This window comes from Mycobacterium sp. 852014-52450_SCH5900713, assembly GCF_001667075.1.
In the GTDB taxonomy this organism is placed as follows: Bacteria; Actinomycetota; Actinomycetes; order Mycobacteriales; family Mycobacteriaceae; genus Mycobacterium.
Genome location: NZ_LZIL01000032.1, coordinates 115191 through 171614 on the forward strand (window position 1 = coordinate 115191; position 56424 = coordinate 171614).

At 64.8% G+C, this 56424-nt stretch carries 54 protein-coding genes (2 of these 54 running past the window's edge); 17 read left to right on the plus strand and 37 right to left on the minus strand.

Annotated features, from left to right (window positions below):
- The 13 genes from A5773_RS07615 to A5773_RS07675 form a co-directional block, all read right to left on the minus strand.
- Positions 1-781, minus strand: the 5' portion of a protein-coding gene (locus A5773_RS07615) for a pyridoxamine 5'-phosphate oxidase family protein (RefSeq protein ID WP_067790412.1). It extends 71 nt beyond the left edge of the window; 781 of the gene's 852 nt are visible here — the first part of the coding sequence; the start codon lies at positions 779-781; the stop codon falls past the left edge of the window.
- Between the two features lie 67 nt (positions 782-848).
- Positions 849-1322 (minus strand): type II toxin-antitoxin system Phd/YefM family antitoxin, encoded by a 474-nt coding sequence (locus tag A5773_RS07620; RefSeq protein WP_067260728.1) that lies wholly within the window; start codon positions 1320-1322, stop codon positions 849-851.
- Positions 1323-1337: 15 nt separating this feature from the next.
- Positions 1338-2894, minus strand: coding sequence for an MlaD family protein (locus tag A5773_RS07625; protein WP_066948784.1), 1557 nt, complete (start codon positions 2892-2894; stop codon positions 1338-1340).
- Entirely contained in the window at positions 2888-4063 is a 1176-nt protein-coding gene (locus A5773_RS07630; protein WP_066948780.1) for a virulence factor Mce family protein, read from the minus strand. Before A5773_RS07630 ends, A5773_RS07625 begins: the two co-directional genes overlap by 7 nt.
- Complete coding sequence (locus A5773_RS07635) at positions 4060-5622, minus strand: virulence factor Mce family protein (protein ID WP_066948776.1); 1563 nt, start codon at positions 5620-5622, stop codon at positions 4060-4062. The genes A5773_RS07630 and A5773_RS07635 overlap by 4 nt, the downstream gene beginning before the upstream one ends.
- Positions 5619-7178, minus strand: a complete 1560-nt coding sequence (locus A5773_RS07640; RefSeq protein ID WP_066948773.1) for a virulence factor Mce family protein — start codon at positions 7176-7178, stop codon at positions 5619-5621. Before A5773_RS07640 ends, A5773_RS07635 begins: the two co-directional genes overlap by 4 nt.
- Complete coding sequence (locus tag A5773_RS07645; RefSeq protein ID WP_067790415.1) at positions 7175-8215, minus strand: virulence factor Mce family protein; 1041 nt, start codon at positions 8213-8215, stop codon at positions 7175-7177. Before A5773_RS07645 ends, A5773_RS07640 begins: the two co-directional genes overlap by 4 nt.
- Positions 8212-9519: an MCE family protein gene (locus tag A5773_RS07650; RefSeq protein ID WP_066948766.1), complete on the minus strand. Its 1308-nt coding sequence runs from the start codon at positions 9517-9519 to the stop codon at positions 8212-8214. The genes A5773_RS07645 and A5773_RS07650 overlap by 4 nt, the downstream gene beginning before the upstream one ends.
- Before the next feature lie 6 nt (positions 9520-9525).
- Positions 9526-10395 (minus strand): ABC transporter permease, encoded by an 870-nt coding sequence (locus tag A5773_RS07655; protein WP_066948763.1) that lies wholly within the window; start codon positions 10393-10395, stop codon positions 9526-9528.
- A 1-nt stretch (position 10396) separates the two neighbouring features.
- Positions 10397-11110, minus strand: a complete 714-nt coding sequence (locus A5773_RS07660) for an MlaE family ABC transporter permease (RefSeq protein ID WP_369806105.1) — start codon at positions 11108-11110, stop codon at positions 10397-10399.
- Positions 11111-11760: 650 nt separating this feature from the next.
- Positions 11761-12429, minus strand: coding sequence for a TetR/AcrR family transcriptional regulator (locus A5773_RS07665; RefSeq protein ID WP_066948758.1), 669 nt, complete (start codon positions 12427-12429; stop codon positions 11761-11763).
- 224 nt (positions 12430-12653) lie between these two features.
- Positions 12654-12959, minus strand: coding sequence for a hypothetical protein (locus A5773_RS07670; protein WP_066948754.1), 306 nt, complete (start codon positions 12957-12959; stop codon positions 12654-12656).
- Positions 12960-13132: 173 nt separating this feature from the next.
- On the minus strand, positions 13133-14467 hold the full coding sequence (locus tag A5773_RS07675) for an acyltransferase (protein WP_066948750.1): 1335 nt from the start codon (positions 14465-14467) through the stop codon (positions 13133-13135).
- Between the two features lie 83 nt (positions 14468-14550).
- Between A5773_RS07675 and A5773_RS07680 the strand changes: the two genes are divergently transcribed.
- Positions 14551-15522, plus strand: a complete 972-nt coding sequence (locus A5773_RS07680) for an aldo/keto reductase (protein ID WP_067790418.1) — start codon at positions 14551-14553, stop codon at positions 15520-15522.
- Positions 15523-15580: 58 nt separating this feature from the next.
- Here A5773_RS07680 and A5773_RS07685 read toward each other — a convergent pair whose 3' ends face one another.
- The 3 genes from A5773_RS07685 to A5773_RS07695 all read right to left on the minus strand — a co-directional run bounded on the left by A5773_RS07685 (position 15581) and on the right by A5773_RS07695 (position 18088).
- Positions 15581-16681 carry an NAD(P)-dependent oxidoreductase gene (locus A5773_RS07685; protein WP_066948743.1) on the minus strand — a complete coding sequence of 367 codons (1101 nt, stop codon included), beginning with the start codon at positions 16679-16681 and terminating at the stop codon, positions 15581-15583.
- Between the two features lie 7 nt (positions 16682-16688).
- Entirely contained in the window at positions 16689-17219 is a 531-nt protein-coding gene (locus A5773_RS07690) for a nuclear transport factor 2 family protein (protein ID WP_067260745.1), read from the minus strand.
- A 62-nt stretch (positions 17220-17281) separates the two neighbouring features.
- Positions 17282-18088 (minus strand): acyl-CoA thioesterase II, encoded by an 807-nt coding sequence (locus tag A5773_RS07695; RefSeq protein WP_067790421.1) that lies wholly within the window; start codon positions 18086-18088, stop codon positions 17282-17284.
- Between the two features lie 83 nt (positions 18089-18171).
- Between A5773_RS07695 and A5773_RS07700 the strand changes: the two genes are divergently transcribed.
- The 4 genes from A5773_RS07700 (at position 18172) to A5773_RS07715 (ending at position 21589) form a co-directional block, all read left to right on the plus strand.
- Positions 18172-18549 carry a DUF1801 domain-containing protein gene (locus tag A5773_RS07700; RefSeq protein ID WP_066948732.1) on the plus strand — a complete coding sequence of 126 codons (378 nt, stop codon included), beginning with the start codon at positions 18172-18174 and terminating at the stop codon, positions 18547-18549.
- Positions 18550-18629: 80 nt separating this feature from the next.
- Positions 18630-19859 (plus strand): acyl-CoA dehydrogenase family protein, encoded by a 1230-nt coding sequence (locus tag A5773_RS07705; RefSeq protein WP_066949124.1) that lies wholly within the window; start codon positions 18630-18632, stop codon positions 19857-19859.
- A gap of 12 nt (positions 19860-19871) precedes the next feature.
- Positions 19872-20738: a hypothetical protein gene (locus tag A5773_RS07710; RefSeq protein WP_067260753.1), complete on the plus strand. Its 867-nt coding sequence runs from the start codon at positions 19872-19874 to the stop codon at positions 20736-20738.
- A gap of 68 nt (positions 20739-20806) precedes the next feature.
- Complete coding sequence (locus A5773_RS07715) at positions 20807-21589, plus strand: SDR family oxidoreductase (protein WP_066948725.1); 783 nt, start codon at positions 20807-20809, stop codon at positions 21587-21589.
- On the opposite strand, the gene A5773_RS07720 is transcribed toward A5773_RS07715, so the two are convergent.
- The 4 genes from A5773_RS07720 to A5773_RS07735 form a co-directional block, all read right to left on the minus strand.
- Positions 21582-24497 (minus strand): RND family transporter, encoded by a 2916-nt coding sequence (locus A5773_RS07720; protein WP_066948721.1) that lies wholly within the window; start codon positions 24495-24497, stop codon positions 21582-21584. The genes A5773_RS07715 and A5773_RS07720 overlap by 8 nt on opposite strands.
- Positions 24494-24940: an MmpS family transport accessory protein gene (locus tag A5773_RS07725; protein ID WP_197505326.1), complete on the minus strand. Its 447-nt coding sequence runs from the start codon at positions 24938-24940 to the stop codon at positions 24494-24496. The genes A5773_RS07720 and A5773_RS07725 overlap by 4 nt, the downstream gene beginning before the upstream one ends.
- A gap of 276 nt (positions 24941-25216) precedes the next feature.
- Positions 25217-25825, minus strand: a complete 609-nt coding sequence (locus A5773_RS07730) for a TetR/AcrR family transcriptional regulator (RefSeq protein WP_066948717.1) — start codon at positions 25823-25825, stop codon at positions 25217-25219.
- A 204-nt stretch (positions 25826-26029) separates the two neighbouring features.
- On the minus strand, positions 26030-26959 hold the full coding sequence (locus tag A5773_RS07735; protein ID WP_066948713.1) for an alpha/beta hydrolase: 930 nt from the start codon (positions 26957-26959) through the stop codon (positions 26030-26032).
- Positions 26960-27099: 140 nt separating this feature from the next.
- On the opposite strand from A5773_RS07735, the gene A5773_RS07740 reads away from it, so the two are divergent.
- Positions 27100-28467, plus strand: a complete 1368-nt coding sequence (locus A5773_RS07740) for an aldehyde dehydrogenase (RefSeq protein ID WP_369817337.1) — start codon at positions 27100-27102, stop codon at positions 28465-28467.
- A 24-nt stretch (positions 28468-28491) separates the two neighbouring features.
- On the opposite strand, the gene A5773_RS07745 is transcribed toward A5773_RS07740, so the two are convergent.
- The 3 genes from A5773_RS07745 to A5773_RS07755 form a co-directional block, all read right to left on the minus strand.
- Positions 28492-30090, minus strand: a complete 1599-nt coding sequence (locus A5773_RS07745; RefSeq protein WP_067790424.1) for a PPE family protein — start codon at positions 30088-30090, stop codon at positions 28492-28494.
- 925 nt (positions 30091-31015) lie between these two features.
- A complete protein-coding gene (locus tag A5773_RS07750) occupies positions 31016-31741 on the minus strand; it encodes a YafY family protein (RefSeq protein WP_066948706.1) in 726 nt (241 codons plus the stop codon).
- A gap of 21 nt (positions 31742-31762) precedes the next feature.
- Complete coding sequence (locus A5773_RS07755) at positions 31763-32164, minus strand: nuclear transport factor 2 family protein (protein ID WP_066948702.1); 402 nt, start codon at positions 32162-32164, stop codon at positions 31763-31765.
- A 438-nt stretch (positions 32165-32602) separates the two neighbouring features.
- Here A5773_RS07755 and A5773_RS07760 point away from each other — a divergent pair, with 438 nt between their 5' ends.
- Together A5773_RS07760 and A5773_RS07765 are read left to right on the plus strand one after the other, a co-directional pair.
- Entirely contained in the window at positions 32603-34288 is a 1686-nt protein-coding gene (locus A5773_RS07760) for a GMC family oxidoreductase (RefSeq protein ID WP_067260760.1), read from the plus strand.
- Between the two features lie 279 nt (positions 34289-34567).
- Positions 34568-35395, plus strand: a complete 828-nt coding sequence (locus A5773_RS07765; protein WP_067790427.1) for a DUF1906 domain-containing protein — start codon at positions 34568-34570, stop codon at positions 35393-35395.
- A gap of 26 nt (positions 35396-35421) precedes the next feature.
- Here the strand turns inward: A5773_RS07765 and A5773_RS07770 are convergent, their stop codons facing one another.
- Positions 35422-36033, minus strand: coding sequence for an LGFP repeat-containing protein (locus tag A5773_RS07770; RefSeq protein WP_067260766.1), 612 nt, complete (start codon positions 36031-36033; stop codon positions 35422-35424).
- A gap of 307 nt (positions 36034-36340) precedes the next feature.
- On the opposite strand from A5773_RS07770, the gene A5773_RS07775 reads away from it, so the two are divergent.
- A complete protein-coding gene (locus tag A5773_RS07775) occupies positions 36341-36796 on the plus strand; it encodes a DUF1942 domain-containing protein (protein WP_066948686.1) in 456 nt (151 codons plus the stop codon).
- A gap of 56 nt (positions 36797-36852) precedes the next feature.
- Here A5773_RS07775 and A5773_RS07780 read toward each other — a convergent pair whose 3' ends face one another.
- Together A5773_RS07780 and A5773_RS26485 are read right to left on the minus strand one after the other, a co-directional pair.
- Positions 36853-37788, minus strand: a complete 936-nt coding sequence (locus A5773_RS07780) for an SAM-dependent methyltransferase (RefSeq protein WP_066948683.1) — start codon at positions 37786-37788, stop codon at positions 36853-36855.
- A 265-nt stretch (positions 37789-38053) separates the two neighbouring features.
- On the minus strand, positions 38054-38581 hold the full coding sequence (locus tag A5773_RS26485; protein WP_156659264.1) for a lipoprotein LpqH: 528 nt from the start codon (positions 38579-38581) through the stop codon (positions 38054-38056).
- A gap of 227 nt (positions 38582-38808) precedes the next feature.
- On the opposite strand from A5773_RS26485, the gene A5773_RS07790 reads away from it, so the two are divergent.
- The 3 genes from A5773_RS07790 (at position 38809) to A5773_RS07800 (ending at position 40447) form a co-directional block, all read left to right on the plus strand.
- Entirely contained in the window at positions 38809-39237 is a 429-nt protein-coding gene (locus A5773_RS07790) for a MarR family winged helix-turn-helix transcriptional regulator (protein ID WP_082948151.1), read from the plus strand.
- A 41-nt stretch (positions 39238-39278) separates the two neighbouring features.
- Positions 39279-39641, plus strand: a complete 363-nt coding sequence (locus A5773_RS07795) for a nuclear transport factor 2 family protein (RefSeq protein WP_231989084.1) — start codon at positions 39279-39281, stop codon at positions 39639-39641.
- A 65-nt stretch (positions 39642-39706) separates the two neighbouring features.
- The gene (locus A5773_RS07800; RefSeq protein ID WP_066948672.1) at positions 39707-40447 is read left to right on the plus strand and encodes an SDR family NAD(P)-dependent oxidoreductase; all 741 of its coding nucleotides are present in this window, start codon (positions 39707-39709) and stop codon (positions 40445-40447) included.
- A gap of 353 nt (positions 40448-40800) precedes the next feature.
- Here A5773_RS07800 and A5773_RS07805 read toward each other — a convergent pair whose 3' ends face one another.
- Positions 40801-41139 (minus strand): hypothetical protein, encoded by a 339-nt coding sequence (locus A5773_RS07805; RefSeq protein ID WP_231989085.1) that lies wholly within the window; start codon positions 41137-41139, stop codon positions 40801-40803.
- 397 nt (positions 41140-41536) lie between these two features.
- On the opposite strand from A5773_RS07805, the gene A5773_RS07810 reads away from it, so the two are divergent.
- The gene (locus A5773_RS07810; protein WP_066948665.1) at positions 41537-41881 is read left to right on the plus strand and encodes a hypothetical protein; all 345 of its coding nucleotides are present in this window, start codon (positions 41537-41539) and stop codon (positions 41879-41881) included.
- Between the two features lie 101 nt (positions 41882-41982).
- A complete protein-coding gene (locus A5773_RS07815; protein WP_231989086.1) occupies positions 41983-42480 on the plus strand; it encodes a hypothetical protein in 498 nt (165 codons plus the stop codon).
- Between the two features lie 156 nt (positions 42481-42636).
- Here the strand turns inward: A5773_RS07815 and A5773_RS07820 are convergent, their stop codons facing one another.
- Both A5773_RS07820 and A5773_RS07825 read right to left on the minus strand, forming a co-directional pair.
- On the minus strand, positions 42637-43530 hold the full coding sequence (locus A5773_RS07820; protein ID WP_066948657.1) for a helix-turn-helix transcriptional regulator: 894 nt from the start codon (positions 43528-43530) through the stop codon (positions 42637-42639).
- An 84-nt stretch (positions 43531-43614) separates the two neighbouring features.
- Positions 43615-44418, minus strand: a complete 804-nt coding sequence (locus A5773_RS07825) for an SDR family oxidoreductase (protein WP_066948653.1) — start codon at positions 44416-44418, stop codon at positions 43615-43617.
- Positions 44419-45030: 612 nt separating this feature from the next.
- Here A5773_RS07825 and A5773_RS07830 point away from each other — a divergent pair.
- Positions 45031-45849: an alpha/beta fold hydrolase gene (locus tag A5773_RS07830; protein WP_066948650.1), complete on the plus strand. Its 819-nt coding sequence runs from the start codon at positions 45031-45033 to the stop codon at positions 45847-45849.
- A gap of 173 nt (positions 45850-46022) precedes the next feature.
- Here A5773_RS07830 and A5773_RS07835 read toward each other — a convergent pair whose 3' ends face one another.
- The 7 genes from A5773_RS07835 to A5773_RS25475 all read right to left on the minus strand — a co-directional run bounded on the left by A5773_RS07835 (position 46023) and on the right by A5773_RS25475 (position 52856).
- Positions 46023-48287 (minus strand): bifunctional diguanylate cyclase/phosphodiesterase, encoded by a 2265-nt coding sequence (locus A5773_RS07835; protein WP_156659263.1) that lies wholly within the window; start codon positions 48285-48287, stop codon positions 46023-46025.
- A 511-nt stretch (positions 48288-48798) separates the two neighbouring features.
- Positions 48799-49905, minus strand: a complete 1107-nt coding sequence (locus tag A5773_RS07840; RefSeq protein ID WP_067790431.1) for a methyltransferase — start codon at positions 49903-49905, stop codon at positions 48799-48801.
- A 410-nt stretch (positions 49906-50315) separates the two neighbouring features.
- Positions 50316-50699 carry a DUF4267 domain-containing protein gene (locus A5773_RS07845; protein ID WP_067260770.1) on the minus strand — a complete coding sequence of 128 codons (384 nt, stop codon included), beginning with the start codon at positions 50697-50699 and terminating at the stop codon, positions 50316-50318.
- On the minus strand, positions 50696-50827 hold the full coding sequence (locus tag A5773_RS26650) for a hypothetical protein (protein WP_255360742.1): 132 nt from the start codon (positions 50825-50827) through the stop codon (positions 50696-50698). Before A5773_RS26650 ends, A5773_RS07845 begins: the two co-directional genes overlap by 4 nt.
- A gap of 86 nt (positions 50828-50913) precedes the next feature.
- On the minus strand, positions 50914-51390 hold the full coding sequence (locus A5773_RS07850; protein WP_066948637.1) for a DUF1772 domain-containing protein: 477 nt from the start codon (positions 51388-51390) through the stop codon (positions 50914-50916).
- Positions 51391-51663: 273 nt separating this feature from the next.
- The gene (locus A5773_RS07855; RefSeq protein WP_067790434.1) at positions 51664-52503 is read right to left on the minus strand and encodes a PPOX class F420-dependent oxidoreductase; all 840 of its coding nucleotides are present in this window, start codon (positions 52501-52503) and stop codon (positions 51664-51666) included.
- Positions 52504-52625: 122 nt separating this feature from the next.
- A complete protein-coding gene (locus A5773_RS25475; protein WP_082948143.1) occupies positions 52626-52856 on the minus strand; it encodes a DUF167 domain-containing protein in 231 nt (76 codons plus the stop codon).
- A gap of 199 nt (positions 52857-53055) precedes the next feature.
- On the opposite strand from A5773_RS25475, the gene A5773_RS07860 reads away from it, so the two are divergent.
- Positions 53056-53760, plus strand: a complete 705-nt coding sequence (locus A5773_RS07860) for a DUF899 family protein (RefSeq protein WP_067260896.1) — start codon at positions 53056-53058, stop codon at positions 53758-53760.
- Positions 53757-54233: an ATPase gene (locus A5773_RS07865; RefSeq protein ID WP_067260776.1), complete on the plus strand. Its 477-nt coding sequence runs from the start codon at positions 53757-53759 to the stop codon at positions 54231-54233. Before A5773_RS07860 ends, A5773_RS07865 begins: the two co-directional genes overlap by 4 nt.
- Before the next feature lie 22 nt (positions 54234-54255).
- Here A5773_RS07865 and A5773_RS07870 read toward each other — a convergent pair whose 3' ends face one another.
- On the minus strand, positions 54256-56424 hold the 3' portion of the coding sequence (locus tag A5773_RS07870; protein WP_197505320.1) for a bifunctional diguanylate cyclase/phosphodiesterase. The gene runs 135 nt beyond the window's last position; the window shows 2169 of its 2304 coding nt (coding positions 136-2304); the start codon falls outside the window, past its right edge; it ends in the stop codon at positions 54256-54258.

The window sequence follows — 56424 nt, forward strand, 5'->3', positions numbered from 1 at the left end:
GCTTGGTCCACACCACGTGTGCGGTGCCGGTTATGTGCAGGGTGGCGCCGGTTGTGAAATCGAGGAACAGCAAAGCGGCCTCGTCGTCGACGGCCAGGTTGCCAAAACTGTTGAACATGTTGTTTCCCGGAAAATCCGGCCACCACAGTCGGCTCGGGGAGTCGACCCGGACGAACCCCGGCGGTCCTCCGCGATGTGACGCATCTCGACCACGGGTGGGATGGCTGGTGCCCAGAAAGAACGTGTCGGTCCGTGCAATCAACGCTTGGTCGGATGCGTCCAGAACGGCCGCGCGTCTCGCGGGTATTCGAGCAGGCGTAGCGAGCGTGGCCACATCGATGGTATGGCGATGAATGTACTTGGGGCAGTTGCCGTATGACTGATCGACGCGGATGGTCATACCACCGGGGTCCTCAGCACTGACTAGCTCGCCGTTGACCCGCAGCCTGCGGCGGGTGGCGAAGTCGATGGCGATCAGTCCCACCTGTTCGCCAGTAGGGATCTCGTGCAGGGGATCGCCGCCGCGGGGGAACGCCGACACCCGCAAGATGTCATGGTGGCCGCGGAGGAAACCCGGCGGTGCGGCCAACGGCGAGATCCAGAGGACCCCCGCGTGGTCGCGCGCTGTCAGCGCGGCGAACCGTTGTGATGCGAGAAGTTTTGCGGCGCCCGGGGACAGCCCCGATGAGTCGAGCATGGCCTCGAGCCGCCCGGCCTCGGCTTCGACGCCCGCCCGGCGCTGCGTTTCGGTCTCGCCCTCGTGGAAGCCGGTTGCGGTCACATGAGCCGTAACACCGCCGCGCCCGCAAACCTTCCGTACATCGCTGGAAAACCAGCGGCTGTTGCCCCTAGGCGACCGACACGATGCGGGCAACCAGCTTGCCGCACCGGATGACGTCGATCGTCTGGCCCGCCGCAACCTCGTCGAAGTAGCGCCCCGCACGCTTTCGCAATTCGTCGAGCTCGACCCCGCCGCAGGCGTCGACCGGGCTCGGGGTCCTCTCCGTGTCACCGGCGGACACGATCTGTGCCAACAATCTGCCGCCGCGAACGACGCTGATCGTCTCCCCGGCCGCTACCCGGTCGAAGCAGCGCCCGGCGCGGGTTCGCAGTTCATCCAGACCGACCCACCCACCGGCATCCCGCGCCGCGAGTTTTGCAGAGCGCGCCGGGATGGGAGCCACCCTCCAGTCACCGACGGGCACCATCCGCGCGACGAGCTTGCCGCGACGGACGACATCGATGGTCTCCCCGGCGGCGACCCGTTCGAGATACGTGCAGGCGTCACTCCGAAGTTGGCCCAGGCCAATCGCTTCCCGCATTTCAATCCAATCCCTTCATCGGCTGGCCGGCGGCGCCAGCATGTCCTTCCAGCCGTCGTCTCCCGTTTTGCTCGAGTTTTCGACCGCGTACTTCACACCGTCGGGCCCCACCAGTTCGCCGCTCTGGGGGAGGTATACGGCCGGGGGAGGACCGCCGGGGGTGTAGACGCAGGGATTCGGCTGCTGCCCATTGCATTCCACGGTTCCCGATCCCGGCCGCTGCAGTGGATCGCTGGTCGGGGGTGGCGTCCCTGCCACCCTGTCGGAGGGCGCCGGGTTCAGGCCGTTGTTGATCGACGGCGCGGGTATCACCAGCCCAGGTTTCACCGGCTGGTCACATCGCGCCGCCGGCGCCGGGCAGGTGACGAGCTGGTTGGGGTCGCCGTACCACGGGTTGGTTCCCAACGGAACATAGGGTTTGGGGTCGCGGCACTCTCGGGGCGTCGCAGCTCGTTTACCGGGGACATCGACACACGGAAGGTTGCGTGCGCCGCGCACCGCGTTGGCAGGGGTGTCCTGCGGGATCTTGCAATAGGTTCCGGAGGGCATCGGCGCCAGGCTGGTATCCGCGGGAGACCGCCACTGGGATGCCGGGAGAAACCCGGTCAGGCACGGCGGGGGCTGGTTGATCGTCAGCGAGGTCCCCAGCGATGCGTAGCCTGGGAAGGCACTCGTGACCGTCTGGCCCTCCGAAGCGCCCTGCGGATAGGCCACCAGCAGTTGCTCGACGCCTTTGTGGTAGCGCTTGAGCATGTCGAGCACGATTTCGAGATTCGCCAGTGTCTGCGGGAGCGACTCTCGGACATCGCTGAACACCTCGTTGACCTGATCGGCGGTCGGCGCCGCTTGGGTCAGGATGCTTTGCAGGTGCTGGTCGTTTTCCGCGCTCTGCGCGGCCAGGATGTTCAGGTTGTGCGACCAGCGTTCGATCGAGTCGCCGGAGTCGACCTGGCTGTCGATGATGGGCCCGGAGTTTTGGACGATGTCGTTGATGTCGGAGATGTTGGTCTTGAAGTCACCGGCGATCGCCTGCGTCGCGTCGACCAGTCGTTGCAGCGCGGGGCCCAATCCGCCTACCGCTTGGGCTGTTTCGTCGAGCAGCGAGGCGATCTTGTCCTTGGGCAGCGCGGCCAGCCCCCGGTTGGCGGCATCGATCGCCGGCCCGATGTCGGTGGGGATGGTGCCCTTGGTGATGGTCTGACCGGGCGAAAAGTATTGGCGCGGGTTGCCCACCGACACCAGGTCGAGATACTGCTCACCGACCGCCGACACCGAATGCACGTTCGCCGACGCGTCAACCGGGATCCTGTAGCGATCGCCGATGCTCATCGTCACCCGCGCGCCCGTAGCGGTCGGGTCGACAGCGGTGACCGTGCCGATGGTTTCACCGCGATACGTCACGTTCGACGTCTTGTACAGGCCGCCCGACGCGGGCAGGTCCGCCTTCAGCATGTACTGCCCGATCCCGGCCGCAGCGGGAATCTGCAAGTAATACCAGCCCAGCGCAACCGCGGTGATTGCAGTCAGGACGCCGAACATGACCAGCTGGCGCTTGATGAAGCGGGTCAGCATTGCCTATCCGCCCTTTCGACCAGCGGGCCGCCCGGGGCGTCGTTGGGGTTCGGCGTGTATCGGACGTCCGGGATCATCGTCTCGGGGTCGCGGCCCCACGATTGCTCGAGCGCACGCAGCGCTCCGGAGAACCCGGTCCCGGTGAGGACCGCGTTGTCGACAGCGCTCATCGTCAGGTCGAGCGTCAGCGACAGGTTGAAGTAGTCGCCGCGGAACGCCTTGGGCACGGCGTCGATGTCGAACGGCCGCACGAGTATCAGCTTGAGTGCGCGAATCAGGTAGGGAGACCCACGCCCGAGTTCCCGCAACGGGCACTGCAGCGACAACAGGTCCTGGTGGAGGTCGCCCCGCGCGGCCGACAGGTATTGGTCGGCAACTCCGCTGAGCCGCCCGGTAGCGTCGACCGCGTCGATCAGAAGTTTCTGTTTGTCGGCGAAATGTTTGAGCAGTGGCGGGAATTCGGTGAGGACCCGATCCAGGACGTCCGAGCGGGGACCGACGTACGCCAGCAGCCGGTTGGTGGAATCGATGGCTCGGGTGATGTCAGCGCGTTGCTCGTCGAGCCGGGCGGTGAAGGTGTCCAGCTTGCCGAGAAAGGCACGGATCTGCTCGGCGCGACCGTTGACGATGTTGTAGACCTCGTTCTGCAGCACTTCGAGGTTCGGGATGCCTCCGCCGCGCAGCACGATGGCGAGACTCGCGAGCGTCTGCTCGGTCGTGGGGTAAGTGGACGCATTCTTGAGCGGGATGGTGTCGCCGTCCCTCAGTAGCTCCGGGGACGGGTTGGGTGGTGCGGCGAGCTCCACATGCTGCGAACCCAGCAGGCTGGTCTGCCCGATCTTGGCGGTCGCGTTCCTGGGCAACTTGACGTTCTTGCCCAGACGTAGCGTCAGCGTCGCGACCCAGTTCTTCAGTTCGATCGCGCGCACCGTGCCGACAAAGACATCGGCCACCCGCACCCGGCTGTTGTCGTTGAGGGCCAGCGTGTCGGGCATCTGCACGTAGACGGTGTAGTTGCCGGGCCCAGAGCCCGGGCCGCCCGGCATCGGTACGTTCGCGATTCCATGCCACTTCGCGCACGACGTCAGCATCACGACAGCAGCCAGTAGTGCGAATCCCTGCCGCGCCCGGTATCGGGCTCGAATAGCCAAGGCGCGCAATGCGTTCATGATCCCGCTCCCGTCGCCGCGGCCACGGGCGCCGGCGTCGGCGCGACCGGACCCGGAATCACACCCGGTCCGGGCGGCGGTGCCGGGATCGGCACCTGCGGGGCCCGCAGGCCGATCGGTGGCACCACCGGGTACTCGTCGTAGGCGTTCGGCGGCCCGGGCGGGGTCTGCAGCCCCGGGGGCGGGGGTCCGGTGTCAGGGCCGCCCATCAATTCGGCCAGTGATTCGGGGGTCAACAGGCCGCCCGTGATCGGCCCCACCTGTGTGCCCTGCATGCCCGGCGCGACAACCCAGCCGGGCTGGGTGTTGCGGTGCGAGAACGGGGTGTCGGGCACCCAGATTCCGGGCACCGTGGTGTCCTTGTATCCGTTCGGCGGGTGCAGCCTCGGCTCGGAGTAGGCGACCTCCTTGGGTAGCGCCTCGGCGGTGCTGAACAGGTTCAGCCCGAACGGCAGGTAGTTGAACTTGATCGCATCGAGGACTGGCGCCAGGTATTGCGCACACAGCTCGGCGGACTCTTGATAGCCCAGCCGGCTACCGGCCTGAATCATGCTGCAGAAGAACTGCATTGGGTTGGCGAAGTTAGGGATCGCTGGGATCGACATGACGGCCCCGTGCGACGGGTGGTAGATCTGGCTGAGGTTCGTCTCCAACGTCGGCAGGACGTGCAGGGCGGTCTCCAAACCGTTGAGTGGGTCGGGCTGGACCAACGTGGTGGTCAGGGTGGCGAGGTTGTCGAGGTCATGGACGAGCACCTCGCGGTTCTTGGTCAAGAACGGGCGCAGGGTGGAGAGCAGGCTGTCGAACTGCTGCAGCGCATTGGCGAGATCGTGGTCGGATCCGGTCAACTCGCCGGTGAACTGGGCCAGGTTCTTGTTCAGCGCGACGAACTGCTGGTCGTCTTTGTGCAGTGCGTTGACGAACTGGGCCAGGCTCTTCACCACCGCGAAGAAGTCGCCACGGCCCTCGTTCAGCGCGGTCAACGCCCGCGACAGGCTGTTCAGCGTGGTGTTGATCTGCTTGCCCTTGCCGGCCAGCCCGTCTGCGAATGACTCGATGGCATCACCGAACGGACCTTTGGGTTGCTCGGGTGTCGGGCCAAGTTTGGCGATGACGTTGGCGACGCCTTCGCGCAGTTGGTCCCACTCCGTGGGGACCTGCGTGCGCTCGATGGGGATCACGGCGTTATCGCCCATGACGGGACCACCTTTGTAGGGCGGCTCCAATTGAATGCTTCGTGACGCCACCAGCGTCGGGTTCACGATGACGGCGGACGCGTTGGCGGGCACCTTGTACTTGTTGTCGTAGTGAAACGTCACCTTCATCTTGTCGCCGGCCGGTTCGATCTTGTCGACGGAACCGACACGAACGCCCATGATTTGGACTTTGTCGCCGGAATAAAGCGCGTTCGCCGTTGGGAAATAAGCGATTACGGTGTTGGAAGTCAACTTCTGGTAGAGCCGCCAGCCGAGCGACCCGGCGACCAGGACCAGCAGTACCACCAGCACGCCGATTACCGTCCGGGGCCGCGGTTTGCGGAAGTTAAAGACGTTGCTCAATTCTGGCTACCTCCCGTGATGCCGCTGCCTCCCGTGCCGCCCGGGTTGATGAACGGGGCGGGCAGCTGCGGCCCGGGTCCCGACGGCGCGGGCGGCCCCGGCGGCAGCCCGGGTGCGAGCGTCGACGGTGGGGGGGTGGGGCCGGCGGGCTGCAGGTTCTCGGTGCGCGCGCCCGGCGGCGCCTGGACGGGCAGCGGTACCGGTGTGCCCGGGACATCTGGCGGCGCCTCGCCGGGGCGCGCGGCGATCGGGATTCCCGGTGACGGTGGCAGTCCGTTCGGGTTCGGCGGCGACGCGGCTACATCGATCGGCGCCGGGAAACTGCCACCGAACGGTCCGACGTCTACACCCGTGCACGGCAACGGGTTCCACGGCCTCGGCAGCGCGTCGGGCGGTGGGGTGTATGAACACGCCGTTCCGGGCGGGACGGCCGGTCCCGGGTGCTCTGGTGTGCCCTCCAGCACCGGAGGTGCGGGCGGCGGTGCGCCGTTGGGGAACCGGGTGCCGTTGGGGTCGGGCCAGCGGAACTCCGGAAGCCCGGCGCTGCGCCAGAAGTTCTCCGGGTCGATGCCGCGCTTCTTGAAGGCGGCGTCGACGAACGGCTGCAAGATCCAATACGGCAGCAGGTTGGACAGGACGATCTTGAAGTACGGTCCCGACGCCACCGATTCCCCTAGCGATGCGGCGAATTGGCTTACATACGTGAGGGTTTGAGCTAGGTCGTCTTTGCGTTCCACCAGCACATCGCTGATGGCACGCAACTGCTCCAGCACGGGATTGAGGTTGGGGTTGTCGTTGATGAACCCCTGCACCTCGGCCGAGAAGGCGGAAATGTTCTGCAGCAGGAGGCCGATGGCGCGGGCGCGTTCGTTGAACGCCGCCAGCAGCGTCTTCGCGTTGACCAGCAACCGGTTGATTTGTTCGCTGCGGTCACCGAGCACACTGGCCACTTGGTGGGCCTGAGCGAGTAAGTGCTTGACCTCTTCGTCGCGCTTACCGATGGTGTCGGAGAATTTGGTCAACCCGTCGAGCGTGGCACTCAAATGCGGGTAGGTCTGATTGATGGTCTGCGACAGGACATTCAGTGACTGCTTGACCGTGTCGATGTTCCAGCCGGTGGCGGCCTTGGTGATGTCGAAGTTCGCTTCGTAGAGCTGATAGGGCGTGGTGCTTTGGCCCAGTGGCAACACGGCCCCGGGCCGCAGCTTCTGGGTTCCCCGCGGCTCGATCTCGAGCACCTTCTTACCCAGGATGGTGTCGGTCTTGATCGCGAGCCGGCTCTCGTTGCCGATGGTGTTGGGACCGATGTTGAACTTGATCACGACGTGGTCGCCGTCGATAGCGAACGCCTCCACCTTGCCGACATTCACGCCGGAGATGCGCACCTTGTCGCCCTTGTTGAGCTGACCGGTGTCGGTGAACTGCCCGTAGTAACTCGGGCTGGCGAAGATCATCGGGATACTGGTCAAGCTTTGGCCGACTGCGACCACGAGCACGAGCACGGTGATGCCCATCAGCCCGACCCGGTTGCGGTTGAATTCCGTCAGCGTTCTCATTGCGGCGTGCACCTACCGGTGGGCTGCTGCCAGATCCGGACCGTGCGTACCGGACCGCCGGCCTGCAGTCCGTTCCACTTGATCGTGAGGTCGCAGACGTAGAAGTTCACCCAGTCTCCATAGAGCCCGATGCTGCGTCCGATCAGGTTGAGCGCGGTCGGCGTCTTGTGGATCAGATCGCCGAGCTGATCGCGTTGGTCGACGAGCGGCTGCTGTAGAGCCTGCAGATAGTTGATCGCCTTGTGCAGCAGAGCGCGGTTGTCCGCGAGTAGGTCGGCCACCGTTCCGGCGGCGTTGCTGATGTTCGCGGTGCCGGCGGCCAGCGGGTCGGCGTGGTGTTGGAGCCCGGTGATCAATCTCTCGAAGTTGTCGACGGTCTGATCGAATTCCTTGCGATGCCGAACGGTGGTGTCCAGCACGGTGTTCAAGTTCTTGATCACCTCACCGATCGCCTGGTCGCGTTCGGCGATATGCGCGGTCGCCTGCGCGGTCTGGTCGAGGATGTCGTTGATGGTGCCGCCCTGGCCCTGAAACACGGTGATGATGGCCGACGCGATGGTGTTGACCTTGTCGGGATCGAGCGCCCGGAACAATGGCTTGAAACCACCGATCAGGGCGTCGAGATCCAGCGCCGGCGAGGTTCGTGACAGCGGGATGAATCCGCCCGGCGGCAGGACCCGGTCAACGCCCTCGCCCTCGCCGCGCTTGAGCTCTAAGTAGCGGTCGGCGAACAGATTGAGATAACGGATCTGCGCGGTCGTCGACTGGTAGAGCGGTATCGAGCGGTCCACATCGAAGTCCACCATTACCCGCTGGCCGCCCTCGATCAGCCGCACCGCCTTGACCTTGCCGATCTCCACTCCAGCGGCGCGGACGAACTGGCCGTTTTTCAGCCCGGTGGCGTTCCCGAATTCCGCGTGATAGTGGTTGGTGCTGTTGAAGCGCACCTGAGCGAACACCACGACGATCGACACGGTGATCAGCAGCAGCACCAGCGAGACGATGCCGAGCTTGATAGCGGAGCCGGTGATTTTCATGGGTTGATCGTGTTGTCTCCGACTTGACGGCCCCACACGTACTCGATTGCATACGGTGAGCCGGTGTCTAAGTGGTTGTAGGGCGCGAGGCTGGCGCCGGTGTCCACCACCAGACTTGGCGCCGGCCACAGGTCATGGGTGACGGCCTGCCAGCAACCCGGCGCACCCCCGGGGCCGCCGCGTGCGTTCACCCGCGGCAGATTGTCCGGATACACAAAGGGATTCGGCGCCCCACCGACCAGCCCGGCCAGACCGAGGAGCCCCATGGTGGCCGCCGTGCCGGCCAATCCCGGGAGCGTGAGAATGCCTCCCAAGCCTGACGTCAGCTCGGTCATGGTTCTCAGCGCGTAGCCGTTGCCGCCGCCGGTCGTCGCATAGGCCGCCGGTTCTTCGTCGTAGTAATTGCGGATCGTGCAGAAGATCTCGGGGCTGTAGGTGTCGAGCAGCTGGGCGGTGGGCACCAGATCGGCGGCTCCGCGCTGAAAGTAGGGCCCGCCGCGGGCGAAGATGTCTTCGCCGGTGTTGCCCAACCCGGCCGCGGCCAACAACGCGGCATCCAGGTCTGCTTCGTGCCGGTGCAGCGTGCGTGCCGTGATCACCGCGTTGTTGAGTGAGTCGAACAGGTCGGGTGCGGCCTTGGCGTAGACGTCGCCCAGGGCCGCCAGCCCTTGAATGTCATGCCGGATCTGCGGCATCTGCGGATTGATGTCGTCGAGGATGGCGTTGGCGTTGACGATCGATTGCCCGAACTTGTCGCCCAAGCCCGTCAACGCCTGCGCCGCTGCGGCCAGCGTCAGGTTGACCTTGACCGGATCCAGCTTCTCCGTGATGGAGGTGAGGGTCTCGAAGAGGGTATTGAACTCCGTTGTCACCGACCTCGCATCAATCACGTGCTGCGGTGTGATGCGTTGCGGTGTAGGGTTTTTCGGCGAGGTCAACGACACGTACTTGTTGCCGAACACCGTGGTCGCCTTGATATTGGCGTCCACGTTGGCCGGGATCAGCTCGATGTACTTCGGATTCACGTTCAAGTCGAACTTGGCCGCCTGTGTGCCGTCACGCTCGATCTCCGAAATGCTGGCCACCCGGCCGATTTCCACGCCGTTGTAGGTGACCTTCGACCCCGGATCCATGACCAAACCGGCCCGTGGAGCCAACATCGTCAAGCGTGTAGTCGGCGTGAGCCGCCCCCGAAACTGCAACCAGACGACACCCAGTACCACCGCGAAGACCATCAGGAACACCAACGCGGCCGTCCTGTACGGCGGAATGCGTTGCGGGTTCTCCTTCACCGGGGCTGTCATTGGCGGCTACACGGTGAGGTTGAAGTTCGGGGTTTTGCCGTAGACCGCCATCGCGGTGAGCACGACGACCACAACGATCGTGATCAACGACAGCCGCATCGACCGACCGACCGCTTCACCGACGCCGACCGGCCCGCCGGTGGCGGTGTAGCCGTAGTAGCAGTGGGTCGTCATCACGACCACCGCAACCAGGATCACCTCCGCAAACGACCAGCCAACGTCGTTGAGGCGCAGGAATGTGTGGAAGTAGTGGTTGTACGTGCCGATCGACTGCCCGTAGAGCAGAACCGTGGTGACCTGCTGGGACAGGAAAGCCATGGTCATCGCCAACCCGTAGAGCGGGATGATGACGATCAGGCCGGCCACCACCCGGGTGGAGGCCAGGTAGGCGACCGACCGGATGCTCATCACTTCGAGCGCGTCGATCTCCTCACTGATGCGCATAGCGCCCAGTTCGGCGGTGGCGCCGGCGCCGACGGTGGCGGCCAGTGCCTGACCGGCGGCTACCGGTGCGACAAACCGCACATTGACCAGCGCGGCCAAGAATCCGGTGAACGCCTCGACACCGATGTTGCCCAGCGTCGCGTAGCCCTGGATGGCGACCAGCGAGCCCGCGGACAGGGTGATGAAGCCGACGATGGCCGCGGTGCCACCGACCACGGCCATCGCGCCGGTGCCCATCCCCATCTGGGCAACCATTCGCAGCAACTCTCTGCGGTAGCGGTGCATCGCGAAGGGGATCTGCCCGACGGCGGTCAGTGCAAACCAGACCATCTGCCCGATCTCGACCAGTGGCCGAGACGGGACGTCCCCGTACCGAATGACCAACGCCGATGTGCGCGGGAAGCGGACGCGTAGAGCTGCAATTGTGGACATCTCAGCGGCCTGTCCCGAACCGGACGCCGATGGTGGTCAGCGCTGCGTTGACCGCGAAAAGCGCGATGAAGCACAGCACCACCGTCTCGTTGACGGCAGTCCCCAAACCTTTGGACCCACCGCGCACGATCAGCCCCCGATAACAGCCGACCAGGCCGGCGATCAGCCCGAACGTCGCCGCCTTGACAAACGCGATCACCACCTCGGGCAGACCGGTAAGCGCCGTCAACGTGGAGAGGTAGGCACCGCTCGAGACGTTCTGCAGGTAGACGCTGAAGAGATAGCCGCCCCCCAGACCAACGGCGACCACGAGGCCGTTGAGCAGCACCGCGACGATTGTGGAAGCGACGACCCGGGGGACCACCAGCCGGTGGATCGGGTCGATGCCGAGCACCTCGAGCGCATCGATCTCCTCGCGGATGGTGCGCGCGCCGAGGTCGGCGCAGATGGCGGTGCCGCCCGCGCCGGCGACGACCAGCACCGTCACGATCGGGCCGAGCTGGGTGACCGCGCCGATCGCGGCACCGGCACCGGAGACGTCGGCGGCGCCGATCTCGGCCAGCAGGAGGTTGAGTGTGAAGATGAGGAGCACGGTTTCCGGGATGGACACCGCGATGGTGGGCAGCAGGGATACCCGCATGAGAAACCAGCCATTCCAGATGAACTCGCGCCACTCGAACGGCTGCCGCAGGGCTTTTCCGGTCAACACGCACATGCGGAAGAACCCGCCCGCCACTTCGGTGCCCGGGCGAATCCTGCTGCCTACTTTGCTGGCAACCGAGTGCGAGGTGGTCATCCGCGCCGCCCCTGACGTGGCCAGGCGACGAGCCGCGACACCTCCGATGCTTCTTCGACTGGCCGGCGCCCAGTCGTTAGCCGGGGACCGCGGCGCTGTCCGTGATCGCGATCAGCACGCCGGTTCGTAGAGCGGCTGTTCAGCGAAAGGCCTTTGAGTGCGCGGCGTTTCGAATGAAACGGGATAGACGAGGAATCGGCACTCTCACACCCCACCCTTCGGCTCCATGCCGCCCTAGTTTGCGCCACGCATCACTATGGCATTAGACCGTACGGTCAGTCAATAACCCTGAGGCGCCTGGGTGAGCTGCACGGGGAGGGCAATTGTCACGGGATCGCAGACCACTCAAATTATCTTGGTCATTACCAGGGGTTTTGACCGTTTTCGCCTGGCCGCCGCGCGTTCCTGCCGCCGCGGGCAAGAAAAGCCCCGGGCGTAGGAAACCGACCGTTCGTACAGTGATGGCGTTTGTGCGTCTCGGCATCGCCGGCGCCCAGATGGCCGGGCGCATCAAAATGGCAAGTGCTGCACCAATGTCCGCCCGGCGCAGGGCTATCCGGCGCTACGCGTCAGGCTGCCGGACCCGTGACGGCGGCTAGGCATTCGCGCACCACCGAGACGATGTCCGCGGACGGGTTCGCCCACTTGCTGAGTCCCAGGCGGTCGAGTAATAGTCCGCCGAGGAACACATCGACGAATGCCGCCCCGACTTGTTCGGGTGTCCGGGAAGCGGCGGGATCGAACCACACCCACATCCACTGCAGCGATCCCCACAGCTGCAGTGCCGCGAGTTCGACGTCGACACTTCGGAACACGCCGCTGTCTATGCCGCTGCGGATTTCGTCAATCGCAAGGGATTGCAGCTGATGGCGCAACTTGCGGACCTGCTGCATCGCCGGGTCATCGGACAGCTGAACCACCTCACGCTGGCTTGCCACCGTCGCGTCGCGGGCGACGACTTGGAGCAGTGCGGAGGTGTAAATGATTGCGGCGACGCGTTCGTGCGGTGCGGCAAGTCGGGCCCAGGCCATCTGTAGCGCATCGAGTTGGCGGGCGAGGTGGGTTTCTTCGAGCTCCCGCAACATCTGCGCTTTGGTTCCGAAGTGATGAACGATGGTGCCCTTCGACATGCCAAGCTCGTCGGCGATGTCGCCCATATTCGTTCTGTCGTAGCCGCGTTCGGCGACATAGCGGACAAACGCGTCGAAGATCTCGCCACGCCTACCAGGTCGAGGCATCGTCCATCCTTCGGCTTAAACTAACCGTACGAACGGTCTATCATAAGCGCCGCGATGTCAAGATCCCCTGAGGCTCCGCCACCGGCCCCGGACATTCTTGGGCAGAGCCCGAACCCGCCATGACGAATGGCGCCCCGGGCGGTCAGCTCGATGAATCCTTCAACACGCTATGAAGGACGGCGTGTCATAGCTTTGCTACGAGCAGGCCGTTCCCTCGCCGGCGTCTACAGCGCCCTGGGACCACCAAATCTCTCCGGCGCGGTTACGACATACGTGTTGGCCTTGGCTGTCGGTTTGATCTCACCCGCGGTGTACACAGTCATCAGCTCTCTGCCGTCGCTGTCGACGACACATACGTAGGTGTCCGTCTCAGCGTCGTAGTCGAAGCTGTCCCAGGCCAATAGGAATGCCAAGCAATTGCCGTCGCGGTCCGCGACGACCAGCTTGTGCACTCCGGAATCCCTCAATAGCTCGGCATCCTGTGCGCGCTGCTGAGGGACCTGGCTGGTGTGGAGCGTGGCGTGTGACATTTGTGTACTCCCTTAGCGAGGGTGTCTCCTACTAGCCTAGGCTCAACTGCTCACGTAATCCGAGCCTTGCGGGAAACGTTTCTCCCCGAATAACCACCCCGACCAGGGCACTACGGCCCCTGTCCAGAGGTCGTAAGTCGATTACCCGAAGAGATCGTGCTGCCGGCCCACCGCTAAGCGCTCGGGCGTCCCTGCGAGCTCCGGCCGGAAACGCGGGACGGGGTTCTGGGGCGCACCGCCACCAGCACCACCCCGGCGGCGAAGATGGCAGCGGTCGGCCACGAGAAATGCCCGTCCGGTGCGAAGCCGCCCTGCGCCAACAGGTGCAATCCAACGGCGGCCAGGAGGGCGCCGGTCAGCATGATCGCCTCGGCCCAACGATCGCCGAGCGGGAGACCGAAAGTGGGCAGCGGAACCGCGAAGAACCGCCGCTGCCACCAAAGCAACAGCAGCTCGATCGCTGTCACGACGCTCAGGATCGTGATCCACTCCAGCCGGACCAGCCACCACGCCACCGAACCCTCATGCGGTTGCGGGATCAAGCCGGCCGGATAAGCGACGATCGCGACGACGACGACCGGAATCATGTGCCACAGGTAGAGGGCCATCACGTTCGCATTGGCGGTGGACAGCACGCGCCGAACCGGGCGGTGATGCAGGACCCGGTCGATAATTGCCGCGAGCGCCATGGCCAGCCCCGCTTGCGTGCAGGCGAACGCCATCATCGCCACCGTCGGGGGTGACGTGTTCTCGATTGCCTCGCCCGGAACGCCGATCATGCTGACCGGATACGGTCCCACCCGGATCAGCAGCGCCAGAACGACGGCCGAACCGACGGCTAGCAGTACCGGTCTGCGGCCGGCCAACAGTCCACCGTGCCAAGCGATCCCAAGCTGGTAGAGCAGGCCCCAGCACAGCAGGTAGTTCAGCGAGCCGACATAGGGGACGTGGCCCGCCAGTGAGACGGCATCGACCAGCACTACGCCCGCGGCCAGCGCCGCCGGTGCCTTGAGCCCCCAACGCCTATGTGCGGCAACGGCAATCGGTGTCAGTGACACCACCAGGACGTAAACGGCGAGAAACCACAAGTGCATGGCGACGGCCCAACCCGCGTATTCCATCACCGTGCCCGCCACACGCCGAACCTGCAGAGCCACCACGACCAGCGAAACCAGCGCGACATACACGGTCGTGGGTCCCAACACCCGCGCCAGTCGATGCCGAATCCAGTCCTGGCGCGAGAAGCTGTCGGCCTCGCGGCGGTGCGACCATGACACCGCGCCTGCGTAACCGGCGACGAAGAAGAACACCGGGACCGCCTGGAAGATCCAAGTCAGCCACTGCGTCCACGGCATGTCGAGCAGCGGGTTCTCGCGACCGAATTGCCCGTCGTGGTAGGTCACCGAACCGGCAAGCCAGTGGCCCAGCACGATGAGAACCACACCCGACGCGCGGTAGAAGTCCACCGCCAGATTGCGGGCCGGTTTCGCGGTTTCTACGTCGTCCATCGGATCGCGGCAAGATCGATGCGGTGCACTCGCGCAACGGTACCCGCCCCGTGGCGTGAAGTCGCTGCGCGCACAATGACTCCATGAAGCAAGCTCGGCTCGCCAACCTGGAGGTCGGCCGCCTGGGCCTGGGCGCGATGGGCATGTCCGTGGCCTACGCGGGCGCCGGCAGCGACGACGCCGAGTCGATCCGCACCGTTCATCGCGCCATCGACCTGGGCGTCACGCTGATCGACACCGCCGAGGTGTACGGCCCCTACGTCAACGAAGAACTGCTCGCGCGTGCCCTGCAGGGCCGGCGTGATCAGGTGGTGCTGGCCACCAAGTTCGGCCTCATTTCCCACACGGGACGCAGCGGCCCGGACAGTAGCCCGGCCAACATCCGCATCGCGGTGGACGGTTCGCTGCGAAGGCTGGGCACCGATCACATCGACCTCTACTATCAGCACCGCCTCGACCGCGAGACCCCGATCGAAGACACGGTCGGTGCCCTGGCGGAGCTTGTCGCTGCGGGGAAGGTCCGGCACGTGGGCCTCTCGGAGGTGGGTGTGAACACGATCCGGCGCGCCCACGCCGTGCATCCCATCACCGCCGTGCAATCCGAATATTCGCTTTGGACGCGCGACCAAGAAGAGGCGATATTGCCGCTGCTGCGCGAACTGGGGATCGGGTTCGTCGCCTACTCACCGTTGGGCCGCGGCTTCCTCACCGGTGCCATTCGCTCCACCGAGGGGTTGCCCGACAGCGACTACCGCAAGACCAACCCGCGCTTCTTCGACGAGAACTTCCAGCACAACTTGAGAAGCGCGGATGAACTGCGGAGCATCAGCGCCGACGTCGGTGCCACTCCCGCTCAGGTCGCGCTGGCCTGGTTGTTGGCGAAAGGCTCCGACATCGTGCCGATTCCGGGAACGAAGCGCGTCACGCGACTCGAGGAAAACGTCGGTGCCGACGCCGTCGAACTGACGCCCGACCAGCTGTCCCGGCTCGACCGACTCACCCCACCCCGGGGTGGTCATCACGCCGAAGCGCAGATGGGATGGATCGACCGCTGATGGGCGCCGAGGTGGAAGTCATGCTGCGGCGCAAGGGCTTTCGATCGTAACGGAATAGCTAGTCCGCGCTGGCCAGAGCCGCAGCGCCGTAATGCTTTTCGATCAGCGCCCACGGGTCGGCGTAGGGGCCGCGTCCCTCGAGCCGGCGCTGCACCATCAGGACTGTACGCAAGACCGGGCGCAAGATCGGGCTCAGCAGTCGCACCATGGTTCGGGTGCGGCCCTGCGTCCCGGCGATCCACCCCAGGGTCTCGGACCAGTCGTGTTCCTGAAAGTCGAGCAGCGCCTGCGCTTCGGTGGTGTCGTACCAGCCGGTGAAGCTCCAGCCGCGGTCGTCGGCGGGATCGCCGGGCAGGCTGGCCGACGGGCCGAGGCCACCCAGCCCGACGGCTTCCATCAGGCCGTCCTCGAGCTCGCGTTGCGTGAGCACGTACGACTCGTTGCCGCCGATCAGTATCACCTTGCCCGCGATGGTGGCTTCCCGATCGACACCGTTGGCGAAAGCAAGCGCGACGTCGCGGGCGTCCACTGCGTGCATGCGGTTGTCGCCCGGCATCGACCGCATCAGGAGCAGGGAGTCGCCGTTGACCGTCGTGTGCGTGTCCGGCGAGATGACCCCGCCCAACCGGAAGAGCGCGTACGGCAGGCCGCTGGCGCGGATTGCCGCCTCGGCGAGCACTTTGTCCTGACCGTATTGATCGATCGGGTTCACCGGGGTGTCCGGGGTGATCCGCTCCGGCTGGCGGTAGGGGTTGCGCGATCCATACACCGCGGCGCTGGACGCCATCAGGAACAGGGGCGGGCGGGGGAGTGCGGAGCACGCCGCCAACAGGTTCTCGGTACCGCCCACGTTCACCTTGCGGGCCAGCGCCGGTCTGCGATAGGAGAGCGGGGACACGATCGCGGCGAGGTGAACGACGGCTTCGGGCCGATGGCTCGCGACGAGATCACGCACCGCCTCGGCGTCCAGAAGGTCGGTATAGGCCGGAATCAGCGTCCCGGGGTGGCGGCCGACGACCAGTTCTTTTTCGACGGCGACGGTGTTGTCGTTGCGCAGGTCCATCGCGACGACGGTGCGTCCCCGGTCGAGCAGGATCTGCGTGCAACGCTTGCCGACCTGTCCGAAGGCTCCGGTGACCAGAACGGTGGAGGCAGTCATGGCCTTATCACTGTCCGATCAGTCGGTTGGCGACCCGGCCGACCGCCCGGCGGATTCGGTCGGAGACATAAAGAGAAAACACGGGAGTGACGATATCCTCTCGCAGCCGAGTTAGCTTGGAGCTCTTGATGAACCATTGTCCGCCGATCTTTTCGTAGGTCTCGTGGTAATGCCCGTAGCCCACCAATGTGACCCCGGGTCCGAACCGGACGACGTCTTGCAGGGCCCACACCCCGCGCGCGGTCGTCGCCGAGGTGAGCGCGATTTCGGGAGCATGCACCTGGTGCGCGGTAGCCTGGGTCGGCCGCCCAAGCGCCTTGCGCGTGAACGCCACGAAATCGTCCGCGCCCTCGATCACCTTGCCGCCGGCCTCCGCCGTGTCACTGACGAAGTCATCGGTGAAGACGGTGCGCCAAGCCGCCCAGTCCTTGCTGTCGAGGTTCCGGCAATAGCGGGCCTTGAGCTGCTTGATGGATTCGACGGCCAGCAGCATGGCGGTGTCGGCGTCGGCCACCACGCCCTCCGCGCGCTCTGTCATTGCGGCTTGATCCTGTCCCTCAGCGTCCCGGCGTGACGTTTCACTGGCGAAGTGTAAACCTCTCAGCCTTTGAAGTAGACGACCTGATGGGTGGTGACCAGCAGGGCGCCATCTCGCGTCCACACCTGTGCGCTCTGGTCGAAGTAGCCGCGGGTGAAGCGATTGGCGTGCGCGGTGCACAGGACGAAGTCGCTGCCCACCCGGTCGAGTTCGTCCTGATCGGCGTGGAAGTACGCCGTCAACGAGATGGTTCCCGAGGGGACGAAGCCGCCGCGTCGCAGGAACACCCGCGGGTAGAAGGTGTCCGACAGCGCGGCCAGCACGGTGTAGTCGACCGGGCGTCGCGCGGCGTCGCGCACCCACAAGGTGGTCGTCGACGAGGGGCTCGGCTGCCCGTCTTTGCCCGGCATGGGGCCTTCGGCGAAGCGCATGTCGTAGAGGCTGGTCCAGCGAACGAGGCCCGGATCGGTAGCGGGCAGCTGCTCGGGGGTCGGCGCGTTTGGTGGGCGGCTTTCGGTATCGGCCCAACCGTCGCGGCGGACGGCGAACAGCGCCGTGGCCGTGGTCTTGACGTCTCCGTCCTGACTGAGTTCGACGATCCAGTGCTGGTTGGTGCGGTTGGTGCGTGCCGCCCGCAGCGAGATGTCGAAGTCGCCGTCGGCGATGGGCGCGGCGTAGTTGACCGTCAACGCCAGCGGCTCGCCGATCCGGTCGGGGTGCGATTCGACGGCGCGCAGCATGACCGCGGCCGTGATTCCACCGAAGGGTCCCACCATGTTGGCCCATTCCGGATGGGTCCGGCCGCGCCTGGTGTGGGCGTCGACGGTCTCCAGCCGGATGGCGTCGTCGAAGGGATGTGTATCGGTCATGCTGAGTACTGCAGACTACGGGTCTTCGACCCCGGCGTCGGACACGGGGCGGTCGAGAGACAACATCGGAAAGGTGAGCCAGGATGGGCAACTCCCAGGACAAATCTCCCGCTGAGCTGATCGACGCCAGGATCAAGGAGTTAGGGGATTGGCGCGGCGAGATGCTGGCCCGCATCAGGGAACTCATCAAGGACGCCGACCCGAATGTGGTCGAGGACTGGAAGTGGCGCGGTGTTCCGGTCTGGTATCACGACGGAATGATCTGTACGGGCGAGACCTACAAGAACGTCGTGAAGATGACCTTCGCCAAGGGCGCCTCGCTGAAGGATCCGTCGGGTCTGTTCAACTCCAGTCTCGATGGCAACACCAGGCGCGCGATCGACTTCCACGAGGGCGACAAGGTCGACGAAGAGGCATTGAAGGCGCTGATCCGCTCCGCGGTGGAGCTGAACCGGGCGTAGGGCGCCAACCTGTACAGCCGCGGGAGCGGTGCTGTACAGTCGCCCAGCACAAAGTCGACGCTCGAATGGGAGGCCATCCGGTGACGCCCGAGTCGGTCGAAGACTTCCGGAGCCGGGCCAGGGTGTGGCTGGCCGACACCCTCCCGCGGCTGGATTCCGGCGACGCGATGGTCCTGCAGCGCGACGAGCTGTCCTCTTGGCAGCGCGCCCGCGAACTGCAGAAGAAGCTGTACGACGGCGGATTCGCCGGCATCTGCTTCCCGCGCGAGTACGGCGGCCTCGGCCTGGGCTACGAGTACAAGAAGGCGTTCGACGCGGAGGCCCTGGCCTACGAGACGCCGCTCATGCTCAACGTTCCGTCCTTCGCCATCTGCTGCGCGACGATCCTCGACATGGGCAGCGAGGAGCAGAAGCGCACACACATCGCGGCCGCGCTGCGCGGCGACGAAGTGCTGGTGCAGCTGCTGTCGGAACCCAGCGGGGGATCGGACCTTGCGGGCGTCCTCACCCGCGCCGAACGCCGGGGCGGGCGGTGGATCCTCAACGGCGCCAAGACGTGGAGCACGTGGGCGTTCGCCGCCGACTACGGTTTGTGCCTGGCCCGGACCGACTGGAGCGTGCCGAAGCACGAAGGACTGACGATGTTCCTGGTACCGCTCCGGCATCCCGGTGTCACTATCAACCGCATCAAGCAGGTGAACGGCTCGGTCGAATTCTGCGAGGAGTTCTTCGACGACGTCGACCTCGGTGACGACGCCGTGGTGGGGGAGCCGGGGAAGGGATGGGACGTCGCGTCGCGCCAGCTCTACCACGAGCGTCGAACCATGGGTGACGGGTCGGAGTACACCAGCGGACCGGGAATCGCTGAGGCTCAAGACATTTCGGTTGACCTGCTGTCCCTGGTCGAAAAGACGAACCGGGCCGGCGGCGAACGAGTCCGCGAGCTGGTGGGTAGGGCCCTGGTCCATCGGGCCGTGCACGGACAACTCAGCGAGCACGTCTTCCACGCGGTGGCCAAGGGATCCCTGCCGCCCGCCGCGGGATCGATCATCCGGTTGTCCATGGCCGAGGTGCACGACGTCGAAAACGACACCGCGTTGGCCGTCGCCGGGCCGGCGGCCGTGGTCGACGACGAGGCGGGGTTGCTCGACATCGGCACCCGCTACCTGGGCCGTCAGATCGCCAGCATCGGCGGCGGGACCACGGAGATGGCGCGCAACGTGATCGGCGAGCGGGTGCTGAGCTTCCCCCGCGAGTACGCCGCCGACCGCGGCGTGCCGTTCAACCAGGTGCGACACGGAAAAGCCTGAGGGAGCGGGGAATTGAGCGACCGACTTCGCGACATCCGAGAGCTAGCGGGAGACTCCGAGGCCTACCGGGACGAACTGTACCGGCGCTGGACCGGTCTGCTCAGTTACCGCTACATCGGCCGCAAACACTCCTCGATGGACCTCGGGGAGATCGACGACACCGTCACCATCCGCCGCGACATGCGCAACGAGGCCGGGGGCATCATGGTGGCGCCATTGGCCATTTCCTCCCCGGAGGGCTGCCAGACCGACATGGTCGCGGTGCCCAATCCGGTCATCGCGTCGGTGCAGATCGTCGACCCGGGCTATGACGTCAGCCGGGTCGAGATCGTCGACTCCGGCGTCGTGCACCAGGGCCGCACCATGGGCTACGGGCGGTGCAAGATCGTCGACGCCGACAACCCGGATCGGGTGATCGCCTTCAACGAGGGGCAGGGGGCGATCATCGGCATCCCGCCGGAAGGTCTGGACCGGATGGATGTTTCGGGCACGGAGCTGGTGGTCGAGGACTCGCCGGACCTGCCGCCGCTGTGGCAGGCCTTCGGCGCCAGCAGGCGTGGCGACGGCCACTGGGTGCTGCCCGAGCTCAGTACCGAACTCGCTTCTCCGGACGCCGCGCTGCACATCGGACCGCAACACGTCGTGCTCGAAACAGCGGCGATCGATCTGGCCGCCGACGTCGCCGGGACCCGGAAGCTCCAAGTGGTCAGCTGGCACGTCATGTTCATGTCGCGCGGCAAGGTGGGTCCGTTCCGCGTCGAGGGCACCGCGCACCCGGGTGGGCCGGGACGCGTCGGCGTGCGCATGCTGCTGCACGACGAGGGCAACGCGGACAAGGCCGTCACCTCCGCCGCTGCGATCTTCGACATCGTCGGCTGACTCAACCCTGGTCATACATCTGCCCACATCTGTATGGTGCTAAAGACTCACACGACAGGAGAATTGCGGTGGCAGAACGGTTGGCCGGGAAGGTCGCGCTTATCAGCGGGGGCGCGCGGGGGATGGGCGCCTCGCACGTGCGGACGCTGGTGGCCGAGGGGGCCAAGGTGGTGTTCGGGGACATCCTCGATGACGAGGGCAAGGCCGTCGCTGCCGAGGTCGGAGACGCCGCCCGCTACCTGCACCTGGACGTGACGAAGCCCGAGGATTGGGACGCCGCGGTGGCCACCGTCCTCAGTGAATTCGGCGGCATCGACATCCTCGTGAACAACGCCGGCATCATCAACATCGGCACCTTCGAGGACTACGCGCTCTCGGAATGGCAGCGGATCCTCGACATCAACCTGACGGGCGTGTTCCTGGGTATCCGCGCCGTGGTGAAGCCGATGAAGGAAGCCGGGAGGGGATCGATCATCAACATCTCCTCCATCGAGGGAATCGCCGGCACCATCGCCTGCCACGGGTACACCGCCACCAAATTCGCCGTCCGGGGCCTGACCAAGTCGGCGGCACTAGAGCTCGGGCCCAGCGGGATCCGGGTGAACTCGATCCACCCTGGGCTCATCAAAACCCCGATGACAGAGTGGGTTCCCGAGGACATCTTCCAGACCGCGCTGGGACGCATCGCCGAGCCCAAGGAAGTCTCCAACCTCGTCGTCTACCTGGCCAGCGACGAGTCGAGCTATTCGACCGGCTCGGAGTTCGTCGTCGACGGCGGCACCACCGCCGGCCTGGGCCACAAGGACTTCTCCGCGGTCGACACCGCCGGGCAGCCGGACTGGGTTACCTAGCCGGAGCGAGTGATTCGGTCTCCTCGGGCGCCTTCTCGTCACTCGGCTTGGGCCAGGGCGACGGAACCGGGCGTTGCCGCACACGTTGGGGCCACCAGAACCACTTGCCCAGCAGCGCGGCGATCGATGGCGTCATCAACGACCGGACGATCAGGGTGTCGAACAGCAGACCCAATCCGATGGTGGTACCGACCTGGCCGATGACCGTCAGCTCGCTGACCGCCATTGTCATCATCGTGAAGGCGAACACCAGGCCCGCCGACGTGACGACCGAGCCGGTGCCCCCCATCGACCGGATGATCCCGGTGTTCAGGCCGGCGTGGATCTCCTCCTTGAACCGCGCTACCAGAAGCAGGTTGTAGTCGGCGCCCACGGCGAGCAGGATGATGACCGACATCGCGAGCACCATCCAGTGCAGCTCGATGCCGATGAGATGCTGCCAGATCAACACCGACAGGCCGAACGACGCGCCCAGCGAGAGCAAGACGGTTCCCACGATGACCGCTGATGCCACCACGCCCCGCGTGATGAGCAGCATGATGATGAAAATCAAGCACAGCGAAGAGATCCCGGCGATCAACAGGTCATAGGTGTTGCCGTCGCTGAGGTCTTTGTAGATCGACGCGGTGCCCGCCAGATAGATTTTGGAACCCTCCAGCGGCGTGCCCTTGAGCGATTCGTAGGCGGCCTTCTTGATGGCGCCGATGTGCGAAATGCCTTCGGCCGACATCGGATCGCCGTCATGGCTGATGATGAAACGCACGGCATGGCCGTCGGGGGAGATGAAGTTCTTCATCCCCTTCTTGAACTCGGCGTTGTTGAAGGTCTCCGGCGGCAAGTAGAACGAGTCGTCGTTCTTCGACGCATCGAACGCCTTGCCCATTGCATTGGAGTTCTTCTGCGCCTCGTTCTGCTGATCCTGCAGACCCTTCTGCGTCGCATACATGGTCAGCATCGTCGTTTTCATGGCCTTCATGTTCTCGATCATCGACGGCATCAGCGCCACCATCTGGGGCATCAGTGTGTCGAGATGATCCATGATCGGCAGCAGGCTCTCGATGTCGTCGGTCATGATGTCGATGCCGTCGAGGCCGTCGAAGACGGACCGCAACGACCAGCACACCGGGATGTCGTAGCAGTGCCGTTCCCAGTAGAGGTAGCTGCGGATGGGGCGGAAGAAGTCCTCGAAATCGGCCATGTGCTGGCGTAATTCGTTGATGTCGATGGTCATGTCGTGCATCTTCTTGACCATCTGGTGCATGTCGTTGGCCATCTGCGCAGTGATGCTCGACATCTTTTCCATGCTGTCGATGGTCGTCTGCATCATGTCGGCCTGATGCAGCATGTCGGCCATCTGGTCTTCCTGATACTTCTGGTTCATCTGCTGGGTGACGCCCTGCATGCTGATCTGGAACGGGATCGAGGTGTGCTCGATCGGCGTGCCCTGGGGCCGGGTGATTGCTTGCACGCGACCGATTCCCGGCACCCGGAAGACCGTCTTGGCAATCTTGTCGATGACCAGGAAGTCCGCGGAGTTGCGCAGGTCATGGTCGGCTTCGATCATCAGCACTTCGGGATTCATCCGCGCCTGGGAGAAGTGCCGGTCCGCGGCCGCGTAACCCTCGTTGGCGGGGAGGTCGGCGGGCAGATAGTTGCGGTCGTTGTAATTGGTGCGGTAGCCGGGCAGGGTCAGCAATCCGACGAGGGCGATGCCGATCGTCAAAACCAGGATCGGGGCGGGCCAGCGGACCACGAGCGCGCCGACCTTGCGCCACCCGCGAATCCGTTGGGTGCGCTTGGGTTCGAGCGTCTTGCGGAAACGCGTCGCCACCGAAATCACCGCGGGACCGAGCGTCAACGCGGCCGCCACGACCACCACCATGCCGATGGCCAACGGGATGCCCAGCGTCTGGAAGTAGGGCAGGTTGGTGAAGTGCAGGCAGAAGGTGGCGCCGGCGATGGTCAGGCCTGACCCGAGCACCACATGTGCGGTGCCCTTGTACATGGTGTAATACGCGTCTTCGCGTGATTCACCCACGGCGCGGGCTTCCTGATATCGGCCGATCAAGAAGATCGCATAGTCGGTGGCGGCCGCGATCGCCAACGTGACCAACAGGTTGGTGGCGAACGTCGAAAGCCCAATGATCTTGTAATAGCCCAGGAAAGCGACCATCCCACGGGCGGCCGAGAGTTCGAAGACCACCATCAACAACGTGAGTAGCACGGTGACGACCGAGCGATAGACCAACAGCAGCATCCCGATGATGACCGTGAAGGTGGCCGCGGTGATGAGCTGCAGGCTGCGGTCGCCGGCGGTGTGCTGATCCGCCGATAGAGCGGCGGGCCCGGTGACGTAGGCCTTTACCCCTTTTGGCGGGGTCAAGCTCTTGACGATGTTTTGCACCGACTCGACGGATTCGTTGGCCAGGGCTTCGCCCTGGTTACCGGCCAGATACACCTGGACGTAGGCGGCCTTGCCGTCGTTGCTCTGCGCGCCCGCCCCGGTCAGTGGATCGCTCCACATATCCTGAACGTGCTCAACGTGTTTGGTGTCGGCGTCGAGCTTCTTGACCATCTGGTCGTAGTAGGCGTGGGCGTCGGCGCCGAGGGGATTTTGGCCCTCGAGCACGATCATGACCGAGCTGTTGGACTTGTACTCGTTGAAGATCGCGCCCATCCGCTTGGTCGCGACGACCGACTGCGCATCGTCGGGAGTCATCTCCACCGAGCGCATCTTCCCGACCTCGTCCAACTGGGGGACGACGACGTTGAGCACCGCGATGAGCGCGATCCAGCCGAGGATGATGGGCACGGCGAAGGTTCGGATGATCCGCGGAATCTTGTCCCGCACCGGTTCTTGGGCGACGGGGATGGTGTCGGTGCGGGCGTCGTCGACGTGTGCGCTCATGCGGATTTCACCAAGCAGAAGGTCAGGGCGTGCACGCGGTCGGTCAGGTTCTCGGCCTTGACTTCGTCGTCGATGGTGATGCGACAACCGAGGGAATCACCGTCGCTTTGCGCCGAGAGGTTCGGGAAGACGGAGGGGGCGGTCGTGCTGAGCACTAGCGTCCAGGGCAAGGTCGCATTGTCGACCCGCTTCGGGTCAGAGGACAGATCCAAGTAATTCACGTTGGCGGTGCGGGCCGAGCCGAAGACCTCGTACTTGACGACCTTTGGCTTGAACGGCTTGGAGTCATCCAGCCGCGGGCTCGTCATGACGCCCGTGTCGTGGGCTCCGAAGAATGACTTGACCCGGGCCACGGCGAAGCCGCCGACCACCAGGACCGCGACTATCAGCATCGGCAACCACGCGTTGCGCACAACCTTCACCTCAGGTGGTTCCTTCCCCATCAGGCCGCCGTCCTCGGTCAGCGTCAGTGTGACCTGTACACCAACGCATGGGCGGGGAAGCGCCACGACTTACGTTGCACCGCAATGGTTCTCGCTGATCACTATGATGCGTGCGCGCTCGATCGCCCGAAGTTGGGACGGTAGCCCAAGCGCACCGGCGGCCGCCCCCGGTACCGACACCTACTTCATGAAGCGTCTTCGGATACCGCCTAATGAGCATAGTACATAATGTGCATACCTTGCACGCCATGCAATAATTGCGCGCGGTGTTTCAAATCACTTTGTAAAGATGCTGTTGACCAGCGCAGCGGCCCGCTCGACATAGGGCATCGGCGTGTCGTCCGCGGCGCCGGCTTCCCCGCTTGACCAGCGCTCGATTCCCGAACGCACGGCCGTCAACGCCAGCGCGGCGATCAACGCGACTATCTCGTCGTCGGCTCGCATGCCTTGGCGGCGCGCTACAACATCGGTCAGGTGATTCTGGAACCGCTCCAAGTCGGCGAGGAATGCCGCCAGTACCGCCGGGGAAGTTTTGGCGAGTTCCAGCATGCCGGCCGCTTGTTCGCGTTTCGGGGGCACGTCGCGGAGATGGTGCGCCGCCAGCGTGATCAACTCTTCCAACACCACCGAATAGGGGGCGGGCCCGGCCGCGACGAAATCGGCTACCAGCTCCGGAGGTATGTCCGAAGGGCCGTACGCGATCGCGGACTCTTTGTTCGGGAAGTAGTTGAAGAAGGTGCGCGTCGACACCCCCGCATCGGCGCAGATCTCATCGATGGTCACCTTGTCGAATCCGCGTTCCAGTGCGAGGCGCACCGCGGCGTCGCGAATGTCAGCGCTCGTCTGGCGCCGACGACGCTCCCGCAGACCCACCGGGTTGGACATAGCACCTATAGTTGCACGTTCTGCACAATTTGCAGTCAAAAGGCGGCGGATTCGGGTCGCGCGGACCTCCGGCGAGTGGCCGGCGTCGTTCCCGGCTTGGGCTCGCCTAACGGGCCAGCCAATCGTGTGCCCGTCATCAGTCTGCTAAAACACGCTGCCGCACAAGGGGATCGATCGATGCAGGGGAGTTGTCGCCAGCCGCCTCTAGGCGCGGGGCGTGACGAGGGCGTCCCGAAGGTGATCGCATTGACTGGCGAAGAAGTTCACCGACACCGGCGCCTTGTCCGCGATCTGGTCGAATGCGTGAAAGGCTCCAAGGGCGATCTCCTCGTGCACGGGAACACCCGCCTCGCGCAGGCGCCGGGCGTATTGCAGGCACTCCTCATAGAAGAGGTCCAACGTCCCGACCCCGATCCAGGCCGGCGGCAGGCCGGACAAATCGTCCCGACGGGCGGGGGCCGCTTCTTTGGGGTCGGCACCGTTGAGGTACCAGCGCCACGCCAACTGGTTGTCGCTCGCCGTCCACATAATGCGCCGCTGGCCGTCCCGTTCGGTGCCGGTCCGATCGTCCAGCATCGGATACACCAACATCTGAAAAGCCAGTTTGACGTCGGTGCGGTCGTGAGCCCACTGCGCCAGCGCCGCTGCGAAGTGTCCACCGGCGCTGGCCCCGCCGACGGCGATTCGCTCCGGGTCCACCCACGGTTGGCGCGCGAGCCACAGCAGTGCCGCGTAACAGTCTTCAATCGGGGTCGGATAAGGGTGCTCGGGCGCCAAGCGGTGTTCCACGGCCGCGATCGCGACACCCGTGCGGTGGGACAGCTTGCGAAGGTATTTGTCGTCCTGGGCGGCGTGACCCATGATGGTGCCGCCGCCGTGCACCCAAAGCAGTGCCGGGCCGCGGTGGGGAAAGTTGGTCGGACGATGCAGGCGAACGGTGACGTGCTCGTCGACCGTGGCGACCGGTACGTCCCGCAGCCGCCCCGTGCTGCTGAAGAGGTTCATGATCGTCCGCTGGACCTTGAGACCGCGGTGCAGGGCGTATCCGCGAGGCAGAAATCGGGCCACCTTGCGCAGGCCGGGATTCACCACGTGTCGTGAAGCGAAGTCATTGTCGGCGGGTCCGCTTGCCATCGATGCCTCTGCTCTCTCACGCCGCCGACACGCCGAACATACAGGAACGCCGTTGTGTCCACGGGGCATCTTCAGTTCTGTCAGCTGGCGACGCTCGGGGGCTCCCGATTGGTCGGGCCGGGGACAGGGTATTCGCTGGCGTGGCCTCGACCCTTACCAAAATCATCAGTGTTCTGGATCCCCGGACCGGCGACACCGTCACGCAGGTGCCGATCACCGAGCCGGCCGACTGCGACGACGCCGTCGCACGCGCCGCGGCTGCGGCCAACGGGTGGGCGCGCACCCCGCCGGCCGAAAGGGCGGCCGCGATAGCGGCGGCCGCGGGCGACGTCCGCACTGCCGCGGACGAACTCGCCGAATTGAACGAGCGGGAAACCGGCAAGTTGCGCGGCGACGCGCGCAGCGGCGTGGATGCCGGAATCGACACGCTGCTGCAGTACGCCCAATTGGGGCCGCTCCACCGCGGCCACGCTCTGCAGGGCGGATGGTCCGCGACCGACCTGATGGTTCCCCAACCGCGCGGCGTGGTCGCGGTGATCATGCGGTGGAACGATCCCGTCGCCGTCGCTGCCGGGCTGCTGGGCGCGGCCCTCGTGACGGGAAACACCGTGGTACACAAGGCCAGCGAGCGCTGCCCACAGACCGGCCGACGGTTCGCCGAATTGCTGGCCGCCCGCCTGCCCGATGGCGTGCTCGAGATCGTGGACGGCGACGAGACCGTCGGGGAGCGCTTGGCGGCTGCGGAGCTGGTCGACGTCGTCGCGCACGTGGGCAGCAGCGCAACCGGCCGAGAGATCGCGCGCGCGTGTGCCGAACGCGGTGCCAAGGCACTGCTGGAGAATGGCGGAAACGACGCGTTGATCGTCGACGCCGACGTGGACCCGGCCTGGGCGGCCGGCCAGACCGCACTGGGCGCCTTCGCCAACGCCGGACAGAGCTGCGTCTCGGTAGAGCGGGTCTATGTCGTGCAATCGATCGCCGACGCTTTCCTCAATGCACTGATCGACGAGGCGATCTCGTGGGCCGACCGCATCGGACCGCTGGTCGACGAGCGTCATCGTGAACATGTGCACGCGCACGTCGAAGACGCGACCCGGGCCGGGGCCCACGTCCTGGTCGGCGGCGAGCCGCAGCCCGGGACGGGCTCGTTCTATCCACCCACGGTGTTGAGTGACTGCTCTCCCGAGATGCTGATCATGCGCGAGGAAACGTTCGGTCCGGTCGCGCCGGTGCGGGTGGTGCCGGACTTCGCAGCGGCGCTGACCGAAGCCGCCGACGATCGCTACGGCCTGGCGGCCACGGTACTCACCGGGAGCATGGCGCATGCCCAGGAGGCGTGGCGCAGCCTTCCTGTCGGCACGGTGAAGATCAACTCCGTCTTCGGCGGTGCGCCCGGCGGAACCGCCGAGCCCCGCCGTGCCAGCGGCACGGGCTTCGGCTTCGGGCCCGAACTGCTCGACGAGATGACAGCCATGAAGGTGGTGCACTGGTCGGCGCCCGGCGACTGATTGCAAAGCGTCACGAGGTCACGTTCAGGCCGGGTCGGCCTCCCAGCCACCGGGAAGCATCGGGACGGTTGATTCGCCGCCGAAGCCGTCGCCGGCCAGCCTGGTCAATCCCGCGGCGCGCGGCGCTGCGGGATTGACGAAGCCGAGCGGTCCCGCGCCCTGGCCGGAGGCCATCGCTGGCGGATCGCTTGAGGCGCTGAATTCGGCTTCCAGGTCGAGGAATTCGTAGCGGTAACCCCTGTGTGTGCGGCGGGGTGCCCGTCGCCGACGGCCCCTGGCTTGTTGCTCTTGTGCCGCCGGACCCGCCGCGGTCGCCGCGGCCGCGGCCGCAGCTGCGGTCCGCTTGCGAGATTGGCCGGCAACCTTGGACTCCGACCCGGCGCCGAGACCACCCACCAGATACGGGGACACGAAATTCTGTGCGGCCACGGCACTTTCCGGTCCCACCGGCGTTGGCGGCGGGCCGGGCGGCGCGCCCGGCGCGGCCGCAGCGACTGGCGCAGGCGCCGACACCGCCGACGCGTGAAACGGCGTGGCGTTGATGGTCGGTGCGGCGGCGAGCGCGGGTAGCGGCGGCGTTTGGGTGAGCGGAATTGCCGTCGCGGGCAATGGGATCGGAACGGCGCCAGGGGCAGGAGCAGCTCCTGGCAGTCCCGCCAGCCCCGCCAAGCCGCCGGCGGCTCCGGCGGGAACCGCCAACATCGGCGTAACCAGTCCGAGGGTGTAGACCGGATTGCTCAGGAAGAAGCTGAGCAACCCCACCTGGTTGAACAGGAGAAGGTTGATGAATACGAGCGTTCGGTGAATGACGAATTGCAGAGCGAGCATCACGATCGTCTCGAACAGCTGCGCGGGATCGTGGGCATACATCGGGATCAGGGTCTCCACGCGCGAGAGGAACATCGACAGACTCGGGTGCATCGACCAGCCCTGCGGCGAAAAGGGGTTGAAGGGAAAGAGCGCTTGCAGCCACTCCTGGAGATTTTGGGGGAGTGAGGTTCCCATGATGTAGGGATTTCCGCCGCCCATCCCCGAGCTGCCGCTCATTCCAGAACCGGCATCCATGCTCCCCGTGCCCATGTCCGCCGCCATGATTCGCGGCGCCCCCGTATTGGGTGGGGCCCCGGCGACCGCGGAGATCGAGACGGCCTGGTAGGTGCTCATCGTTGTGGCGGCCTGTACCCACATTCGCGAGTAATCCGCCTCGTTCAGCGCTATCGGAATTGCGTTGATTCCAAAGAAGTTCGTCGCCACCAATACCGAGTGCGTGGCGTGGTTCGCCGCCAGCTCGCCCAGCGTCGGCATCGCGGCCAACGCCGTCGTGTATGCCGTCGCGGCGCCCTCTTGCCGCGCGCCCATCCCGGCGCTGAATGCGCTGGACTGAATCAGCCAGCCGAGGTACGGCGCGTGGGCGGCCACATAGTTCGCGGCGCTTGGTCCTTCCCACGCGCCGGCCTCAACCTCGCCAAGGAGTGAACTGAGTTCGCCGGCGACCGCGGCGTACTCGGTGCTCAGTGAGTGCCATGCGCTCGCCGAGACCAGCAGCGGTCCGGGACCCGGCCCGCTGGACAACAACATCGAATGGACCTCCGGCGGGAAAGCCATCCAGATCGGCCCCGTCATCGCAGGTTAGTCTGTTCGGGCGGTCGCAGCCGAGCCACGTCATGGTTAGAAATGAGCGCGGACCCTCTTGGTGGGCGGATCACGGGGTTGATCCTAAGATCGCCCGACTACGCATATAAGGATATATAGCTGTGATATTCCTGTATCTACGGTTCTATCGTAGCGATTTGACCGTGCCCCTAGATTCGCGCTACGGATACGGGTTGCTCCCGAATGGGGAGGCCAAGCAACGCGTAGTGCGGCCGGCGGTCGCGGGGGCGCGCGGCTCGATGGCGACATGATGCATTCGTGTCGCCAATACCGTTGGGGTGGAACACAATTCGTCACAGTGACGAATTGTGGCTTTGCACGCGGAAGTGGCGGAAGTGGGAGTGGGTCCCACCATGCGGCCAAAGCTGGATGGTGCTTTGCTTGGGGCGTCGGTCTGGCCCGGCAATTGGTCGCGTCATCAACCGGGGGCCAGGGCGCGGAAGGTGCACCAGGGTTGTCGTGGGGTGCCTGGCCGCCCGGCGACCGAGGCGCGTAGTTGCCGTTCATTTCTACGGCGTGGCCCCGTCGTGATGATCGGGAGTCGAGCTTGCGTGGCGCGATGGTGACTGATCATCCATATCACCAATACCGCTGGGGCGGTGAGTAATTCGTCACAGTGACGAATTGAGGTCATGCACGCGGACGAACGGATCGGGGGGCGTCGCGGGCCGCTAGCCGCCCGATTCGGGTGCGTGGCCCACCGTGGGAGCTCAATCGTCGTTTGTCCGGGCAAGCCGAGTTCATGATCTTCGCGGGCATTGCCGCACTGGTGGTGACGGGGGCGCGAGCACGGCAGCTTGTCTCGGTGGCCTCGTCCGAGCGTTGTCGAGTGCCCTCCATGCGATGGCCTGGTCGCCGTTGTGCCGATAAGCGACATTATGTCAACTTGGGCGCTTCACGATGGACCCGCGGTTGTCGGCTCGGGGCGTCCTCCGAGTCGCCGAGTGCGCCACCGCGACAGATCCGCATTCAGCACCGCAGGATCGCGTTCGGGAAACATCTCTCCGGTGATTTCCAGGTGCCGGATGCGGTCGAGGTGAAATCCGCGGATGCCTTCGCGCAGCCGACACCATCCCACGAACATCCACGAATCACCTCCGCGCAGCAGACCCATCGCCTCCACGTCACGGGTGGTGTGGGTCTCGCCGTCCTCGGAGGTGTAGTCCAACCGCACGACTCGGCGCGCGGCGATCGCCTCGGGAATCAGCGAGATCGCCGCTTCGGACGGCGGCTGGGCGTCGATGACGAACATCGACGCCAACGCCTCATCGACTGGCGCGAGCTGATCCTCGCGGCTGATCGCGAGGACCTTCGCCCGCGCGCGACGCGCCGCCGCACCGTAAGGCGATGTCTCCAAGAGCCCAAGCCCCGCGAGCACCGCCAGCGACTCCGGCACCGTGAGATTCAGCGGCGGCAAGGAGTGATCCCGCAGGATCGAATACCCGCCCAACACCCCGTGGTCGGCGTAGATCGGGACCCCCGCGAGCTGAAGCGATTGGATGTCCCGCTCGATCGTGCGTTTCGACACCTCGAACTCCTCCGAGAGCCGAGCGGCCGACAACGGTCGGCGCGATCCCCGCAGCAGATCGACCAGCGCGTACAACCGCTCGGCTCTCCTCACGAATGTCAGTCTCCCCCGGTCTCAGGTGAACGAGCGCGTCCCGCCCACCGACCACACCTCGCGGATCAACCCATCCTCGGTGAAGTCGAAGACATCGACCCCGCCCGCAGCAACCTGCCCGTCCTGTACGTTCCACAGCATCCGCCCGTGCGCGCCGTCCACGGCCCGCGCGAACTCGATGAACACCACATCCGGATGCCGCTCGCGATACACCTCCAGGAACCGAACGAAACTCTCCGCGCCCAGCACGTCGTCGCCCGGGTTCGACCCATCCGTCTCGGAGTTCAGGAAATGAATCCGGAAATCCTCACTACAGATCCGACGCGCGATCTCACCGTCGGTGTTCCACATCTCCAACCACACCGCGAGCGCCGCATCCGCTGCAGCCGTGTTCGTCTCCATTAGGTTCTCGTTCTTGTTCATGACACCAGCGTCAGGCACCGCCGCGACAACGGTATGTCGGTGTTTGTGTGCCAAGTCGAGGGGAACGACACACGCTGAGAGCCCGCCGCGCCGGCGGATCGGGACGACGGGTGTGCGACTACGTGATTCCGGTCAGGTCGTAGCGGGGCATCGCGGGCTCCTTACCGGCACAGCTCCCTGCTCATTCGCGCAAGCGAGCGTTTCGCACTAGGAGTAATACGGCGGAATCGAATATGGCGGGTTACCAGTAAGCGACCTGGCCCCACCTCTCGCGGGTGGAGTTTGCCCGTAAAAGATTCCGTTTTGATTTGTGCCACAACAATTGTCAGACACCGAAGTCAACGCGTAGCTCTCAAGGCCAATCATTCCTCGACGAGATGTGGTGGTCATCGCGCACACTAGGACTCGCATCCGACGCTATGGAGGACCGATACCGGAATGAGCCCGATCGCCGAATTCGATTTCATCATCGTGGGAGCAGGCAGCGCAGGCTGCCTGCTCGCCAATCGGCTCAGCGCCAACCCTGATCGCCGTGTCCTCCTGATCGAGGCCGGCGGCACCGACGACTGGTTCTGGATCAAGGTGCCGGTCGGTTATCTGTACACAATCGCCAACCCCCGCACCGACTGGTGCTTCACGACTGAGCCCGACCCCGGCCTGGCCGGCCGCAGCATTCACTACGCGCGCGGCCGAGTGATCGGCGGCTGCTCGTCGATCAACGCCATGATCCACATGCGCGGCCAGGCTAGCGACTACAACCTGTGGGCGCAGGCCACCGGAGACGAGCGATGGCGTTGGGGTGGCCCGGACAGGCCAGGCGAGACGCTGGCGATCTACAAAAAATTGGAGGACTACTTCGGCGGAGCCGACGACTGCCACGGCGCCGGTGGCGAGATCCCTGTCGAGCGGCCACGCGTGCGCTGGAAAATCCTGGACGCCTGGCAGGCCGCAGCTGCCGAGATGGGCATCCTCCCGATCGATGAATTCAACCGGGGCGTCAACGCCGGCTCTGCGTACTTTCACGTCAACCAACGGCGTGGCCGTCGCTGGTCGATGGCCGATGCCTTCCTGCATCCCATCGCCCACCGGCCGAACCTCACCGTCTACACGCAGACCCAGGCCTTGCGGCTCCTGATGGACGACCAGGTCCCGGACGATCAGCGTCGCGGGGCCTGGACGACGGCCCAGCACCGCGTCACCGGCCTGCGGCTTCTCAGAGGCGGCCAAATCATCGACGTCCGAGCCCGCCACGAGGTGATCCTCAGCGCTGGGGCTATTGGCTCGCCGCATCTAATGCAGGTCTCGGGTCTGGGTCCGGCCGGCCTGCTTGCCCAACATCAAGTACCGGTGGCCGTCGATCTGCCAGGAGTAGGCGAAAACCTGCAAGACCACCTGCAGATTCGAACGATCTACCGGATCCGGGGCGCCCCGACCGTCAACACGCTGTACCGGAACTGGATTAGCCGCGCAGGCATGGGACTTCAGTACCTACTACTGCGATCGGGGCCCATGACGATGCCCCCTTCCACACTCGGGGCTTTTGCCAAGAGCGACCCCGCGCTGGAAGCCGCCGATCTGGAGTGGCACGTGCAGCCCTTGTCGTTGCCGAAGTTCGGCGAACCCCTGCACCCCTTCGGAGCGATTACTCCTTCGGTCTGCAATCTCCGACCCAGCTCGCGAGGCCATGTGCGCATGGCCAGTGCAGATCCCCTGACCTACCCGAAGATCTTCTGCAATTACCTGTCGACTGACGCCGATCGCCAAGTCGCCGTGCGGGGCCTCCGGATGACCCGGCAGATCATGGCGGCGCCGGCTCTGGCCCGCTACCGCCCGCAGGAGTTGTTACCCGGCCCGCAACTGGTGAGCGATGAAGAGCTGCAGAGGGCGGCCGGTGAACTCGGCACGACTATCTTCCATCCGGTGGGTACCTGCGCGATGGGAGCCTTTGACGCCCGCGGGCGGCCGCGTTCGGCCGCCACGGTGCTCGACACCGACTGCCGCGTGTACCGCGTCGGCGGACTTCGGGTGGTCGATGCGTCGAATATGCCCACCATCATTTCCGGCAACACCAACGCGCCGGTCATGCTCATCGCAGAGCGCGCAGCGCGGGCGATTGTGGGATAAGTCGGTTAACAGCGGGATATCGATCTGGTGCCCCGGCAGCGGGGAAGCCCAAGCCGCTCCCCCGCTCGCGCGCAACTGCTTGAGGAGAAATGCGGCGGGACCGAATATGGAGGGCTATCAGTAAATCTCGCTGTTTTCGTCAGATGGATCGCGCGATCTTCGTTTTGCACCCGAAGTCATAGCCGAACGGTCACCGTTCGGTATCCGTTTGGGAATGCAACCGCGTTTCGGCTAGCGCAGGTCTATCGGTGACAACAGTCACATCGTTAACATCGCGCGATGCACAGTTTGCCCCCGCCGGCCCGCGATGTGCGACTGCGAACGGTTTCTCGGCGCGACGCGCTGCGCTACGCAACAGCGTTGGCCGGTTTGGGTGCCGCGACAGTCGCCTGCCGCATGCCTACGGCGGCCGCCGCCGCTCCTCCCCAACTGATCGACTTCGCCGCGCGCCAGATTCCTGCGCAGGAGATTCGAGCTGCCGGCTATAGCGGGGTGGTCAACTACGTATCGGAGTCGCGTCCTGGCACATCGTTTGGCGCCAAGCCGATCACTCGGCCCTATGCCGACTCATTGAAAGCCGCAAGCCTGGTGATCGTCAGTAACTACCAATACGGCAAACCAGGTGGGTCGACACCGTCGGACTTCACGCGGGGCTACGCCGGCGGCATCGCGGACGCGCGCACCGCCTGGCAGCTACACACCGCCGCAGGCGGCAGCCAGGGTGCACCAATTTTCTTCACCATCGACGAAGACATCAATCGCGACACCTGGAATCGCACTGCGCTGCAATGGTTTCGCGGAATCAACTCGGTTCTAGGGGTTCAACGCACGGGGATCTACGGAGGCGTCAGGACGTGCCAATGGGCCGCGGCCGATGGCGTTGTCGGGTCCTCGAGCACACCTGGCCGCCGCTGGGTCTGGCAAACTCGAGCCTGGTCCGGCAATCAGGTCCACCCCGCCGCTGTCCTCTACCAGCGCGTCGTGAGCACCGCGTCCAATCCCGGGCCGAAGGTCGGCGGACTCGAAGTCGACGTCAACGATGTCCTGGCCCCCGATTGCGGCCAGTGGAACCTCCATGCGAGCCATCCAGGTGGCGATGTGCGGTAGTGGCAAGGTCGCTGCCCGCGATTCGGCTACAGCCCGGTTGGCACGACCTTGTCGTTGACCGTCACCGCGACAAGGCCGGTCTTCGTGTTGTACTCGATCTTGCCGTGCTCGAACGTCTCCACGAGCAGATCGCCGGCGGCGTTCGCGTCGCTGGTGGCTAAGCCCAGCGGACCTGCCGAACCGTTGGTGCCGGTGACCGCAGGCGCGCCGTCCGGGTCGCGTGGGACATTCCACGCCTCCCGGATCTTGCCCAGCGTGATGTATGCGGGCGTGCCGGCCCCGGCGTTCTTGGCGGTGATCACGCCGCCCTGGAACTGCTGGAACACCACCCCGCTCTCCCGGGTGCCGGCATTGCGGTCACCCGTCAATGGCTTGCCGAGAGCCTGCCTCTGACTCTCGGTCGCCGACGAGTACTTGGCAGCGATCGGGCCGGTCAGGGTCACCTCGACGTCGCGCTCCCCGATGAGCTTCACCTCGGTGGGTGGCGCTGGGGCTTTAGACGTTGCGGTGGCGGCGTTCACCCCGACCCGAGGCGGTGCCGACGCTACGACGCCCTTGCCATGGCTGCAGCCCACAGTGATCAGCGCGACGGCGGCCAGGCCGACGACTGCCGCGTGGCGGTATGCGATCGTTCTCATGGGCTTCCTTCCGCGTCTTCCTGTGGTGTGGGTCAAATGCGGTTGACCTCCTCGCCCGCCCGGGACTGAACCGAACCAAATGAGGGGCGCAGGCGGTCGCGATCTTCGTAGCTCCGGACGAACTTACAACGCGGCCATCGACGGCGAGTCGGAGCACCTCAATAAGGATCACCGGTGCTCGATGAAATCCACCATGGGCTTCTGGGAGCGTGCTAGCAAACATCAGGTTTGAAATTCCGAGCTTTGGATAGACCTCGTGAATCAGTGCCGCTCTTCGAGAGCCGGCACCTCACGAAGGGAGCCCGACGTGGCGTTCTCACACATTGCATCGAAAACGGCGGCGGCAACAGCTGTTTTGGCCGCGGCCGGACTGTTCGCGGCGACACCGGCATTGGCCGATCCCCAAGTGCTGCAATTCGGCCAGATGGCAGAGCTTTCCAGTATGGGCGGCACCATCGACTACACCGTGATCGACCTGCTGCCCAGCGGCCACAACGACGGCATCTGGTACTCCGATGTCACCGCCAAGGGTGTGAGTGGTAACGCCACTCCGAACATTGCCGACTTCAACGCTCGGGCCGTCAACAGCTCTACGTACGCGGTGATGAAGGGCAACCAGACCGATGGCCTTCCTGAGGGGCCGCTCCCCCTCGGCAGCCCTGTTACGGGGCGTATCTACTTCGACGTTCGCAACGGTACAAACCCCGACAGCGTCGTCTACCGGGACGCCGGAGGCACGGACAAGGTCGTCTGGAAGAGCTAGCAACAGTTGCCGCGACCTTTCCGAGCGTGCAAGCGTGACGGAACCCCCGGTGACGGCTAACGGTCTGTGTTCAGCGTTGACGTGTAGTAGGTGACGCCGTTCATCGTCTGTCGATCATCGTCGGCCTGCGCGATGGCCCCGAACCCGTGGCGAGCGAGCAACTCGGCCATCGGCGTTGCGACCGACGTCCAGCCGCGCGCATCCAGGTACGGCCCGACGGCGTGGCGCTCGCCTTCGAACTCGATCACGTCGAAGTCGAGTTCGAAGCCGTGGTCGCGCCACTTGGCCGTCGCCTCGCGCATGCGTTCGCGCGCTGCGTTGGGTTCCATATCGGCGGTATTCGGCACAGCCTCACTCCCGAGTCGGCTGCCTGGAGCACTCAGCGCAGTGACCGTATCGAGCAGCAGATCCTGGGCCTTGGGCGTCAGATAACCGAATAGGCCTTCGGCGATCCACACCGTGGGCTTCCGGGTGTCCAAACCCGCCGTCGTCAGTGCCGTCGACCAGTCGTCGCGCAGGTCAATGGCGACCGTGCGTAAGTCAACTTTTGGTTCGGCACCGAGCTTGGCCAGCGTAGTGGTTTTGAACTCGATGACGGCCGGTTGATCGATCTCGAACACCGTGATCCCCGGGGGCCAGTCCAGTCGGTAGGCGCGCGCGTCGAGGCCCGAGGCGAGTATTACGGCTTGGCGGATGCCCGCTCCTGCGGCATTGGCACACAACTCGTCGAAGTACCGCGTGCGGGCCGCAATCGATGCGGGCATCTGCGCCAGGCCCCACGAGCTGCCCTCGGCGTCGAGGTCCGAGGCGACGAGCTCGCCGGTAGCCCAGCGGGTCAGAAAGCTCACACCGACGGCGCGCACCAGCGGCTCGGCGAAAGGATCGTCGATGATCCCATCCCTGGTGGCGACGGCTCTCGCCGCCGCCGCCATCGTGGCCGTGGTTCCCACTCTGGTGGCCGGACCCCAGGCGTCGTCGTTGGGTAGTGTCATGGTGAACCTCCGAAAGTCGCCTGGACACAGTACAACCCGTGTCCGGGCGCTCCCCCACCGCCAAGCCGAATGAGACCGGACAACTGACGCGCTTCTCGATCACTCCCTGAATCCGACATTGTGCCCGCGACATCATGGTGGTGCCACATGGTTAGCGGTTCGCCAGATCTGCTGGACGGCGGCCGGCCTTGGCGCACAGTCGATCCCGGTGCGGTCATCGGCCCGTCACAGCCGGATGGGGCCGGTAATGCGCATGGCGGAATGTTCAATGCGGGCAGGTTGCCCTAAACGTGAAATCACTGATCTTGGTGTAGTCGTGAAGCTGTTTGATCTTGCCAGTGACCGCGTAATGGTCACGGTCCTGCGTCAGCGCCGGGGCCGGCACTCCTCCGGTCGACGTCGGTTCCCAGAAGTAGGCGATACCATCGGCGCTGAAGTCCAGGGTTTCGAGTTTGCCGCCCGCTGCGTCGACGATGACACTGTCGCCGGACTGCGTTTTGGCCGTGACCAGCACCGCGCCGCCCATGCGGCGGCATTGGACCTCGTGCAGCGGGAAAACTCTGTCGGCCAACGTCAATGAGTCGCTTTTTGCCGCCGCGGCATCGGTGGATGTGGTTGTTGAGTTGACCGTTTCGTCAGCATGAAATGACGGCCGGTGGCTGCAGGCCGTAGTCGGTGCGCTAACGATCAGGAGTATGGCCGCAATCGCAGCTCCGCTGGCGGACGTTGAACTGGGCAATACTTGAGAGCTGCCTTTGCAAAAGTTATTCGCAATTGAACTGCGCACCGACATTCCGGAACAACCGGCAGCATAACGGATACACCGGCCGTCAAGGCCTCGGACTCCGCAGTTATTGCGGACCAATGGTGGGCGGATGCACCTGGGACAGCTTCGCCGATCACCCGCGCTGAGCCCGTTGCGCCGTCATACTGATCAACGTGACTCCAAGAAAAGTGCGTGGCATATCACCAAAGCGGCAGTGGCTAACCCCGAGGCAACAGCGCGCCTGGGTGGCCTACATGCGCGTGCAGCTACGGATGAACTACGAGATGAACCGCCAGCTGCAGGCCGAATCCGGGTTGTCGCTGGCCGACTACGACGTTCTCGTCGCACTCAGCGGTGACCGCGAGGAGGCCATGCGCGTCAGCGATCTCGCAGCGCGGATCGGATGGGAACGCAGCAGGTTGTCACATCAATTGCGGCGCATGGAGGAACGCGGCCTCACCGAACGGCGGCCCAGCGCCGAGGACGGCCGCACCAGCCATGTCGTACTTACCCAGAATGGGTGGCACGCCCTCGTCGATGCCGCTCCCGGTCATGTCAACCTGGTACGCAGCCTGTTCTTTGATCCCCTGCCTGAGAACCTGCTGGCACCGCTGACCGCCGCGTTGGAGCACATTCACGTCAACCTCGATCACAATAGCTCGCTGCCACCGGCAACAAGGTAGTGCTATTTTAGGTGATACATCACTAAACTCTGGAGTGTCACGTGAGCGATGTCATCACCCGGCTGATGGAAGCCAACCTCCTGGCCGTGTTCAATGAGCGCGACCCGCGGCGGCGCACAGAGGCGATCGCGACAACCTACGCGGACAACGTGCAATGGATCGACGATGAAGGTGTAGTAACCGGCCGCGACGACCTCAATGCCAAAGCGGCCGGGCTGCAGGAAAAGCTGCGGGGCCTGCATTTCGTCAAGGCCGGTACGGTCCGCCAGACCCGTGGACTCGGTTTTTTGGCGTGGGAGCTACACACCGCTGACGGTAACACCGTGGCATCGGGCTTCGACGTGGCCGAAATATCCGGCGAACGGATCAATCGACTGTGGACGGTATTGAACTCGCCGGAATAGGTGATGTATCCCGTAGGTTGTAGTCGGGTAGCGGATCAACAACACGACAAGAACGGGGCCCGACCATGGGACAGCTCGACGGCAAGACAGCACTGGTCACTGGCGGATCCTCGGGCATCGGTCTGGCTACGGCCAAGCGCCTCGCTGACGAAGGCGCTTATGTTTTCATCACCGGTCGCGACCGCGCCCGCCTCGACGGGGCAGCCGCCTCGATCGGCGCCCATGCGGTGCAGAGCGATGTCAGTAAGCCAGACGAACTCGACAGCCTGGCCGCCGAAATCTCAGCCCACGGCAAGGGCCTTGACGTTGTCTTCGCCAATGCCGGTGGCGGCGATTTCGCCGCCTTGGCCGATGTGACCCCCGAGCACTACCGGAACAACTTCGACCGCAACGTCGCCGGCACGGTGTTCACCGTGCAGAAGACACTGCCTTTGCTCAACGAGGGCGCATCGATCGTCCTCGCCGGATCTACCGCGGCCTCCAAGGGCGAACCCGCGTTCGGTCTCTATGCGGCATCCAAAGCGGCCATCCGGTCCCTCGGCCGCACGTGGGCGGCGGAACTGGCCGACCGCAAGATCCGGGTCAACACCGTCGTGCCCGGCCCTGTCGAAACACCCGGACTCACCGGCCTGGCGCCGGCTGACCAGCAGCAGAACCTGCTCGATGGCATGGCCGCTCAGCTGCCAATGAAGCGGCTGGGACGCCCCGAGGAGATCGCAGCGGCGGTGCTGTTCTTGGCCTCGGATCAGAGCAGCTTCCTCACCGGTGCGGAGCTCACTGTGGACGGCGGACAGATCCAGGTCTGATGTAGCCTCCCCGCGACGTGCTCGATGCACCACGCGGGGCGACTCTGGCCCGGGGGTAGCGAATGGGGCTCCATCTACAGATCGTTGCCGCTACCGGCTTGGTTGCCGAGTTCGAAGAGCAGACCACCTCGGTCAACTCTCGCAAGCCCGAGTTGGTGATCTCGGCTCGGCTCCCCCGGTGACGCCGCGGTGAAGCAACATGCATGATCAAAACTTGCGGGTTATCCGTAGTGCTTCCTGGGCGTCCGTACACGTTGTGCTGCAGCACTTTCAAGCTACTCGGTCGTGCCGACAACTTGTGGTCCCTGATCGCATTCTCTCGTGGGGCTCAGGGCCACCTGCCCTATCCGCTGCTAGCCCATTGTCAAGATCGCGCCCGCGGCGACGCCGATCATCACAACAAGGGCGGCCAAAATCACCGCGATCGCCGCGCGCACGATCTCTTCTTCCGTGGGTCGCCAGCGCGGCTTCCATTCGGCGAGAACGATGTCCCCTCGCCAGGGCATCGCGTTGACCCTTGCGACCGCCAAAGCGGCATCGGCGTGCGCGTGGGACGCGTCTTTCTCGACTGGCTCGCGCTCGGCGATTGCGATGGTCATATCAGCCCCCCAGGCTCGCGGACGCCGATCGGCGTTGTTGAGGTCGAAACTTTCGAATTCTCGTGAATTCAATGATACGAGCGCGAAAATCACGATTGCGGTAACGATCCTTAACGGTCACAGCACGGAGTCGCGCTGCGCGGCAACCATGCTCGCCTGACAGCCCCCATCCCGCCGCGGCGGCGGGACGGCAGTTCGTACTCAACTTCGTCGGAGGTGGTGGTCGAAGAACAGTTCGGCCCGCCCGTCGGCCACTTTCGCGCTCACCTGGCGAAGCCAGTCTGACACCCGCCTGACGTCGGGGCGTTACACGGCAAGCGGCCATGCGGTGTCACCCCCCGCAATCGCTCAGCATGCATGGGACTTGCCCAAACCGCGCAGCGGCCACGGCGACCGCTGGACAAGTTTGGGATCGGTAGCGGCGGGCGCGCTATTTGCTTCAGCTCGAGAGCGCCCCACTCCGGGGGCCACCCGACGGAACAGGACAATCATGATGCGACGGATCGCGCGGTTGGCGACAACCGCCCTGGTGGCCGGCGGACTGGGTGCCGCAGGTCTCGGGCTCGCCGCGGGCACCGCCAACGCCGATGGCGGCCCGCACCGCTGGTGCCCGGGGGAACCTTTGCCGCCGACCGGTAACCACGTCACCAATCCCGTCATTTGGGACAACAACATCTGCCACACCTACTATTACGTCTACTTCGGGCAGGGCAATGTCGCCCAGAACATTTGGGACGGCGACAACCCACCGGCACCGCCGCCCCCGCCCCCGCCGGCGCTCATCAACAAGGACAACTGCCAACAGATCCTGGGCATCTTCTGCCCCCACGCGTGACGGGGCGGCGCCGGCTTGGTCCCCGAGACAGTTGAGAGCGCGGGCAGCTGATGCCCGATGACGTGGTTTCGCGCGGCCCCATCAGCAATTAGGTTGGTCTTGTGGCCGCGAACAGTCTCCGCACACGCAGGACCGCCCGGCGGTTGCTGACGGCATGGTGCGTGGTCGTGGCCGCCGCGGGTCTGTTCGTCGCGTTGCGCATCGATGAGCGGGCGCAACCGTGTTGGAGTGTGCGGCAATTCATCGATTTCAACCGCGACATGCAGGCCTCGTTGAAAGCCAAGACGCGGTTCGCGCCACCGGGCTCCTACGAAGAAAACTCCGTGCCCACTGACGCCGACTATCAGGCATGGCTCGATGGCCTTGCGCGGCGAGCCAACCAGGTGACCGCGCCTGGCCTGTCGGCCCACGCGCAACGAGCTGCGGCGCTAGCCCGAGAATTCATGAATGACGCCAACCAGATGAACGACGACCTAGGCAGACAAGACCCGCTGAAAACGGAACTGCCGCCGTCGGCGAAAGCGGTGGCCCGGGTTAACCAGGAGTTCGGCGACGAGATGGCCGCCCTGGCACGCGCCTGCCCCACCCATGCGGCATAGGCGCTTTCGTCCCGATGTATGACCCACTGTTGCGGCTAGAAGTGGCTCGGGTGTGGGGAGCTCCGTGAATGTCGCGACCGTATGCGTACTCGTCGCCATGTTCGATCACCCCGAGGTGGTCGGCGGGAAGTGTGCGACTAGTACGCCAAAGTTCGACTAGTGATTGGGTGCTCCTAGCTCGGTGGCCAGCGTCTGTTGGGTGGCCGCCCACGACGCCAAGAGCGCCAGATTATCAGCGGTCGGCGTGCCCGCGGGCGCGGTGTAGACGTTGAGGTGCAGGCCGGGGTCGGCGGGCAGTTCGAGGGACTCGACGTCCAAGTCGAGCTGGCCCACGATCGGATGGCGCAACCGCTTGCGCCCGGACCGGTGCAGCCGCACGTCCTGAGAAGCCCACCGCTGCCGGAATAGGTCACTGCGCGTTGATAATTCGCCGACGAGGGCGATCAGCTGCTCGTCGTGCGGATTGCGGCCGGCTTGCATGCGTAGCTTCGCGGCCACGTCACCGGCAATTGTGTCGTAGTCGACGAAGAAATCTCTGGCCGCTTCGGGAGCCAGATACACGAACCGCGCCGTGTTCGCGGGTCGGTGCGGGTCGGCCAGCACCGGTGAATACAGCGCGCGCCCGAGCTGGTTCATGGCCACCACGTCATAACGTCCGTTACCGATCGAGGCCGGCGCATCGGAGATCGCGTCGAGCACCTGCTGCAGTGACGAGCGGACCCTCACGGCGGGCCTGCGCCGGCGCGGGCCGCCGGTCGCCGCGAAATGGCGCGCGAGGTGGAACAGGTGGTCGCGCTCGGCCTCGTCGAGTTGCAAGGCCGAGGCCAACGCGTCGAGCACACCATCGGAGGCACTGGCGAGGCCGCCGCGCTCCATGCGCACGTAGTAGTCGACCGATACCCCCGCCAGTAGCGCTACCTCTTCGCGACGTAGACCTTTGACCCGACGATTGCCGCCGTATGCGGGCAGGCCCGCCTGTTCGGGCGTGATGCGGGCGCGACGAGAGCTGAGAAACTCCCGGATATCGGTGCGAAGGTCCGTCGTGGCCATCCCTTCACCGTAGGTCCGTCCCGCAGTCTATGGGAGGCACTGCTGGTACCCCTACGACCGCGTAAGACCCGACTTGGAGACCGCCTAGGGCGTACCCGTTGCGGTCGTCGCGATGCCGCCGTCGACCGGAATGATGGTTCCCGTGAGGTAGGACCCAGCCCGGCTGGCGAGAAACACGGCGACACCCGCCATGTCATCGTCGTGGCCGAGCCGGCGCAGAGGCGCCGCCGCCGCGATCGTGTCACCGATGGCATCGAGCGTGGACGCCATCATCTGCGAAGGGAACACTCCCGGTGCGACCGCGTTCACCGTGATGTGCTGTGGGCCCAACTCTCTGGCAAGCACTCTGGTGAGTTGATGCAGTGCCGCCTTGCTACTGGCGTACGAATAGTTGGGCGACTGGGCGACGTGGATGGCGGCGATACTGCCGACGTTGATGATCCGCGCGGGATCATCGGCAGTGCCCGCCTCGCGCAGTGCGGGGAGCAGCGCCTGCACCAGCCAGAACGGTGACTTGAGGTTGAGGTCGATCACTGAGTCCCAGGCCTCGTCCGGGAACGTTTCTAGCGGCTCGCGCCACATCGCTCCCGCGTTGTTGACGAGGATGTCCAAGTGTGAGTCGGTCGTGACCAGATCCGCTAGGCGCTGACATTCGTCGTGCCTGGACAGGTCGGCGGGGATTGCTTGGATGTCACCGAATTCGGACAGCCGATGCTGTGCCTCCGCGCACGCATCTGCGTTGCGTGAGCTGATGACGACGCGGGCGCCCGCCTGCAGAAGGCCGCGCGCGATCATCATCCCAATGCCTCTGGTGCCGCCGGTTACAAGGGCGTACTTCCCGCTCAGATCGAAAAGCTCGATATGAGTCCTTAATTGGTTGTCTTCCATTGGTCTGTGTCCCTTCTGTTGTGGCGGAATGCGCCAACACGCGCATTCGGTGCAGCCGAGTAGAACTAGTGGAGGCAAAACTGCGGACACCTGGTACGGGCTCTCGGGGCGGCCGCACTGCGCGCTCCTGTCGATCTGCAGCGTGCAAACCGCGCAACTCGTGGGTTCGGACCGTCGCCGCGAGGGCGGTGGCCTACATCGGGAGGCCCTGAAAAGTTCCAGTGATGCAAACCCAGATTCATTGCTTTCTTATCGGTCTGGCTGGGAGCCGACTGAACAAGGGTGACAGGCGACTTGGACGCCTGGGAGACCCTAGTGATACAGGTACTGGGAGGGCCGCCCTTGCCTGGTGTGCTGACTCGGTGTGCCCCAATCCTTCCGTCACGATCTGTTTGTGAGTTGCTTGTCGTCGGTGGCCTCGTGGTTCGTCCACCAAGTAGTGGCCAGGTGTGGACCTGACACCGATGTCCGTCTTCCGCTGTAGCCCAGGGATTTCCAGTTCTCGGGCGAACATGCAGTCGATGGTTGACGCGAACTTCTACCTGGTGGCTTACAGTGTGAATCACTCGATCGCGGGAGCGCCCGCGAGGGCGACCGCCGGGAGGAACGTCTGTGCCCACCATTACTACCTCGGACGGTGTCGAGATCTTCTTCAAGGACTGGGGCTCTGGCCAGCCGATCGTGTTCAGTCATGGCTGGCCGCTGACGGCCGACGACTGGGACGCGCAGATGATGTTCTTCCTGCAGCACGGCTATCGGGTGATTGCCCACGACCGGCGCGGGCACGGTCGATCCGAGCAGGTCGGGACCGGCAATGACATCCAGCACTGGGTGGCCGATCTCGCGGCGCTGACCGAGCAGCTCGATCTGCGCGAAGCGGTCCATATCGGGCATTCCACCGGCGGTGCTGAAGTGGCCTGCTACGTGGCGCGCCACCAGGAGCGCGTCGCCAAGGCGGTACTGGTGTCCTCCCCGACGCCGAGCATGATGCAGACCGACAACAATCCGGGCGGTCAACCCCAAGAGTGGTTCGACGCGGTGCGCGCGGGTGTCTTGGGGAATCGGTCGGAGTTCTTCCGTGCGGTGCCAGAGGGGCCGTTCTACGGGTTCAACCGCCCGGGTGCGGCGGCATCCGAGGCGGTCATCGCGAACTGGTGGCGTCAGGGCATGTCCGGCAGCGCCCAGGCTCACTACGAGACAGTGGCGTCATGGCTGCAGGACTACACCGAGGATCTGCGGAAGATCACCGTTCCCGTCCTGGTGATGCACGGCGATGACGATCAGATCGTTCCGTTCGCCAGCGCGGTGCCCCGAGCGGTCGACCTCCTTCAAAACGCTGCGTTGAAGACCTACGCCGGCTACCCGCACGGCATGCTGACCACCCACGCCGATGTCCTCAACCCGGACCTGCTCGCGTTCATCGCGTCCTGAAACGACAGTGCTGGAACAGGTGGACTCAATCGCCGGCCGGGAGTCGACGGGAAGTAGCCGCCAGGGCTTCGCTTCCGATTGCCGATAAACGATCGCGGCGGCGACCGCTGGCCCCCGACTGTCCGCAGTCGAGCGGGATGCGAGCTCGGGCCGACGCGCGCCAACCGAATCGGCTAGGACGCGACCACGTCAGCGAGGTCGGTAGCCCGACCGAACAGATGGCCTTGCGCCAGACCACATCCGGCCATGAAGACCGTCTCAGCCTGTTCGGCGGTTTCGATTCCTTCAGCAATGACGTTGAGGCCCAAGGCTTCGCAGAGCCCGATGACCGAGCGATACAGCGTGAGGTTACGTCCTGGCTCGACGCCCATCGCCAGCCCGCGGTCGAGTTTCACAATCTGCACCGGCAACTCGTGCCAATAGGTCAGCGAGTTGTATCCGGCGCCGAAGTCATCCAAGGCCACTCTGATGCCCAGGGCATTCAGTCGTCTGATGGCCGCCGCTGCGTCGGCGAGATCCACAATGGGAACCGTCTCGGTGATCTCTAGGACGACTCGTTGCGGCGGCAACCCGTGCCGGGCAAGCGTGCTGCTGATGACCCGTTCGAAATCGACGCTGCCCAAACGCGCGGCGCCGATATTGATATGAACGTCCAGGCCAAGGCCGGACGATTGGATGTCCGCGCAGGCCCGATCGAGTACCAGGGCATCGAGTTCTGCCCCCATGCCGTTAGCTTCGGCCAGGGAAACGAAGGTCTGGGGCGGAATCTGTATGCCGCTCGGTGTGGTCCAGCGGGCAAGCGCCTCGACGGCGACCGGGTTGCCCTGTGGCAGGCCGACGATGGGTTGGTATTTCAGCCGAAAGCCCTGTGGAGTACCACCTTTCGCCTGCCGAAGCGCGGTCGGAAAATCCTCGGCCACAGTGAATGCCGGCCGGTAGACCACCGCGGTGTCCTTGCCCAGCCGCTTTCCGGTGTACATCGAGATGTCGGCCTGCCTGAGTAGATCATCGGAGGTCCGAGGCAGGCCGTCACATCCGGGACTGACCAGGCCCATGCTGGCGCGCACTCGGACCGACGTGCCATGTAGCGAGAACGGGCTGCGAAGCGCCACCCGCAGTTGGTCGGCGACCAGTTCGGGTGTCTCCACGACACCCGTGATGAGGATGGCGAACTCGTCTCCGCCGACACGAGCCAGTGTGTCGTCGGCGCCAAGGCAACTCCTGAGCCGCGCGCTGATCGCGCATAACAGTTCGTCACCGGCGGCGTGCCCGAATCGGTCGTTGACCTCTTTGAAATCGTCGATGTCGACGAAGATCAGCACGAACGGTCCGTCGCGTATCGCATCGTCCAGCCGCTGCGCCAAGAACAATCGATTGGGTAGGTGGGTCAACGGGTCGTGATGAGCCTGATGCGCGAGGCGGCGTTTGGCGTCGATGAGCTGCTCGGTGAGCGTCCTCTGCACGCGCATCGCCACCAGGTACCGGGTCGAAACGAGCACGGCCATCGCAACGTAGGTGCCGATGAAGATGGGGTCGACCCGGCGTCCGATGAGCTCGTGGAAGGTGACGAGCGCGGTACTGCCCATGAATCCCACGTACGGCAGGGTGAGCTGCGCCCAATTGGTCGGCATTTCTTCGTCGTGCTCGGGGCGGGCGCGTGCTGGAAAATCCACCAGACTCCATGCGATCAGCAGCGGAGCCATGACGAATCCGGTGCCGATCCACAAGTCCAGCTGGGTCACCCCGACGCTGCGAAGGTAAGCGAGCAGCCGGTCTGAAGACGTCAGGGTGATCACAGCGGCGGCAAGCAGCATGTAATTCGTCCGGCCCGGTCGATACGGCGGATACCACATCGCCAGCAGAAGGGCACTCACCACCACGACGAGTTCGACTGCCTCAATGCCGGTTACGACTGCGGTGTTGGTCGACCTCGGCAGCGCGGCTCCGTGCATGGCCCCCAGCCGGGCGACATAGACCAGGTGGAAGAACGCGAGTGTCGCCAACAATCCATCAAGGCCGGTGGTAATTAAGCTCTGCCGTCCCCCCATCCACGTTCGCGTCAGAGCTCGGTGGCCGGACCGGACCAGCAGAAGTATCGCCGCACCGAACAGCAGTCCGGCAACGAAATAGCCGATGACCGCTGACGTTGGCGCGGTCGCGTCGCTATTGGCCGCCCGGGGTCGCTGAGAGAGGGCCTCAGCTGTCAGAAAGGTGGCGATGGCCGCCAGAAGGGTCACTCGCCACCACCGCGCCAGGCCGGCCACCCGCCGAACGACAAGCAGCCCGGCGAGCAGCGCCACGACGCACAACACTGCTTCGAGAACGAACTGCGCCCGCTGTGCCGTCGCCACCCCCCACAACCCGAGCGCGTTGAATTCTGCCGCAGCAACGACGACTGCAGACAGCCAATAACCCATGCGGCGGCTCAGAAACCGCAACGCGCCCCCTCCAGCCCGCCGGTATGACGTGTAAATCTTGGCAGAACAGGGCGGTACCGGGACCGTTATCGCTCACGCCGGAGAAACGTCAGCGCCTTTTCAGCAAAGCGGATGCGGAATCGTCTGGAGGCCTGTCAGTTTATGAAGCGTCCATCCCCGACCACGTCTTGGAGCCGTACACGTTGCCGAGCATGATTGATCGGAAGGTCTTGGGCGATGCCGCACACAGTGAGGTCAGCTCCAGATTCCCGCGATCTCCCCGCTGCGGGAAAGACTCTCGCTGAAAAGTTCTACGCCCCAGTGCTATTCGCGCGGAATACCGAGTACGCAGTCTTCCCCATCACGAACGCCGAGCGGTACGCGGCGTACCTCGCGGGCGCCTGCACGTCCGCGCACGCGGCGAGACGACTAGGCCGCGCACTGAAACCGTCAATGCGCGCTGGGAAGGTGCGTCTCGCAAAATCACCGGATCTGCCGTTGCAATCCTGCCAAGGCGCCGGAGTCGCCTTGGCTATACGGCGGTTGCCTCGATGATGCTGAGCGGCGACACGGTGTCGACGACGCGATTCAACCGGAAACCGGCTCGGTCGAACAGCCGGCCGTACTCTTCTGCGGTGCGTTCGCGTGCGCCGGCGACGACCAGCATCTCGATGTCCACCCATTTGCCGTGGAAGTCCCGGTCGTGGTCGGGAATGACGAACTCGCAGAGCAACAGGCGCGCGCCGGTGCGGGTCGCGGCGCGGACGTTTTTCAGGATGCGGACCGCGTCTTCCTCGGGCCAGTCGTGGATGACGTTTTTGAGCACATATGCGTCGCCCCCCTGCGGCACGGAATCGAAGAACGAGCCCTCTTCGATCCGGGCGCGGTCATCGACACCGTACTTGCGAAACAACTCAGGGGCCCCGGCTACGACCTCCGGAAGATCGAACAGCACGCCGCGCGAATTCGGAGCCGTCTCGAGGATCGCCGCCAGCAGCCGACCGTGTCCGCCGCCCACATCGACAATCGTGCCGAACGCACCGAAGTCGTAGGCGGCGGTCAAGGGCACGGTAGAAAACTCGGACACATTGGTCATGGCAGAGTTGAAGATCCCACCCAACTCCGCTTCGTCGGCCAGGTATTCGAAGGCCGGTTTGCCGCGAAGCTTTGGGAGCACCGGGTTCCCGGTGCGAATCGCGTCGGTCAGGTGGCTCCAGTGCTCGCGATGCTGAGGTGAGCCGACCCACCGCGCCATTCCGGCCATTGAGACCGGCGCGTCGGTGCGCAGCGTGTCCGCTAGTGGCGTGAGTGCGTAACGCCCGTCGCTGCCCAGGCGGAAAATCCCTATGCCGATCAACGCTCGCATCAGTCGCCTCAGGGCGTCGGCATCGGCACCGACCCGGTCAGCCAGTTGCTCGCCCGACAGTGGGCCATCCGCCAGGGCATCCGCTACCCCAAGATCCGCCGCGGACGTGATCGCCTGGGCCACCCATGCGTTCAGAATCAATTCCATCATCACTGCGGCAGGCGGCGCGGAGCGCTGGCGCAGGCGCGACAAGTGGTGGCGGGTCCGTTCAACGGCTCGCGCGACCTTGACCGGCGGAACCTTAGACGTCAAGTGACTCCCCTTCTCGTTCATGGCTCGGTTCTTTCAGGCGCGCAGGCAGGAAGGACAGGGCCGCCGTTGCTGACGGCATCAGCGCACACACTAATGCGCCTAACGCTCGCCTGAGCGCTCCTGCTGCGCGGCCGATAAAACTGTCCGCACAGGAACTATGCCTGCGGACCCGCAGTATTTCAATAGTGGTTGAAATAATTGGCCGTTCCATCTAAAGTTCTGACGAGGGGCCGGATGAACGGAGTTGCCATGTCACGTCTAGTCACGAAGGTCGTCGTTGCGACGATCCTCGCATTTACCGCCGCAACAGCTACCGGCTGCGTTCCCGCGGCCACTGTGGGTCCACCCCTCGGGGTCGCTGCGGGTTAAAGCTCTTGCAGTGCAATAGGTTCGATGATCAGGGTGGATGACGCGGTCGCGTTCCTCCTCCCTTAGGGCACGAGCAGGAACGCACTGGTGATGAGCATGACGGCGGCGGTGGCGCCGTGGACTCCCCACGCTACCGACTTCGAGCCGCCGTTGCGGAGCACGATGGTCGCGTCGCCAATCGGAATGATGCTGGCGGCCAACATCACCCAGCCGACCAGGTGGGTCGCGCCCGCGATCATCAGGATGATGACGAAGAGCCCACTGGCGGTGTCGCGCACGCCCTTGACGCTCAGGTACGCGCCCACCCCCGGTCGGTCCAGATCGGGGAGCACGCCGTAGCCGGCGGCGGCGACGCGCGGCGCGACGAGGAAACGTGTGCCGATGAAGATGATGCCCGCGGCTAGGAGTCCGGCGAGCGTGTAGCCGATGGTCGTGGTCACGGTCATGTCGCGCGCTCCTTGGGTCGTTTGTCAATCGGTGAAAACGGCGTCGGGTCAAGCGGTGTCGTCTGAACGTCGACGATGTCGCCAACGTCGAATCCGGTCATGTCGTCGGCGAATTCCGGGCTGGTCATGCCTGAGGTGATCGCAGCGTGTAGATCCTGAGCTGGAACATCGAACCTGTCCCCCTTCGGTTGAAGTCGGCTGGCTCGGTGGCACGTCAGATCATCAGCTCCACGCATAGCGCGGCCACTGCCATACCCTGGAGGGTCGCGCGGGCGCCGATGATCGAGTCCCACTTCTCTTGCAGCGCACGCGCTTCTGGTAATCGCCGGCTAAGGTGCGCAGCCGCTGTCAGTTGCCGATTGATTGGTGCGCTCACCTTCGTGTACAGCGCAAGCCAGACCAACAGCAGGACCAGCGCGACGCCCGCCGCGATCGCCTGTGCCCAATGCGCTGCCACCGTGGCGAGCATCGCACTCGCCGCAGCGGCAACAACCCCGAGCACCCCCGGCACAGGCATGCGCCGGTCTGCGTATTGGTGCACGCGTCCCATGACCACGACCACGGCATCGTCGTCGACCAACGCCAAGGCCGGTCGCAGCACGATCGCACAGAACACGTCGGTCCCGTAGACCACTGCGGTAGCCAGGACCGCGATGAGTGCAGCGGCACGGACGATGACGTCCAAAACCATGTCGTAACTCCCCTCATGCCGTACTGCTAGCAACGCTAACCCCTATGCATATCGGTGTCAATAGCGGTGCTAGCAGTTATATCGCCGCTACCATATGCGGTACCGCGGTGAGCGATCGTCGTGAGCGACCATGTCAACGCCGCCCTCGACGCCGGATAGGCCACCCCGGGATAGACGTCCGCCGGGGCGGGCGCTCCCCCGGTCGACAGATGCCGCGGAAGGGATTGGAGCGGAGCTTAATGTACGTGCGAAAGGAGCTGTGCCCAAACGTATTTAGGCGAGAAAATCAGCTTGCGACCGGATAGGTCCTAGATCCGACAACAGAGTCAACTCCGCGTGAATCGTGCGGCCGAACTTGCGCCGCATGAGCCGGTGAGCGGACGGCACCAGCACGCCATGCAGAAAAGGATATTTCTGCCGCAGCAGGCGTGCCGCCTTCTGATATTCAGCCCCCTCTAGCAGACGCACGCGGCCAGGCAGCGCGGTTCCCGTCGGTTTCCCCGATGCCGTCGCCGGGCCGAATTCAACGCTCGGGTTACGGCGAATCCGGCGCACTTTGACCGCCCGTTCGAAACTTCGAAAGTAGGCGCGATCTCCTTCCACCGCGATGCTGATCGGGCTCGAGCCCGGAGTGCCATCCTTGCGAAAGGTGGTGAGCGCGATGGTCTTCTGGCGCACGAAGGGCACCAACGTCGGGTTGGCTGCCGTGCCAACGGAGCCCAGAACGTAGCCGAGTTGGCGCAACCGCAGCCCGAATGCCAGGGCCAGCGCAACTGACACCACTCCGAGAACCCACGCTTGCGCGGCCGAACCACCCACGTCGAGGTCCACGACGTGGTTCACCGTGTGCACGGTGTTCGCCGCAATGAATCCCGCGAGCGCCGTGGCCAACGCGTCCGCCCAGATCAGCGCGAGGAGCAGGGTGACGCCAAGGCCCAACTGGAACGCGCCCACGTCATGCAGGAAGTGCCGATGGGCATCGAATCCGACGGCATCGGCGAACGAATTCGGATCGACTAGGCACCAGATCCCGATCCCAGAGGTGGTTGCCCCCACGGCCGCTGTCACCGCGACCAGGTAGATCTGTGCGCCCGTACTCAAGCGATTCATCATGGCGCCCTTCCGACGATGCTTCCTTACTGCTCCTAATCGCTAGACGGAATTGGGCATCAATATGTGACGAGGCGGGCGACGGCGCCGGCGGGGGCCCAGGCCTGCGTCGCGCCGTGCGACACTCAACGGCTCACGCGGAAACGTTTGAGCCGTGCTGTGGTTCCGGATATCAACTCGACCCGACTCCTTGGCAATCGCAGGTGGGCTGCCAGTAGCCGGGTCACGGCGTCGTTGGCCTTGCCGTCAACCGCAGGTTCCCGAACGTAGACGGTCAGCTCACCGTCAGGACCGACCTCAACGAGGGGCCCCTTGCGACTGCCGGGCTTGACCCTGACGACGACGGAGTCGTTCATGCCGCGCAAGGCTACCGGCCGGGTATGCGCTCCGCTGCCGGTTCCTGGTGGCGCCCTGCCATAGCTGATGTAGGAAGAGGCCACGCTCTGATCTGCGTCGCTAGGTCAAGATCACCGCGGCAGCGACGCTCCGATGAATTCCGGACACTTCGGCAGTCAGACCTTTCGGGACGAAGAAATCGAAGCAAAGGTGGATCCCATGTCACCCAAAGCCACGGCCCTGCCGCGGGTCGTCGATCAACAGACGTGGCGCGACGCGCTCGATGAATTGCGCAAAAGGGAGAAGGCCGCCACTCGAGAATTGGACGCGGTCGCCGCCCAACGCCGGCGGCTGCCGATGGTCGAAGTGCCCGACTACACCCTGATCGGGGCTGATGGCCCGATCCGCCTGGCCGACGTGTTCGCCGGCCGCTCCCAGCTCATCGTGTACCACCACATGTGGTCAGACGGCGCGGAGTGGCAATGCCCCGGGTGCACGGGCTTCACGTCGCAGTTCACCCGTCTGGAGTTCCTCGACAATTACGACGCCCGGTTCGTCATCGTCACCAACGGACCGATCGAGGAAGCGCTCGCCTACAAGCGAAAGGTCGGCAACCGGATGGAGTGGTACTCGTCGTCGCAGAGCCCCTTCGCCACCGACATGGATGCTCCGCCCGGCGGCGGTTTTGGCGTCAACGTATTCCTGCGCGACGGGGACACGGTGTACAGGACTTGGCATACCAATGGGCGGGGCACCGAGCAGCTCAGTCACTCCTTTGGTCTGATCGACATCCTGCCCTGGGGCCGGCAGGAGGAATGGCTCGATTCGCCCGAAGGGTGGCCCTCTCGCCCCACGTACTCGGGTTGGCTCGACTCCCCCGGTATCGCAGCCGCCTACGGGCCCGCCAGTGAGGACATCGAATGAGCTCAACCGCAGAACGTTACGTCGTCACCCGCACCATCGCCGCGACGCCGGCCGAGATCTTCGCGGTCCTCGTCGACCCGGCGCGGCACCAGAACACCGAGCCCACTGACTGGGTCCGTGACTCGGTGGACACCGCGCCCATCACCCGCGCGGGACAGATGTTCGCGATGAACATGTACCTCGACCGGGCCGGCGGCGACTATGTCACCCACAACCTGGTCAATGTTTTCGACACGGACCGTGCCATCGGTTGGATGCCGGGCGTGCTCGACGAGGCGGGCAACCACAATCCCGGTGGTTGGTTCTGGCGCTATGACCTCGCACCTAACGGGAACCACACCGATGTGACGCTCACTTATGACTGGAGCGGCACACCGCAGGAGTTCCGCGACCGAGTCGGCGATATGCCGATTTTCGGTGAGGACTACCTAGCCGCGTCGCTGGCCACTCTGGAGCGATCGGTCGCGAACTAAGCTGTCGTTTGGGAGACGACGACTATTGCGCCGCGAATGTGGAGATGCCAGAGACTCGCGGAATCTCGGAAGCGGGCAGCGGTCGGCAGAAGAAGTTCCCTTGTACGGCGTCGCAACCGTAGTCCTTGAGTCGTTGGGCCGTGGCGAGGTCCTCGACGCCTTCGGCAACGGTCGCGATGCCGAACGCAGATGCCAACTCGATGACCGAGTGCGTAATGATTGCGGCTCGGTCGTCGTGCAGGATCGGCGCGATGAACTCGCGGCCGAGTTTGACTTCATCGACCGGTAGCTCGCGCAGATAGGTCAGAGTGGCGTAGCCGCTGCCGAAGTCGTCGATCGCCACCCGGATGCCGTTCTCCCGGAGACGATCCAGCACCGTGCGGGCCTTGGCCAGGTCGGCCACCACCAAATCCTCGGTGATCTCAATCGTGAGAGAACCAGGAGACATTGCGTATGTGTGGAGCACCGACATGATGCGGTCGGGCAGCGCATCCTTGTCGAGCGAGGGCGCCGCCAGGTTGATCGCGACCGGGATCGCTGCACCTTCCGCGTGCCAAGCGGCAGCGTCGGCGACGGCGCGCGACAACACCAGATCGGTGAGCGCATGCATCAGCCCGTGCTCGCGAACCAGGGGCAAAAACTGGGCGGGCTTCAGCACGCCAAAGCGCGGGTGCTGCCACCGGACGAGCGCCTCTACTCCGCGCACCGAGCCGGTCATCAAGCCGAATTTCGGCTGGTAGAGCAGGGTCAGCGAGCCGTTCTCAATGGCGCGCCGCAGTTCGCCGAGCAACTGCAGTCGCGCGATGGCACTGTCGTAGGCCGGCGCCCCGCCAAGTTGATCGTCCATCTCGGGTGTGAACGTCCGAACATTGGCCGAGTTCGCCTGCCGGGCGACGGATCGTGCCGCATCGGCCTGTCTGAGGAGTTCACCCGGCGTTGGGGCGGCGACGAGCCCTGAATTAGCCGAAGCCACACCGATACTCACGCGCACGTCCAGGCGGTGATCCTCAATGTCGATGGGTTCCTGGAAAGATCGTGCAAGCCCGTTGGCAACCTGCACTGCCGCGTCGGGACGGTCTTCGACCAGAATCGCGAATTCGTCCCCGCTCATCCGCGCAACGGTGTGAATGTCGTTGGTATTGGCTTGGATCCGCTGGCCAACGGCGCGCAGGAGCTCGTCGCCCACGTCATAACCCAGCGTGTCGTTCACCAGCTTGAAATCGTCGACGCCCACCGTGAGCACGCTGACCGGCACGCTGTGCTGAACGTGTAAGCGCAGCGCGTGCGCCAGGCGATCATCAAATAGTTGCTGATTTGCCAACCCCGTTAGCGGGTCGCGTAGGGCGGCGTCAGACACCGCGACGAGCAGACGTTGCTTTCGGTCGAGCAGCAAGATGTGGCGGGCCAGGGTGGTAACGAAAAGCACCACGCAAACCAAGAAAATGAACGCCTCGCTCCGGTATGCAGGCCAAAAGTGCACGGCACCAACGACAATGGCGAGCAATACGGGCAGGTAGGGCAGCCACAACGACGCCCTCGAAGAGGGTTGCGAAAAACCGAGGTCGGGTTCCTGGCTGGGCTGAGAAGTGATTCCGGACAGCGCGACGAAGTACATTCCGCCTGCCCACCCAAGAACGACGAGGTCATTCGGCGCCTGGTCGGCGTAATCCTTTGCGACATGGATCACCCCGGTCGCTGCGATGATGCCCCACCCCAGCATCATCAGCGTGGGTGAAAGCTTGCGGTCCGCCTCGGCCTTCCTCACCACGACGAAGGTCGTGGCGACGAGGCCCACATACACGCCGGCCGCGGTGGCCAACAGGATCTCGGGAACGCTGACCGTCTGTGGTGAGTGCGCCCCGCGACCCACTGCCAGGATGACGAGAATGATCAATAGCGACGCGGTGACGAGGATGCCGTCAAGCAGGAGGCCGATCCCAAATCGCGCATCATCCCGGCTGGGAATTGCGACCGCGGTTGCCAGCGCGCACAGCGGCAAGATGAGGTAGCCGAAGTTGGCCGCCGAGAGGCCCGCGACCGGAAGACTGCCACCGACCGCGACGTAGCACCACACTGCTTGGCCGGCGGTCCAGCCGAGCAACCCGGTAGAAAGAACGGTCCACGCAAGGCGTTGGCGGCTTCGAGAACCGCGCGCGGCACTGGCTGAACATGCGAGTGCAAAGACGCCTGC

What these genes read in the sequence shown, in the direction of transcription:
- A5773_RS07620 (WP_067260728.1), bottom strand. Translation starts at nt 1,322, where the DNA reads ATGCGGGAAGCGATTGGCCTGGGCCAACTTCGGAGTGACGCCTGCACG.
- A5773_RS26485 (WP_156659264.1), bottom strand. Translation starts at nt 38,581, where the DNA reads ATGTCGGTGCGCAGTTCAATTGCGAATAACTTTTGCAAAGGCAGCTCT.
- A5773_RS07850 (WP_066948637.1), bottom strand. Translation starts at nt 51,390, where the DNA reads ATGGTTTTGGACGTCATCGTCCGTGCCGCTGCACTCATCGCGGTCCTG.
- A5773_RS07695 (WP_067790421.1), bottom strand. Translation starts at nt 18,088, where the DNA reads ATGACCGATACACATCCCTTCGACGACGCCATCCGGCTGGAGACCGTC.
- A5773_RS07690 (WP_067260745.1), bottom strand. Translation starts at nt 17,219, where the DNA reads ATGACAGAGCGCGCGGAGGGCGTGGTGGCCGACGCCGACACCGCCATG.
- A5773_RS07845 (WP_067260770.1), bottom strand. Translation starts at nt 50,699, where the DNA reads ATGACCGTGACCACGACCATCGGCTACACGCTCGCCGGACTCCTAGCC.
- A5773_RS07675 (WP_066948750.1), bottom strand. Translation starts at nt 14,467, where the DNA reads ATGGACGACGTAGAAACCGCGAAACCGGCCCGCAATCTGGCGGTGGAC.
- A5773_RS07665 (WP_066948758.1), bottom strand. Translation starts at nt 12,429, where the DNA reads ATGCCTCGACCTGGTAGGCGTGGCGAGATCTTCGACGCGTTTGTCCGC.
- A5773_RS07780 (WP_066948683.1), bottom strand. Translation starts at nt 37,788, where the DNA reads ATGACACTACCCAACGACGACGCCTGGGGTCCGGCCACCAGAGTGGGA.
- A5773_RS07745 (WP_067790424.1), bottom strand. Translation starts at nt 30,090, where the DNA reads ATGACGGGGCCGATCTGGATGGCTTTCCCGCCGGAGGTCCATTCGATG.
- A5773_RS07810 (WP_066948665.1), top strand. Translation starts at nt 41,537, where the DNA reads ATGATGCGACGGATCGCGCGGTTGGCGACAACCGCCCTGGTGGCCGGC.
- A5773_RS07645 (WP_067790415.1), bottom strand. Translation starts at nt 8,215, where the DNA reads ATGAAAATCACCGGCTCCGCTATCAAGCTCGGCATCGTCTCGCTGGTG.
- A5773_RS07655 (WP_066948763.1), bottom strand. Translation starts at nt 10,395, where the DNA reads ATGTCCACAATTGCAGCTCTACGCGTCCGCTTCCCGCGCACATCGGCG.
- A5773_RS07840 (WP_067790431.1), bottom strand. Translation starts at nt 49,905, where the DNA reads ATGAACGAGAAGGGGAGTCACTTGACGTCTAAGGTTCCGCCGGTCAAG.
- A5773_RS07860 (WP_067260896.1), top strand. Translation starts at nt 53,056, where the DNA reads ATGTCACCCAAAGCCACGGCCCTGCCGCGGGTCGTCGATCAACAGACG.
- A5773_RS07630 (WP_066948780.1), bottom strand. Translation starts at nt 4,063, where the DNA reads ATGAACGCATTGCGCGCCTTGGCTATTCGAGCCCGATACCGGGCGCGG.
- A5773_RS07640 (WP_066948773.1), bottom strand. Translation starts at nt 7,178, where the DNA reads ATGAGAACGCTGACGGAATTCAACCGCAACCGGGTCGGGCTGATGGGC.
- A5773_RS07800 (WP_066948672.1), top strand. Translation starts at nt 39,707, where the DNA reads ATGGGACAGCTCGACGGCAAGACAGCACTGGTCACTGGCGGATCCTCG.
- A5773_RS07670 (WP_066948754.1), bottom strand. Translation starts at nt 12,959, where the DNA reads ATGTCACACGCCACGCTCCACACCAGCCAGGTCCCTCAGCAGCGCGCA.
- A5773_RS07680 (WP_067790418.1), top strand. Translation starts at nt 14,551, where the DNA reads ATGAAGCAAGCTCGGCTCGCCAACCTGGAGGTCGGCCGCCTGGGCCTG.
- A5773_RS07725 (WP_197505326.1), bottom strand. Translation starts at nt 24,940, where the DNA reads ATGGGGAAGGAACCACCTGAGGTGAAGGTTGTGCGCAACGCGTGGTTG.
- A5773_RS07855 (WP_067790434.1), bottom strand. Translation starts at nt 52,503, where the DNA reads ATGATGAATCGCTTGAGTACGGGCGCACAGATCTACCTGGTCGCGGTG.
- A5773_RS07790 (WP_082948151.1), top strand. Translation starts at nt 38,809, where the DNA reads ATGCGCGTGCAGCTACGGATGAACTACGAGATGAACCGCCAGCTGCAG.
- A5773_RS26650 (WP_255360742.1), bottom strand. Translation starts at nt 50,827, where the DNA reads ATGACCAGCCCGGAATTCGCCGACGACATGACCGGATTCGACGTTGGC.
- A5773_RS07660 (WP_369806105.1), bottom strand. Translation starts at nt 11,110, where the DNA reads ATGTGCGTGTTGACCGGAAAAGCCCTGCGGCAGCCGTTCGAGTGGCGC.
- A5773_RS07735 (WP_066948713.1), bottom strand. Translation starts at nt 26,959, where the DNA reads ATGGCAAGCGGACCCGCCGACAATGACTTCGCTTCACGACACGTGGTG.
- A5773_RS07625 (WP_066948784.1), bottom strand. Translation starts at nt 2,894, where the DNA reads ATGCTGACCCGCTTCATCAAGCGCCAGCTGGTCATGTTCGGCGTCCTG.
- A5773_RS07825 (WP_066948653.1), bottom strand. Translation starts at nt 44,418, where the DNA reads ATGGAAGACAACCAATTAAGGACTCATATCGAGCTTTTCGATCTGAGC.
- A5773_RS07865 (WP_067260776.1), top strand. Translation starts at nt 53,757, where the DNA reads ATGAGCTCAACCGCAGAACGTTACGTCGTCACCCGCACCATCGCCGCG.
- A5773_RS07760 (WP_067260760.1), top strand. Translation starts at nt 32,603, where the DNA reads ATGAGCCCGATCGCCGAATTCGATTTCATCATCGTGGGAGCAGGCAGC.
- A5773_RS07720 (WP_066948721.1), bottom strand. Translation starts at nt 24,497, where the DNA reads ATGAGCGCACACGTCGACGACGCCCGCACCGACACCATCCCCGTCGCC.
- A5773_RS07755 (WP_066948702.1), bottom strand. Translation starts at nt 32,164, where the DNA reads ATGAACAAGAACGAGAACCTAATGGAGACGAACACGGCTGCAGCGGAT.
- A5773_RS07700 (WP_066948732.1), top strand. Translation starts at nt 18,172, where the DNA reads ATGGGCAACTCCCAGGACAAATCTCCCGCTGAGCTGATCGACGCCAGG.
- A5773_RS07820 (WP_066948657.1), bottom strand. Translation starts at nt 43,530, where the DNA reads ATGGCCACGACGGACCTTCGCACCGATATCCGGGAGTTTCTCAGCTCT.
- A5773_RS07765 (WP_067790427.1), top strand. Translation starts at nt 34,568, where the DNA reads ATGCACAGTTTGCCCCCGCCGGCCCGCGATGTGCGACTGCGAACGGTT.
- A5773_RS07650 (WP_066948766.1), bottom strand. Translation starts at nt 9,519, where the DNA reads ATGACAGCCCCGGTGAAGGAGAACCCGCAACGCATTCCGCCGTACAGG.
- A5773_RS07730 (WP_066948717.1), bottom strand. Translation starts at nt 25,825, where the DNA reads ATGTCCAACCCGGTGGGTCTGCGGGAGCGTCGTCGGCGCCAGACGAGC.
- A5773_RS07770 (WP_067260766.1), bottom strand. Translation starts at nt 36,033, where the DNA reads ATGAGAACGATCGCATACCGCCACGCGGCAGTCGTCGGCCTGGCCGCC.
- A5773_RS07685 (WP_066948743.1), bottom strand. Translation starts at nt 16,681, where the DNA reads ATGACTGCCTCCACCGTTCTGGTCACCGGAGCCTTCGGACAGGTCGGC.
- A5773_RS25475 (WP_082948143.1), bottom strand. Translation starts at nt 52,856, where the DNA reads ATGAACGACTCCGTCGTCGTCAGGGTCAAGCCCGGCAGTCGCAAGGGG.